Annotated in this window: 35 protein-coding genes (1 of these 35 cut by a window edge); 17 read left to right on the top strand and 18 right to left on the bottom strand. The window is 71.9% G+C overall.

Features of this window, described 5'->3' with window-relative positions; genetic code table 11:
- From DEJ25_RS11905 to DEJ25_RS11925, 5 genes are all read left to right on the top strand, one after another.
- Window positions 1–125: the 3' end of a CPBP family intramembrane glutamic endopeptidase gene (locus DEJ25_RS11905; protein WP_111044813.1), read on the top strand. Its footprint begins 598 nt before the window's first position; only the last 125 of its 723 coding nucleotides appear in the window; the start codon falls outside the window, past its left edge; it ends in the stop codon at window positions 123–125.
- Window positions 126–245: 120 nt separating this feature from the next.
- Window positions 246–707 (top strand): hypothetical protein, encoded by a 462-nt coding sequence (locus DEJ25_RS11910; RefSeq protein WP_146240680.1) that lies wholly within the window; start codon window positions 246–248, stop codon window positions 705–707.
- Between the two features lie 218 nt (window positions 708–925).
- Window positions 926–2,233 carry a carbohydrate-binding protein gene (locus DEJ25_RS11915; protein ID WP_111044815.1) on the top strand — a complete coding sequence of 436 codons (1,308 nt, stop codon included), beginning with the start codon at window positions 926–928 and terminating at the stop codon, window positions 2,231–2,233.
- 310 nt (window positions 2,234–2,543) lie between these two features.
- Entirely contained in the window at window positions 2,544–6,383 is a 3,840-nt protein-coding gene (locus DEJ25_RS11920) for a TIM-barrel domain-containing protein (RefSeq protein ID WP_111044816.1), read from the top strand.
- Between the two features lie 164 nt (window positions 6,384–6,547).
- On the top strand, window positions 6,548–7,846 hold the full coding sequence (locus DEJ25_RS11925; protein WP_111044817.1) for a PP2C family protein-serine/threonine phosphatase: 1,299 nt from the start codon (window positions 6,548–6,550) through the stop codon (window positions 7,844–7,846).
- A 20-nt stretch (window positions 7,847–7,866) separates the two neighbouring features.
- On the opposite strand, the gene DEJ25_RS11930 is transcribed toward DEJ25_RS11925, so the two are convergent.
- Together DEJ25_RS11930 and DEJ25_RS11935 are read right to left on the bottom strand one after the other, a co-directional pair.
- Complete coding sequence (locus DEJ25_RS11930; RefSeq protein ID WP_309146921.1) at window positions 7,867–8,568, bottom strand: response regulator transcription factor; 702 nt, start codon at window positions 8,566–8,568, stop codon at window positions 7,867–7,869.
- A 5-nt stretch (window positions 8,569–8,573) separates the two neighbouring features.
- Window positions 8,574–9,926: a sensor histidine kinase gene (locus DEJ25_RS11935; protein ID WP_111044819.1), complete on the bottom strand. Its 1,353-nt coding sequence runs from the start codon at window positions 9,924–9,926 to the stop codon at window positions 8,574–8,576.
- A 192-nt stretch (window positions 9,927–10,118) separates the two neighbouring features.
- Between DEJ25_RS11935 and DEJ25_RS11940 the strand changes: the two genes are divergently transcribed.
- Window positions 10,119–10,469: a hypothetical protein gene (locus DEJ25_RS11940; protein WP_111044820.1), complete on the top strand. Its 351-nt coding sequence runs from the start codon at window positions 10,119–10,121 to the stop codon at window positions 10,467–10,469.
- 41 nt (window positions 10,470–10,510) lie between these two features.
- On the opposite strand, the gene DEJ25_RS11945 is transcribed toward DEJ25_RS11940, so the two are convergent.
- The 4 genes from DEJ25_RS11945 to DEJ25_RS11960 all read right to left on the bottom strand — a co-directional run bounded on the left by DEJ25_RS11945 (window position 10,511) and on the right by DEJ25_RS11960 (window position 15,725).
- Complete coding sequence (locus DEJ25_RS11945) at window positions 10,511–12,541, bottom strand: potassium transporter Kup (RefSeq protein ID WP_258366488.1); 2,031 nt, start codon at window positions 12,539–12,541, stop codon at window positions 10,511–10,513.
- Window positions 12,542–12,647: 106 nt separating this feature from the next.
- The gene (locus DEJ25_RS11950; protein ID WP_110904915.1) at window positions 12,648–13,349 is read right to left on the bottom strand and encodes a response regulator transcription factor; all 702 of its coding nucleotides are present in this window, start codon (window positions 13,347–13,349) and stop codon (window positions 12,648–12,650) included.
- Complete coding sequence (locus DEJ25_RS11955; RefSeq protein ID WP_111044821.1) at window positions 13,346–14,758, bottom strand: sensor histidine kinase; 1,413 nt, start codon at window positions 14,756–14,758, stop codon at window positions 13,346–13,348. Before DEJ25_RS11955 ends, DEJ25_RS11950 begins: the two co-directional genes overlap by 4 nt.
- Window positions 14,745–15,725, bottom strand: a complete 981-nt coding sequence (locus DEJ25_RS11960) for a CPBP family intramembrane glutamic endopeptidase (protein ID WP_110904913.1) — start codon at window positions 15,723–15,725, stop codon at window positions 14,745–14,747. Before DEJ25_RS11960 ends, DEJ25_RS11955 begins: the two co-directional genes overlap by 14 nt.
- Before the next feature lie 133 nt (window positions 15,726–15,858).
- Between DEJ25_RS11960 and DEJ25_RS11965 the strand changes: the two genes are divergently transcribed.
- On the top strand, window positions 15,859–16,248 hold the full coding sequence (locus DEJ25_RS11965) for a hypothetical protein (RefSeq protein ID WP_110904912.1): 390 nt from the start codon (window positions 15,859–15,861) through the stop codon (window positions 16,246–16,248).
- A 27-nt stretch (window positions 16,249–16,275) separates the two neighbouring features.
- Here DEJ25_RS11965 and DEJ25_RS11970 read toward each other — a convergent pair whose 3' ends face one another.
- Window positions 16,276–16,764, bottom strand: coding sequence for an SRPBCC family protein (locus DEJ25_RS11970; protein WP_111044822.1), 489 nt, complete (start codon window positions 16,762–16,764; stop codon window positions 16,276–16,278).
- A gap of 176 nt (window positions 16,765–16,940) precedes the next feature.
- Here DEJ25_RS11970 and DEJ25_RS11975 point away from each other — a divergent pair, with 176 nt between their 5' ends.
- Window positions 16,941–19,514, top strand: coding sequence for a LamG-like jellyroll fold domain-containing protein (locus DEJ25_RS11975; protein WP_181427426.1), 2,574 nt, complete (start codon window positions 16,941–16,943; stop codon window positions 19,512–19,514).
- Window positions 19,515–19,620: 106 nt separating this feature from the next.
- Here the strand turns inward: DEJ25_RS11975 and DEJ25_RS11980 are convergent, their stop codons facing one another.
- Window positions 19,621–20,835, bottom strand: a complete 1,215-nt coding sequence (locus DEJ25_RS11980) for a glycoside hydrolase family 26 protein (protein WP_258366352.1) — start codon at window positions 20,833–20,835, stop codon at window positions 19,621–19,623.
- Between the two features lie 124 nt (window positions 20,836–20,959).
- Here DEJ25_RS11980 and pip point away from each other — a divergent pair, with 124 nt between their 5' ends.
- Window positions 20,960–21,952: a prolyl aminopeptidase gene (gene pip / locus DEJ25_RS11985; RefSeq protein WP_110905173.1), complete on the top strand. Its 993-nt coding sequence runs from the start codon at window positions 20,960–20,962 to the stop codon at window positions 21,950–21,952.
- 1 nt (window position 21,953) lies between these two features.
- Here the strand turns inward: pip and DEJ25_RS16740 are convergent, their stop codons facing one another.
- Window positions 21,954–22,397, bottom strand: a complete 444-nt coding sequence (locus tag DEJ25_RS16740; protein WP_111044824.1) for a hypothetical protein — start codon at window positions 22,395–22,397, stop codon at window positions 21,954–21,956.
- An 86-nt stretch (window positions 22,398–22,483) separates the two neighbouring features.
- Between DEJ25_RS16740 and DEJ25_RS11995 the strand changes: the two genes are divergently transcribed.
- The gene (locus tag DEJ25_RS11995) at window positions 22,484–23,461 is read left to right on the top strand and encodes a hypothetical protein (RefSeq protein ID WP_111044825.1); all 978 of its coding nucleotides are present in this window, start codon (window positions 22,484–22,486) and stop codon (window positions 23,459–23,461) included.
- 75 nt (window positions 23,462–23,536) lie between these two features.
- Here the strand turns inward: DEJ25_RS11995 and DEJ25_RS12000 are convergent, their stop codons facing one another.
- The 3 genes from DEJ25_RS12000 to DEJ25_RS12010 form a co-directional block, all read right to left on the bottom strand.
- Window positions 23,537–23,869: a hypothetical protein gene (locus tag DEJ25_RS12000; protein ID WP_110905159.1), complete on the bottom strand. Its 333-nt coding sequence runs from the start codon at window positions 23,867–23,869 to the stop codon at window positions 23,537–23,539.
- A 305-nt stretch (window positions 23,870–24,174) separates the two neighbouring features.
- The gene (locus tag DEJ25_RS12005; protein WP_181427427.1) at window positions 24,175–24,732 is read right to left on the bottom strand and encodes a low molecular weight phosphatase family protein; all 558 of its coding nucleotides are present in this window, start codon (window positions 24,730–24,732) and stop codon (window positions 24,175–24,177) included.
- 2 nt (window positions 24,733–24,734) lie between these two features.
- Window positions 24,735–26,027, bottom strand: a complete 1,293-nt coding sequence (locus DEJ25_RS12010) for an adenylosuccinate synthase (protein ID WP_111044827.1) — start codon at window positions 26,025–26,027, stop codon at window positions 24,735–24,737.
- A gap of 173 nt (window positions 26,028–26,200) precedes the next feature.
- Here DEJ25_RS12010 and DEJ25_RS16745 point away from each other — a divergent pair, with 173 nt between their 5' ends.
- Complete coding sequence (locus DEJ25_RS16745) at window positions 26,201–26,359, top strand: hypothetical protein (RefSeq protein ID WP_181421707.1); 159 nt, start codon at window positions 26,201–26,203, stop codon at window positions 26,357–26,359.
- Between the two features lie 113 nt (window positions 26,360–26,472).
- Window positions 26,473–26,646, top strand: a complete 174-nt coding sequence (locus DEJ25_RS12015; protein ID WP_110905162.1) for an Rv0909 family putative TA system antitoxin — start codon at window positions 26,473–26,475, stop codon at window positions 26,644–26,646.
- Between the two features lie 112 nt (window positions 26,647–26,758).
- Here DEJ25_RS12015 and DEJ25_RS12020 read toward each other — a convergent pair whose 3' ends face one another.
- The 6 genes from DEJ25_RS12020 to DEJ25_RS12040 all read right to left on the bottom strand — a co-directional run bounded on the left by DEJ25_RS12020 (window position 26,759) and on the right by DEJ25_RS12040 (window position 35,198).
- Window positions 26,759–27,916 carry a hypothetical protein gene (locus tag DEJ25_RS12020; protein ID WP_111044828.1) on the bottom strand — a complete coding sequence of 386 codons (1,158 nt, stop codon included), beginning with the start codon at window positions 27,914–27,916 and terminating at the stop codon, window positions 26,759–26,761.
- Window positions 27,913–28,977 carry a polysaccharide pyruvyl transferase family protein gene (locus DEJ25_RS12025; protein ID WP_111044829.1) on the bottom strand — a complete coding sequence of 355 codons (1,065 nt, stop codon included), beginning with the start codon at window positions 28,975–28,977 and terminating at the stop codon, window positions 27,913–27,915. The genes DEJ25_RS12020 and DEJ25_RS12025 overlap by 4 nt, the downstream gene beginning before the upstream one ends.
- On the bottom strand, window positions 28,974–29,999 hold the full coding sequence (locus tag DEJ25_RS12030) for a glycosyltransferase family 1 protein (protein ID WP_111044830.1): 1,026 nt from the start codon (window positions 29,997–29,999) through the stop codon (window positions 28,974–28,976). Before DEJ25_RS12030 ends, DEJ25_RS12025 begins: the two co-directional genes overlap by 4 nt.
- Window positions 29,996–31,123 carry a glycosyltransferase gene (locus DEJ25_RS12035; RefSeq protein WP_111044831.1) on the bottom strand — a complete coding sequence of 376 codons (1,128 nt, stop codon included), beginning with the start codon at window positions 31,121–31,123 and terminating at the stop codon, window positions 29,996–29,998. Before DEJ25_RS12035 ends, DEJ25_RS12030 begins: the two co-directional genes overlap by 4 nt.
- Window positions 31,124–31,196: 73 nt before the next feature.
- A complete protein-coding gene (locus tag DEJ25_RS16460) occupies window positions 31,197–31,364 on the bottom strand; it encodes an acetyltransferase (RefSeq protein ID WP_146236833.1) in 168 nt (55 codons plus the stop codon).
- A gap of 153 nt (window positions 31,365–31,517) precedes the next feature.
- A complete protein-coding gene (locus DEJ25_RS12040) occupies window positions 31,518–35,198 on the bottom strand; it encodes a S8 family serine peptidase (RefSeq protein ID WP_181421709.1) in 3,681 nt (1,226 codons plus the stop codon).
- 148 nt (window positions 35,199–35,346) lie between these two features.
- Here DEJ25_RS12040 and DEJ25_RS12045 point away from each other — a divergent pair, with 148 nt between their 5' ends.
- The 5 genes from DEJ25_RS12045 to DEJ25_RS12065 form a co-directional block, all read left to right on the top strand.
- Complete coding sequence (locus DEJ25_RS12045) at window positions 35,347–35,988, top strand: TetR/AcrR family transcriptional regulator (RefSeq protein WP_110905168.1); 642 nt, start codon at window positions 35,347–35,349, stop codon at window positions 35,986–35,988.
- Window positions 35,985–36,737 (top strand): hypothetical protein, encoded by a 753-nt coding sequence (locus DEJ25_RS12050; RefSeq protein WP_110905169.1) that lies wholly within the window; start codon window positions 35,985–35,987, stop codon window positions 36,735–36,737. The genes DEJ25_RS12045 and DEJ25_RS12050 overlap by 4 nt, the downstream gene beginning before the upstream one ends.
- The gene (locus DEJ25_RS12055) at window positions 36,734–38,815 is read left to right on the top strand and encodes a YhgE/Pip domain-containing protein (RefSeq protein ID WP_111044832.1); all 2,082 of its coding nucleotides are present in this window, start codon (window positions 36,734–36,736) and stop codon (window positions 38,813–38,815) included. Before DEJ25_RS12050 ends, DEJ25_RS12055 begins: the two co-directional genes overlap by 4 nt.
- Before the next feature lie 261 nt (window positions 38,816–39,076).
- Window positions 39,077–40,204, top strand: coding sequence for a LacI family DNA-binding transcriptional regulator (locus tag DEJ25_RS12060; protein WP_181427428.1), 1,128 nt, complete (start codon window positions 39,077–39,079; stop codon window positions 40,202–40,204).
- Between the two features lie 320 nt (window positions 40,205–40,524).
- Window positions 40,525–40,915: hypothetical protein (locus tag DEJ25_RS12065; protein WP_146240683.1), on the top strand; the 391-nt coding region annotated here is incomplete at its 3' end.

The following is a 40,915-nucleotide window of genomic DNA, read 5'->3' on the forward strand; positions in this document are numbered from 1 at the left end:
TGACGATCTTCGCCCTCGGGTCGTTGACCGGCACCCTGGTCGCGATGACGAACCGCATCGGCGGCGCGATCCTGGCGCACGTGCTGTTCAACGCGGTCGCGGTCATCGCGACCTGGCCCCGCTGAGCTGACCCGCGCCTCCCGGCACGCGACAGCGACAGCGACAGCGGAACCGCGACCGGAGGATGACCCCGGTCATCCCCGCAGCGGTCGCGCCGAGCACCGGGCGGAGGAGATGTTGGACGCATGTCCAACGGAAGCCACTCCACAACGACCACTGCACGCGCCATCGGCGTGCTCACCATCGCTGCCGCCCTGGTCGCGGCGACGACCGGCTGCGCCATGATCCGGCAGCAGACGGCGGACGCCTGGTCGGTGACGTACCAGGTCGCCACGGACGCCCCTGCCGGAACAGCCCTGACCGACGTGTCCGTCCGCGGGGCCGAGCGGCGGGGCGACGCACCGACCGCGCACCGATACCCGCAGGTGACGACGACCGCGCTGTCGGCCGGTACGGCCGGATCGCGGTGGCAGCAGAAGGCGATCGTCCTGACCGGCGACCGCGCACGCGTCGCCGTCACGCCGCCACCGGAAGCGACCGCCACCTGTCGGGTGCTGCTGGACGGCAAGCGCGCGATCGCGGAACGGCAGGGGCAGCCCGGGAGGCCCGTCACCTGTTCCGTGACGGCACCCCCGTTCCCGGGGTGACCGGTCGGTGCGACCGGGCGGGCGGGGTGCCCGGGGTCCGCAGGTGTCGACGATCTCCGCCGCGAGACCGAGTGGGCGGTTGACGTCCCGGCTGTTCGTCCAGCGAAATGCGGACAGACATCCGCCGGTGATCGCAGTACGAATACGCAAGGAGGTTTCGAAAATCTCCCGCGAGTTCGGGCAGTGTCGCCCGGACCGCCCATCGTGGAGGATCTGTCATGACCAGAACACCATCGATCGGACGTCGGATCAGGCGTCTCGGAGTCGTCACGTCGATCGCCGGGCTCGTGCTCGGCGGAGCGCTCGTCACCGCCGGACCGGCGAGCGCCGCGACGACCTGCGCACCGACCTGGAGTGCGTCGACCGCGTACTCCGGCGGTGCGAGCGTGAGCACCGGCAGCACGAACTACACCGCGAACTGGTGGACGCAGGGCGATGACCCGGCGACCCACTCCGGAGCCACCGGCTCCGGGCAGCCGTGGACCTCGGCAGGGAGTTGCACCCCCGCCAGCACCGGCGGCGGGGGCACCGGCGGCGGTGGGACCGGAGGCGGCACCGGCGGCGGCACCGGGACCGGCGCCACCACCGGGACCCTGTTCAGCCCGTACAAGGACGTCACGGTCAACCTGAACTGGAACACCAACGTGATGCAGACCGCGATCACCGGCAGCACGATCCCTGTGGCAGGCGGGTCGAGCAGCCTCGCGACGAAGGTCCCGAAGCTCCGGGCACTCTCGCTCGCCTTCGCGACCGGGACGTGTGGCAGCGAGAACTGGGGCGGTGTGGCCGGCGACGCCTTCGCGAAGGCGAACGTGCCGGCGCTCGACGCCGCGGGTGTCGACTACGTCGTCTCGACCGGTGGTGCGGCCGGGTCGTTCAAGTGCACCTCAGGGGCCGCGATGAACGCCTTCATCGCGCGTTACGCCTCGCCGCACCTGGTCGGCATCGACTTCGACATCGAGAGCGGCCAGTCGGCGGCGGACATCCGGTCGCTCGTCAGCTCGGCAGCGGCCGCGCAGGCGCAGTACCCGAAGCTCCGGTTCTCGTTCACCCTCGCCACCCTCGCGGCGTCGAACGGGTCCTTCGCCGGGCTGAACAGCACCGGCGACACGACCGTCACGGCGATCAAGGCATCGGGGCTGACGAACTACACGATCAACCTCATGACGATGGACTTCGGTGGGGCGTCCTCGGCGGTGTGCGTCGTCACGAACGGCGCCTGTGACATGGGTGCCTCGACGGTGCAGGCGGTCAAGAACCTGCAGCACACCTACGGCACTCCGTCCAACAAGATCGAGGTCACGCCGATGATCGGCGTGAACGACGTCGTCAGCAACGTGTTCACCCTCGCCGACGTCGACACGGTCTCGGCGTACGCGCGGGCGAACGCACTGGCGGGCGTGCACTACTGGTCGCTCGACCGTGACACCCCGTGCGCGCAGAGCACCGCCTCGGCGACGTGCAGCTCCCGACCGGACGCTGCCCTGTCGTACACGAACCGGTTCCTCACCGCCCTGGGGAAGTGACCTCCGGAGCGTCCGATCATCGACGGGCCGTTCGGCGTGACCTCGGTCGCGCCGGGCGGCCCGTCGTCGTTCCCCCGCGCAGGGGCGGGCCGGTCTGCGGGAGGTGATCCGGGCCTCCCGGCTGGTCCGCTGAGCGCCGCTCGAGGGACACGTTCTCCTTGCGGGCTTCCATGTACGAGCTATGAGGCCCTACAGTTTCCACGTTGTAACGCGGCCCTCTAGGGGGGTGGCCGCGGGACACGTACCCGCACAAGGCGGCCAGACCGCCGACGAATGACCGGACGACGCCGTCCACGAGGAGCACACACCCTTGCGTCCCAATCCCACGCAGACCCGGAGGCGCAGACGCGTCCTCGGGTCGTCCCTCGCCGGAGCCCTGGTCGGAGCGCTCGCGCTCGGCGGGCTCGGCATCTCCGCACTGCCGGCAGCAGCCGCCCCGGACGCCCGCACAGTGGTGTCCGGAGAGGCCCGCTTCCAGGTGCTCTCCCCCACCCTGATCCGCACCGAGTACGCCGGTGACGGGCAGTTCACCGACCAGGGCACGTTCAACGTGGTCGGGCGCGACGACTTCGCCGCGACCCCGTTCACCAAGACCGTGCAGGACGGCTGGCTGACGCTCGACACCGGCTCGATGACCGTGCAGTACCGCGAGGGTACCGGCGACTTCAGCCAGGACAACCTCCGGGTGAAGCTCACGACCTCCCTGGGCCAGGCCGTCACCGGCTCGCCCTGGGTCACCGCCGAAACGCCCTCGTGCGCGGTGGGCACGCTCTGCGAGGGCGAGGCACTCGCGCTGCAGGGCCTGGCGTCCGCCAAGGACCACGCCGGGTACACCGGATCGGGCTTCGCCGCCGGGTTCGAGAACGTCGGCAACTCCATGACGTTCCGTACGACCGTGCAGCAAGCCGGGTCGTACGACCTCGCCATGCGCTACGCCAACAACCAGGGCGGCGACGGCAAGGTCGAGACCCGCACCCTGAGCATCGTCGTCGACGACCGCGCTCCGGTCGCCCTCACCCTGCCGGCCGGAAAGAACTGGGACGAGTGGAAGCAGACCACCGCAGCCCTCGACCTGACCGCCGGTCAGCACACCGTCAAGGTCGTCCGCGGTGACGGCGACTCCGGTCGGGTGAACGTCGACAGCCTGGCGATCGTCCCCTCGGGCGCTGCCTACCCGGCGCCGACCGCTGCGAACGCCGGCCAGGACTGCGCCTTCGGCGTGGTCTGTGAGGCCGAGGACGCCGGCAAGGCCGGCAATGCCCAGGTCGCCAGCGACCACAACGGCTTCTCCGGCGACGGCTTCGCCTCCGGCCTGTGGGGCGGCGCCGACTCGGCACTGACCACGCACGTCACGGGTGTCCCCGCCGCCGGCGACTACGCCCTGCAGGTCCGGTACGCGAACGGCACCGGGAACTCGCCGGCGCTGACCGTCGCACCGACCGGACAGGAAGCCACCACCGGCACCTTGGCCCCGACCAGCGGCTGGGACTACTGGAACACGGTGACGATCCCGGTGCACCTGGCCGCGGGCGCGAACGACATCGCACTCGGCTGCCCCACGGTGGACAACAACTGCAACGTGAACGTCGACACCATCGCGGTCGTCGACACCGCGTCGCCGGTGCTCGCCGCGCACGCCCCGCTCGGCGGCTACCGTCGTGACCTCGACACCGCCAACGGCTCCGTCAAGACCAACCCCGGCCTGCTCTACCAGGACGGCTGGTCGCTGCTCGACGACACCGCCTCGGCGCTGTACGACACCGCGACCGAGAAGACCACGCCCCGTGGCGACCACGGCGGCAAGGGCTACCAGGACGGCTACGTCTTCGGGTACGGCACCGAGTACACGACCGCGCTGAAGGACCTGGCGACCCTGACCGGGCCGTCGAAGCTCCTGCCGCAGTGGGCGTACGGCGTCTGGTACTCCGAGTACTACGACCGCTCGCAGCAGGACTACCTGGACATCGCGAAGAAGTTCAAGGACGAGGGCGTCCCCGTCGACGTCATGGCGATCGACACCGACTACAAGATCGGCAGCCCGACGAACGAGGGTGACAGCAAGTGGGACGGCTGGTCGGTCGACCCGGCCCGCATCCCGGACATGACGAGCCTGCTCGCCGACTGGCACGCCGAGGGCATCCACAACACCCTCAACATCCACCCGTCGATCTCGAGCCAGGACCCGAAGTTCGCACAGGCCCAGGCCACGGCGAAGGGCAAGCTCACCAAGGGCGACGGGGACCGCTACCTGTTCGACTGGTCGGACCCCGACCAGCTCAAGGCCTACTTCGACCTGCACACGTCGCTGCAGCCGGAGGGCGTCGACATGTGGTGGCTCGACTGGTGCTGCAGTGAGAACTCGAAGTACTCCGCCAACGGTGTCACCCCGGACGCGTTCATCAACCAGCAGTACGCGAAGTACACGGACGAGCAACTCAAGGGCCGCGGTCTGGCGTTCTCCCGCGCGTACGGCTCGCTGACCGCGGGCGGCTACGGCAACCCGCAGGCCGTCCCGACCGGTCCCTGGGCCGACAAGCGCACCACGGTGCACTTCACCGGCGACACCACGTCGACCTGGCAGGAACTCGCTGCCCAGGTCGGGTACACGCCCGGTGAGTCGGCTGCGACCGGCCTGTCCGCGATCAGCCACGACATCGGTGGCCACAACGGCGGCCAGTACGGCATCGAGGGCAAGGAGCCGGGCACGACCCAGCTCCCCGCGGACATGTACGCCCGGTGGGTCCAGTTCGGTGCGTTCCAGCCGATCGACCGCCTGCACAGCAACCACAGCGACCGGCTGCCCTGGCAGTACCCGGCCGAGGCGAACGCGTCGGCGAAGCAGTTCCTCAACCTCCGCGAGGACCTGCTCCCCCTGACGTACACGCTCGCTGCCGACGCCACGGCGACCGGCACCCCGATGCTGCAGCCGCTCTACCTGCAGTACCCGGAGGCGCAGGAGTCCTACGCCCAGGCCGGCTCCGAGTACCTCTACGGCAAGGACGTGCTGGTCGCGCCCGTCACCACCGGCAACGGTGACGACGGCACCGCCACCCGCTCCGTGTGGTTCCCGGCCGGCGACTCGTGGACCGACTGGTTCACCGGCAAGACGTACGAGGGCGGCACGACGGCCGACGTCACGACGGACCTGACCACCATGCCGGTGTTCGTCCGCAGCGGCGGCATCGTCCCGACCCGCTCGCACCACGTCGCGAACGACGCCGCACCGCTCGACGCGGTCACGGTGACGGTCGCGACCGACGCCGACGGCACCTTCGCCCTGCACGAGGACTCGGGCGAGGGTCAGCCGACGAAGGCCACGGCCCGTGCGGCTGGCGACTCCGCGTCGACCACGATGCGGTTCACGCAGCAGGCGGACGGCGGCACGCTCGACATCGCCCCTGCCGACGGCTCGTTCGCCGGCCAGGTGCGCGACCGCTCGTGGACGGCGACGTTCACCAACGCCGAGCGTCCCGTGTCGGTCACCATCGACGGTGCCCCCGTCGCCGCGTCCGACTGGACGTACGACGCCGACAGCCGCACCATCACGGTGCCGGTCGCCGAGCGCTCGGTGACGGACCGGACCGTCGTGCGGTACTCGAGCGTCGCTGCTGCGGTGCCGAGCCTCCAGGTCGCGTCCCCGCAGGTCACCGCCGGTGGCACGCAGACCGTGACCGGCTCCGGGTTCCCCGCGAACGCGACGGTCACGCTGTCGACGTCGCCGGCACTCGGTGGCGAGGTCACCGTGCGCACCGATGCCGACGGCACGTTCAGCAGCGACCTGGCGGTGCCGGCCACCGCCTCCGGTCGGGTGACGGTGTCCGCTTCGGTGGGCGGCGTCGTGCTGGCCCGGGTCGCGTTCACGGTGACCGCGGCACCGCCGACGGCATCGCCGTCGCCCACGCCGGGCTCCCCCACTCCCACTCCGGGTGACCCTGCGCCGGGCTCGCCTGCGCCGGGTGGCGGTGCGGGCGCCGGACCGGGTGCCGGTGGCGGTGCGGGTGACCAGCCGGGAGGCTCGTCCTCCGCCGGTGACGGTGCCCTCGCCTGGACAGGTGCGAACGTCGTGCCGATCGGGATCCTGGCCGTGGTGCTCCTCGCCGCGGGCGGCCTGCTCCTGGCGCAGCGGATGCGACGCCGCCGCGCGCAGTAGCGCAGGAGACGCAGGAGCGCTGCGCTCCTGAACGCTGGAACGGCGGGGTACCCGGGAACGGGTGCCCCGCCGTTCGGCGTCCCCGGCGGCAGACCGGATCGTCCGCCCCTCTTCGGGTCGACGCACCGGCGCGGCGGACCGCGAACCAGTAGCCTTCCCTGAACATGTCCCGCCCAACCAGCGTCATCGACAATCCCCTCGTCCGGCAGACCCCGATCACGGGTCTGCTGGCCCTCGGTGCGCTGCTGAGCCTGGTGCTCCCGTCGCTCGAGATCAGCCACGCCGGGCTGTTCCTCGCGAGCCTGGTCGCCATCGGCGTCGCGACCCTGCTCGCTGCCATCTCGCTGTGGTTCCCGCGCGCGGTCGCGCTCATCCCGATCCTGTTGGCGGTCGACTTCGTGTCCCTCGCCCTGTTCCGCACCGGTACCGGTTCCGGAGCGTCGGTGTTCACGTCCCTGGTGGTCCTGCCCGTGGTGTGGTGGGCCTCCCTCGACGGACGTCGCACGATCGTCTACTCGGTCCTCGGCGTCACGCTCGTGATCCTCGCTCCGTACGTGCTCCTGCCGGACAACGCGCCGCGGGCCAGCGAACTCGTGCGCCTCGGCATCACCGTCGTCGTCTTCGGCACCGTCGCCGTCATCGTGCAGGAACTCTCCCGCCGAGCCCGCCGGTCCGTCCGCTCCGCCCAGGCCCGCGAGGACAAGGTCCTCGAGGAGATCAGCCGCGCCGCCGACGTCCAGCGTTCCCTGCTGCCGACCTCGAGCGACGGACTGGGCGACTTCGTCACCGTCGCGGGCACCTGCCTGCCGGCGAAGAGCGTCGGCGGCGACTTCTTCGACTGGTACCGCACCGAGAACGGCATCGCCGTCGGACTCGGCGACGTGATGGGCAAGGGCGTCGGCGCCGGACTCATCGCCGCCGCGGTCCGGGCCACGATCCGGAGCGCCCGCACGGTCGACGACGCCTCCGAGGCCCTGCGCCGTGCCTCCGACGGCCTCGCCGCCGAGGGCGCCGGCACCGACGTCACCTTCACCACGCTGTTCCACGCCCGCATCGACGACGACGGGTCGCTGCAGTGGGCGGACGCCGGGCACGGGCTGAGCTTCATCCTCCGTGCTGCCGGAGGGGTGGAGCGACTGCGTTCGGTCGACCTGCCGCTGGGGATGGGTCTCCGGGACGAGTGGGCGACCACCACCGGGACCCTCGAGCCGGGCGACCTGCTCATCTCGTTCAGCGACGGCGTGCTCGACCTGTTCGGCGGGCGCGACGACGCCGTGGACTCGGTCGCCGAGCTCGCCCGAGCCGACCGGGCGCCGGCTGCGATCGTCGCGGCCCTCGCCGACCGTGCGGCCGAGGTGCCGCACGACGACGACGTGACCGTCATCGCGATCCGCCGCGAGGCCGCCGCCACTGAGGTCACCGAGGTCACGGCCGCGCCGCTGTCCCGCTCCCGCGCCGTCTGACGGGCGGGTGCCCGGCCGGGCTACGCCGACCAGTCCGGACGGACGAAGCCGCTCTCGTAGGCGAACACGACGGCCTGCACCCGGCTCGCGGCCCCGACCTTGCCGAGCACGCTGCTGATGTGGGTCTTCACGGTGGCCTCGCTGATCCAGAGGTCCTTCGCGATCTGCGCGTTGCTGGCCCCGCGGACCAGGGCGGTCAGGACCTCCCGCTCGCGGGCGCTGAGTGACGCCAACACCGGGGCGTGCTCGGCCGGTGGGACCGGGGCCGACGTGTCGGCAGCGCCGCCGGCCGTGCCCCCGCCGGACCGGGCGCCGAGCAACCGGTTCTCGAGCAGCGCGCGGGTCATCGACGGCGCGATGAGGGTGTCGCCCGTGTGCGCCGCGCGGACCCCGGCGGCGATGAGGTCGGGGCCGGCGTCCTTGAGCAGGAACCCGAGCGCCCCGGCCTGCACGGCATCGAGCAGGTACTCCTCGTCGTCGAAGGTGGTGAGGATGACGACCGCGCCCGCGGTGCCCTCGGAGACGATCGACCGGGTGGCCGAGATGCCGTCGAGCACCGGCATCCGGACGTCCATCAGCACGACGTCGGGGCGGAGTTCGGCGCAGACGGCGATCGCCTCGGCCCCGTTGGGCGCCTGGCCGACCACGGTCAGGTCGGGTTCGGCGTCGACCATCATCCCGAGACCCGTGCGGACCACGGCCTGGTCGTCGACGATCACCACGCGGATCACGACGCGACCGCCCGACGACCGGCCGGAGCAGGAGGAGCAGGAGCAGGAGCAGGAGCGCCAGCCGGACCGGCAGCCGCACCCGACCCCGTGACGGGCCGGAGGCTGCCCGCGGTCTGGCCACGGGCCTCCCGGGGGGCCTCGAGCGTGACACGCCACCCGCCGCCCTCGGCCGGACCCGCGTCCAGGACCCCGCCGATGGAGGCGGCGCGCTCCCGCATCCCGCGGATCCCGGCGCCACCGGCGGCGAGCTCGGGGACCCGGGGGCTGCCCTCGGAGCCGCCGTCGTCCAGGACCTCCAGGCGGATGCGGTCCTCGGAGGCGGCCAGGCTGATCCGTACCGACGAGCCGTCGGAGTGCACGAGGGTGTTCGTCAGGGCTTCCTGGCAGACGCGGAGGACGGCGAAGTCCTGCATCACGCCCAGGCTCTCGGGCACGCGCAAGTCGGCCTCGACCCGGACGCCGGTCGCGCGGACGCGGTCGACGGCGTCCTCGAGCGCGCTCCGCAGCGACACCGGGGCGTCGGTCGTGCCGCCGTCACCGCCCGCGCGGAGGACCCGGACGACCTTCCGCATCTCGGACAGTGCCTGCTGCCCGGTGCCGGCGACCCACGAGGCGTACTCGGCGAACTCGGCCTGGTCCGCGACACCGACCCGCACCAGGGCCTGCGAACGGACGACGATGGCGGCCATGTGGTGCGCGACGACGTCGTGGACCTCGCGGGCGACGGCGGTGCGTTCCTCCGAGGCGATGCGGGCCTGATCAGATTCCCGCAGCCGGACGAGCTCCTCGTTGCGGCGCTGCAGCACGAGTTCGGAACGACGACGACGGGCGGTGGCACGGCCCAGGACCGCGCACGCCACGAGCAGGATCCCCATCAGGACGTTGGTCGACCAGTCGGCGTTGGACACGAGCGCCCTGCCGAGCAGCAGCGCGAGGGGCCACCGGGTGACGGCGAGTACCCAGGAGTCGGACGACATGAACGCCAACGGCAGGAACATGGCGGACAGTGCCGGCACCGCCACGACCGCCAGCACGGCGAGCACCCTTCGTCCGGCCGCGCACGCCAGGTAGACGGCGATCACGAGCGGGATCAGCCGCACGGTCAGCACGTCGAACCGCCACGTCGGCCACGCCACGACGACCCCGACCACCACGAGCAGCGGGTACGGCAAGCGCTGGCCGACCACGATGCAGAGCGCGACGAGCGCCGCTGTCACCCGGTAGTCGTCGAGGCGCGTCGGGTACCAGCCGGCGCGGTGCAGCCCCTCCATCGCGAGGAGCGCGACGGCGAGGAACGCGACCCCGGCCAGGGCAGGACGCGCCCACGGCGGGATCGAGAGAGGACGCATGGCGTGAGGCTAGCCGCCCGAGGCTGCTCCGCGCCTCCCCCGAAGGACGGAAGCGCCGGGTCCGGACGATCAGTCGAACGGACGGGAGGCCCACCACCTTCCGCCGATGCGCCGCCCGCCCGCCACGTCAGAGGCTGGACCCGCCGCAGTGAGCGGCCCGCCGCAGTCCGCGGCCGTCGAACGGAGCACGTGATGCAGAAGAAGACCGCTGTCAGCCTGGCCACCCTGGCCCTCATCCTGGCCATCGCCGGGACCGGTGCCGCGGCGGCGACCATCGGGGGCCCGGACGCCTCGTCGGACGTCGTGCGTCCCGCGACCTCGTCGACGGTCGTCCAGACCACGGTCGCGACCTCGGACGACGACGGATGGCCGGGACAGCTGCCGGACGCCGACCGCTTCCGGACGCTCTCGCGGTCGGACCAGCACGCGGTGCTCCGGCGGGTCGACCGGTTGCTCGGGGACCTCAGCGGTTCCCGTGCCAGCGAAGGACTCGTCACGCAGCTCAGCAGCTACCGGAGCGAGCTCGCGCGCCTGCGGCGGTAGGTGGGCGAGTCTCAGCTGGCCTGTGCGAGCGCCCGCCCACGTCAGACCTCGACGTCGCTACCCATCGTCACCGTGCGGTCGAGCGGCAGCCCGAAGCGCGCCGCCGGGTCGGCAGCGTTGTGCGCCATCGCGACGAACAGCTTCCGCCGCCATGACACCATGCCGCCCTTGCCCGCGCCGGTCCGGAGCGCTCCGCGTGAGATGAAGTACGACGCCGTGGACATGTCCTCCTGCGCCAGGTCGAGCACGCCCCCGGCACACGCGGCACGCATCGCGGCGGGCAGGTCCTGGTCGTCGGAGAACCCGAACGTGATGGTGATGTGGTCGATGCCGTCGTCGTCGTAGCCGAGCTCGTCGCGTCGGAACGCCTCCTCCAGCGCCACGTGCGGCACGTTCGCGGTCAGGACGGACACGATGATGACCCGCTGGTGGACGACGCCGTTGTGCTCCACGTTCGCCCGGAGTGCGAGCGGGGTCGTTTCCTTGTTCGGGTGCGGGAACACCGCGATGCCCGGGACGCGCGGGATGTGGTCGGCGTTGACGGTCTCGATGAACTCGGCCAGCGAGCCCTCACGCTTCCGGCGCTCGATCTGCACGAGCTGCCGGCCGCGGTGCCACGTCGTCATGAGGGTGATCACGGCGAGGGCGATGAGCAGCGGCACCCATCCGCCGTGCAGGACCTTCGACAGGTTGCCGGCGAGGAAGGTCAGTTCGAGGCCGCCGAACACCACGGCGACGGTGACGAGCTTCCAGGTCGCCCAGCGCCAGAGCGGCTTCACGACGACGAGCAGCAGCAGGGTGTCGACGACGAGTGCGCCGGTGACCGAGACGCCGTACGCGGTGGCGAGCGCGGCCGAGGAGCGGAAGGCGAGCATGATCGCCATCACGCCGATGAAGAGCAGCAGGTTGACGGCCGGCAGGTAGACCTGGCCGCCCTCGCGCTTCGAGGTCTGCCGGATGGTCAGCGGCGGCAGGAGCCCGAGCTGCACGGCTTGACGGGTGAGCGAGAACGCGCCGGAGATGACGGCCTGGCTGGCGATCACGGTCGCCGCGGTCGCCAGGATCACGACGGGCAGCTGCGCCCAGTTCGGGAACAGCAGGAAGAACGGGTCCTTCGTCGCGGTCGGGTCCTCGAGCACCAGGGCCGCCTGACCCAGGTAGTTGCAGACGAGCGCGGGGAACACCACGAAGAACCAGGCGCGGAGGATCGGCATCCGCCCGAAGTGGCCCATGTCGGCGTAGAGCGCCTCGGCTCCGGTGATCGCGAGGACGACGGCGCCCATCGCGATGAAGGTGATGAACGGGTGCGCGAACAGGAACGCGATCGCCCACGTCGGGGACAGCCCCTGCAGGACGCCCGGGTGCTCGACGATGCGCGGGATGCCGGCGACCGCGATGACGATGAACCAGAGCATCATCACGGGACCGAACGAGGCGCCGACCTTCGCGGTGCCGAACTTCTGCACGATGAACAGCCCGACGAGGATCACGGCGGCGATCGGCACGATCAGGTGCTCGACGGACGGGGCTGCGGTGCCCAGACCCTCGACCGCGGACAGCACCGACACTGCCGGGGTGATCACGGAGTCGCCGTAGAACAGGGCCACCCCGACGATGCCGATGACCAGGAACACCGTGGTGCCGCCCGGACGGTGCGCGTGCAGGCGTCGGGCGAGTGCGGCGAGCGCCATCACCCCGCCCTCACCGTGGTTGTCGACGCGCATGAGCACGAGCACGTACTTGATCGACACGACGATGGTGATCGACCAGAAGAGCAGCGAGATGACGCCGTAGACGTCCTCGGGGACGGGTCGGACGATGCCGCCGTCCACGGAGAACACGGTGCGCATCGAGTAGAGCGGGCTGGTGCCGATGTCGCCGAACACGACGCCGAGCGCAGCGAGGGCCAGGCCGGCCTTGCCACGGTGCCCACGGGCCTCCCGGCTGGCGGGGTGCTGCGCGGCCTTCGCGGGGTGCGTGGCGTCGTCGCCGGGACCGGCGTCACCGGGCTGGGCATCGCGCCCACCCGAGGGGCGGTCGGACGACTGCGACGATGCGCGGGTCTCGGTCACAGCAGGTACTCCAGTCCGGGCCGTACGGGTGTGACGGCCGCGCCCATCATGCACCCGCGGAGTGACAGCGGAGCGCCGGGAGCATCCGCGCCTGCGCCCAACGGCTCTACCGGTCCTGCTCCGGCACCGTCACGATCCGGTTCTGGTACGCCCAGACCACGGCCTGCAGGCGGGACCGGACGCCGAGTTTCGGCAGCATGCGTGCCAGGTGTGACTTCACCGTGGACACCTCGACGACGAGCTCCGCGGCGATCTCCTCGTTCGACATCCCCTGCGCCAGCAGGAGCAGGACGTCGCGTTCACGGGCGGTGAGGACGCCGTCCACGCGGTCCCCGGTGACCGGCTGCAGGCTCCGGCGCGAGGCGAACTCGCGGAGCACCCGGCGGGTGAGCGCCTGGTCGAGGGTGCCGTTGCCGGCGGCGACCTGGCGGACGGCGCCGATGATCACGTCGGGTTCCGCGTCCTTGAGGAGGAACCCGGACGCTCCGGCCTCGAGTGCGCCGAACACCAGGTCGTCCATGTCGAACGTGGTGAGCATCAGCGTCGGCACGGCCGGGTCGGCGTCGGGGCGGCAGAGTTCGCGGGCGACCTCGATGCCGTTCCGGACCGGCATCCGGATGTCGAGGACCGCGACGTCCGGTCGGGTGCTCCGGGCGAGCTCCAGCGCCTGTCCGCCGTCGGCTGCGACGGCGACGACCTCGATGTCGGGTTCCGCGTCGAGCAGCGCGGAGACGCCGGCGCGGACGAGGGGCTGGTCGTCGGCGACCAGGACGCGGATGGTGCGGCCGTCGGCCGGGCTGTCGGTCATCGGGGGCCTTCCGTCGTGGTGCCGGGGTGCGCGGTCGCGGCCTGCGGGGCGGGGGTGGGCAGGGCCTCCCGGCCGAGACGCAGGCTGACCGTCCAGCCGCCGGTGTCCGTCGGGCCGACCTGGAGGCTCGCCCCCACCAGTTCCGCCCGCTCACGCATGCCACGCAGTCCGTTCCCCCCGGCCGGCGTGCTGCCGAGTGCGGGGACGGTGGCCGGCCCGTTCTCGACGCGGATCGTGAGGTGGTCGTCGGCGCGGTCGTCCATGGTGACGGTGCACGGCGATCCGGGGGCGTGCAGGGCGGCGTTGGCGAGGGCCTCCTGGACGGTGCGGTACGCGGCGAGCTGGGCGAGCGGGCCGACGCCGTCGCCGAGTGGGCGGGGCGCGGCAGGTCCGGCCGTGGCGGGCGCTCCGGTCGTCCCGGGCAGGACGTCGAGGCGGACGTCGCTGCGGAACCGGGCCCGTTCGACCAGGTCGACGATGCCGGCGACGGTCTCCACCGCTCGCTCGGCGGGGCTGTCGTCGCGGAGCAGGCCGACCAGACGGCGGAGGTCCTCCAGCACGGCGGTGCTCTGCTCCCGCACCTGGCGGACGCCCTCGTGGGCGCGCTCCGGGTCGGTGTCGATCTGGCGGTCGATGACGGCGGACATCAGGGCGATGCCGGACAGGTGGTGGGCGGCGATGTCGTGCAGCTCCCGGGCCATCGCGGCGCGTTCACGGGAGACGGCGGCGTCGATGCGGGCGTCTTCCTCCCGGTCGACGGCGGTGGCCTCGGCGGTGCGGGCGGCGCGGACCTCGCGGCGGGAGCGGACCACGAGGGCGATGAGCACCGGCAGGCCGACCGTGCCGAACGCCTGCAGGAAGCCCTGTCCGAGCGAACGGCTGATGCCGATCCCGACACCGGCCCGACCGGCGCCGTAGGCGGAGTAGAGGACGGAGCCCTCGGCGACGATCACGAGCGCTGCCGCTGCGACGAGCGCTGGCCACAGTCGGGCGAGCGGGACTCGCAGCACGGCGAGGACCACGGCGACCACGACCGGCAGGAGCAGGAGGCCGTGCAGGGTCGTCGGTGCGACGGCCGCGAGGACGGGCACCACACTGACGGCGACGAGCGTCGCCCGCGGTGCCCGACGCGCTGCGAGGAGGACGGCGGACTGCACGAGGAGGCCGAGCGCCAGGACGAGCCAGGGGCCGCTGGATACCGCCGGGTACGCCCCGGCAGGGACGACGGAGTCCGGGTCAGCCGCATCGAGCGGCGGGAGACCGAGCAGCAGCCCGAGGCCGACCACGAACGTGCCGAGCGGGACCAGGACGTCGGTGCGCCGTTCCCGTGCAGTCGCGGGGCGTCGCCCGGGGGCAGCGCCCTGGGCCTCGACCTCGGGGCGCTGTGCGCGCGGCTCAGCGGGTGCCATCGTGCGATCCTACGAGGCCCTTGCGTGCCGCAGCCGGGATCGGGGCGTCGATCGGCAGCGCCCGACGTGCCGGGTCGTAGCCGAGCCGGCCGCGGGTGGCGATGAGCAGCACCACGGCGGCGACGGTCGACATGATCGTCAGTCCGATCATCAGGGTGCCGGCGGTCATGCTCGGGTACATCTCGGGGAACAGCGACGAGATCGTGTTGTTCACGCCGACGTGCAGCAGCAGGGCCAGCGGCAGGCTCTCACCCGTCTTGTTGAACACCTGGATCATCACGACGTTGAACGTGATCGTGAAGAGGGCGAAGACCACCGGCTCGCTCCAGTGCGCGTTCGGCCATCCGCCCCAGTCGCTGAGGTAGAGCGGCATGTGCCAGAGCGCCCAGATCGGTCCGAGGATCGCGGCCGCGCCGAGTGCGCCGAAGCGGTGCTGCAGGCGGGGCAGGGCGAAGTCGCGCCAGCCCGGCTCCTCGCTGAGGCCGGTCGAGAACAGCTGGATGACGAGCCCCGGCACCAGGGCCGAGAGCGCCAGGGCGGAGGGGGCGTGCACGTCGCCGCCCGCGAAGGGCACTGCGGACAGGACGATCAGGGCCGGGACGACGACGAGCGCCAGCGCGTACCAGTACCAGGCGACCCGCCAGCGGAACAGCCGTCCCACCCAGCGGCGGAGGCCGGCGCGACCGTCGGCGACCGCGGTCACGATGAACGCGCTGCCCAACGGGCCGAGGAGCGCGCCGGGGAGGACGCCCGTGAACTGCGCACTGCCGAGGACCTCGGGGAAGTGGATGTCCCACACGCCCAGGCCGTGCGGCGACAGGATGTACGGCACCCAGGCGAGCCAGCTCAGGCCGAGGGCGAGGGTGAAGAAGGTCAACAGCGGGTGCCGGGTGATGACGCCCCGGACGCCGCGGCGGTCCTGCTGCGCGGTGCCGGTCGTGGACCGGGCTTCGATGGTGTTCGTCATGACATCGACGCTAGGAACTCCGCTGCTCCGGAACGACCGGCGGAGGGAGGCACCTGCCGGACTTGCATCCAAAGGAGGAGCCCCGCTGTCCCCGGGGTTGTGCCACGCTGTCCGAGGACCGGGAGGGGACGGGATGGACGAGGCAGTGCTCTACGACCTGTGCAGCCGAGCGCGGTTGGTGCAGCTCCGCACCGGCGGCGCAGAGGCCGGACTCCGCGGGCTCACGGACTGCATCGCGGCCGCGTCCGGCGCGCCGGAGCGGTACACGCACATGCGGCTGGCGCAGCTGATCGAGTCCGCCCCGCGTCCGGTCGGCCACCGGTACGGCCTGCGGCAGCTCGAGTCGGTCAGCACGAGCCGGACCACTCCGCCCGCGGACTACTCGGGTGAGCAGCGGCACGACTACGAGAAGGCGCAGACCGCATTGCTCCGGGCGATCGGCAAGGACAGCGGCGAGCCGGCGAGCGGCCCGGTCGCGGTCGCCCGCAACGTGCTCGAGCAGTTCGTCCTGCGCTGGTTCTGACGGCCGGCCGCAGCCGGGCACCGCACCTCAGGCTTCTGAGCTGCCCGCGACGTGCGCCAGCACCACCGGGTCTGAGCAGCCGCGCGCGAACCCCGCGATGCGCCGGTCGATGTCCCGCTGCAGCACGACCACGCCGATCCGTTCGGCGAGCGGAGCCAGCCACTTCGGCCGGCAGGTGAAGTTGTAACGCCAGACGGCCAGGGTGTGTCCCGGCTGCCCCTCCGCGGGGCTGAACCGCCACCCGCCGCCCATCCGCTCGAAGAACCACGAGCCCTTCGTCATCTTCATGCCCACGTTCGACGGCGGGTTGTACGAGACGTACTCGCTCTCCATCGCCAGGCCGAACCGCTGCACCGTGTACGTCCGCACACCCTTGCCGGGGACGGTCGCGCCGATGAGGTGCTGCCGCCGGATGAACGGGTCCCACCGCTTGCGGATGGCGCCCTGCGTCTGCGAGACGGCGAACGCGACCCCCACCTCGACGGGGACGACGCAGCGGGACTCGACGACGGGCATGCGCTCATCGTGGCACGGGCAGGTCCCAGCTGACGGGAGGCCCGGGGCGGGCCCGCACTGCGCCTCCCGTCCGGCGGATGTCCGTCCGCCAGGAGCGCGCTCCGCGTCGCCTCCCGCTCACGCTGTGGTCACACTCAGGAAACCGTCTCGACAGACGGTCCCGCCAGCATCATCGCGTGACCCCACACCGATCCCGACGCAGGACCACCGCCCTGGGCGCCACAGCCCTCGCCGTGGCCACCGCCGTCGGCCTCCCCGCCCTGACCGCCTCCCCCGCCCCGGCTGCCGCCGCCCCGGCCGCCGACCTCGCCTCCCGCTTCACCCTCGCTGTGCTGCCGGACACGCAGTTCTACTCCCGCTACTCGGCGTCGCAGTTCCTCCCCCGCTACGGCGACGACCCGTTCCACGTGCAGACGCAGTGGCTCGCCGACAACGCCGACGAGCTGCACATCCCGTTCACCACCCACGTCGGCGACGTCGTCGACCAGGTGGGACAGGCCGGCGAGTGGCAGGCCGCCGACCGGGCGATGTCCGTGCTCGACGCGGCAGACATGCCGTACAGCGTCACGACCGGCAACCACGACGTCCGGAACTCCGCGGACACGGTGTTCGACACGTCGTACGACCTCGCCGCCGAGCCGTACCTGAAGACCTTCCCGGCCAGCCGCGCCACCGGCCAACCGACCGTCGAGTCGGGCACGGACCGCACCGGGCTGAGCCAGTTCCACGTGTTCGAGGCCGAGGGGCAGCGGTTCCTCTCGCTCGCACTGCCGTGGCGGGCCTCCGACGAGACGCTCGCATGGGCGAACCAGGTCATCGCGGCCCACCCGACGCTGCCGACGATCCTCACCTCGCACGAGGTCATCAACATCGCCACCGACGGCCTCACCGCGGTGGACACGGCCTACGGCGAGCGCCTGTGGAAGAACGTCATCGCCCCGAACGACCAGGTGTTCCTGACGCTGAACGGCCACTTCCACGGCTCGACGTGGAAGAGCCGCACGAACGACGCCGGGCACGCGGTCACGCAGGTCCTCATCGACCACCAGATGGACTACGAGGGCGGCAACGGCTACCTCGGCCTCATGGAGTTCGACCTGACGAACGGCACCCTGGCCATGCAGACCGCGTCGCCGTGGGTGACGTGGAAGCCGACCGAGACGCTGACGTCCTACGACCAGCCGTTGCTCGACGCCGCCAACCAGCGCTACAGCGTGCCGGTGGACTTCCGGACCCGGTTCGCCGGCTTCGCGCCGGACTTCCGCCCGGGCAGCGCCGACGAGCCGCCGCTCATCGAGCGCGCACGGCAGATGCTCCTCGACGGCTTCGAGGGCGCACCACCCGTCACGACCGAGCTCCCCGGCGGCCGCGCCGACCACACCATCGTCGACGGCACCCTCGCCTGGTGGCGTCCCGGTGAGCAGGAGACCGGCACCCTGGCGCCCGGCGCCACCGTGGACGACGTCGTCGGCGATGCGGACCTCACCCGCATGACCCACGCCGAGTCGGGATCCCCGACCGCGCAGGACGGCGACGTGACCGTCACCGACGAGGCGCACCCGCTCTCCTCGGACGGCGCCGGTCTCTGCTTCGCGAACGCCGACAAGGCCGCGAAGCGCTTCAGCGCGCTCACCTCCCCCGGTGACACGGCCGTCGACCGGGCCACCTTCCCGGAGGGCTACACGATCGAGACGTTCCTCGAGGTCGATCCCTCGTGGACCGACGGCGCGAACTCGTGGTCGAAGGCGATCGTCCGCAGCGGCAACCGCTCGCAGATCGGCGTCCCACAGACCCGCTGGGACTGGACGGCGTCGCCCGCGGCGCTCGGCATCTCGAACCTCAAGGAGTTCCAGTGGACCGAGGTGACCGCCGACCCGTCGAAGGGTGACCGCACCGCCTGGTCGGGCGAGATCATCCCCGGCCGCTGGCTGCACGTCGCCCTCGTGAACGACGTCGACGCCCGCACCACCACGATGTACATCGACGGCGCCCCGGTGCTCCGCAACGCGACCGACACCGGTGGGCAGACCGTGCAGGACGGCATGCCGTGGCTGTTCGGCAGCGACTGGGTCGACGACGCCGCCACGAACGGCTGGAACGGCTGCATCGGTGAGACCCGCGTGGTCGACCACCCGATCGGTGCCGAGTCCTGGCTGACCGCCCGCGCCGACCTCGACGCGCTGACCGTCGACGAGCCGGGCACCGAGGTCGCCCCGACCGCCGTCACCGGCTCCGGCCACCCGGGCGCCACCGTCACGCTCTCCGGCGCGGTCACCGGCAGCACCGAGGTCGCCGAGGACGGCACCTGGTCGGTCGAGCTCGCCGGCGAGGACGTCGACGCCGTGCGAGCCGCCGCACTCGTCCGCGCCGCAGCGACCGGTGAGGCCCAGGCCGTCCAGTCGATCGGCACCCGCAGCGGTGCAGCGGTCGCGTTCGCGGTCGCCCTGCCGGACGATGCCGACCCGACCGACCCGACCCCGACCGACCCCGGGTCGCCGGCTCCCGGTGACGGTGGTGACGGCTCGGGTGACGACGGCACGGTGACCCCCGCGCCGGGTGCCCTCCTGCCGGGCGCTGACGGCCCGGGCACCGGCGACGGCACCGCACCGGACGGCGACCTCGCCTTCACGGGTGCGCACGGCCTCGGCGTCCTCGGTGTGACGGCGCTCCTGCTGCTCGCCGCGGGGACCGCGGTCCTCGTCCGCCGACGACTGGGCACCCTGCCCCGGATCACGCCGACGGAGCAGTAGCCCACACCGCACACCACGGGAGGCACGGTGCGGGTCCGCACCGTGCCTCCCGTCCGTCGTTCCGCGGTCGCCTCCGAAGGGCCCCCTCGCCGGGAGGGGCACCGGGTCACCGGCCGGGTTCCGCCGTCCGGCACGACTGCGGGGCCTCCGCGAAGTGCAGCCATCCGGGCAGCCCTCCGATGAAGGCAGCACGGGTGGCCGGGTCGTGTAGGACCGTCCAGTCGACGTGCTCCTGCACCTCGGTCTCGTACTTGTCCCACTCGAACCAGTTGATCATCCGCACGTTCGGGAAGCGGGAAGCGGTCTCGGCGGAGAAGACCTGCGACCACCAGGCCTGCTTGATGGCGCGTTCACCCTCGGGGTCGCCCCGCGGGACGACGAGCGCGGCGGTCTCGGGAACGGCGACCGGCTTGTTGCGGCGCACCCCGAACAGGTCGTAGAAGTCGGGTACGGGGGTCTCGTCACCGCCGGCACCGTTGTACGTACCGGTGAGCTTCGCTGCGAACTTGCCCTCTTCCGGCAGGACGTTCGCACCCCAGGGTGCCGCGGCTCCCCAGTGGTAGATGGACAAGCCGACCCAGTCCACCACGTCATCGCCCGGGTAGTAGGGCGTGTACGGGTCGTCACGTGCCGTGAGGGCCCCGTCGCCGTCAGTGTCGAGCACCTCGAACGCGAGCGTGCCGGCGACGGCTGCAGCGGGACCGCCGTGGAAGGGGTAGCCGCCACCCTCGTTCGGCGCCCACATCGTCGCGCTGCCCGGCGCCCCGCTCCGCAGCGCCCGGGCCACGCGGCGGAAGGCACCGACGTACGCGTCGGGCTGCTGGCCCCAGGGGTACCAGGACCCGTTCATCTCGTGTGCGAAACGGACGATGACCGGAACGCCGCTCTCCTGGATCTCGTTCACCAGGGCGGCGACGTCGTCAGCGACGTCGTCCGTGACGGACTGCAGGCCGTCCTGCGGTTCGAGTGTCAGGAGCAGCGTGCCACCCTGGCCGCGCACCTGGTCGGCGGCGCCGCGCACGTCCTCGACGTCCTGCGCTCCGAGCGGGACGTCCGCGAACACGACCGCGACTGCGGGCCTGTGCCCCAGCAGCGTCGCGTACTCCTCGAGCGTCTGACGGCCCCAGTCCAGGTTCACGCCGAACAGGGACCCGGTGTCGGGCACCACCTCGGACGCACGGCGGGGAGCACAGCCGGCGGCCGCACTCCTGAAGGCGCGCGGGAACGTCGTGCAACCGGACAGCGCGACGGAGCTGACGATGGTCACGCCCGCCAGTGCTGCCATCGACAGGAACGAGCGGCGAGGCACGGCAGGGGACACGGACTCCATCGTCCCACGAGCCGAGCGATCCGCCTCTCGAGGTGTCGTGGTCGCCGGTTCCGCGACGGCTCGGTACGGTGGCAGCGCCCCCACCCCGTCCTGCCCCGTCGTCCGAGAGGCCCCCGTGCGCCAGCTGTACCCACCGCTCGAACCGAACCGCTCCGGCCTGCTCGACGTCGGCGACGGCCAGCAGGTCTACTGGGAGGAGTGCGGCTCACCGGACGGCAAGCCCGTCGTGTTCCTGCACGGCGGGCCCGGCGCCGGCTGCTCACCCGACCACCGTCGCCTGTTCGACCCGGCGCGCTACCGGATCGTCCTGTTCGACCAGCGCAACTGCGGCCGCAGCCTCCCGCACGCCGGCGACCCGGCCACCGACCTGTCCACGAACACGACCTGGAACCTGGTCGGCGACATCGAGCGACTGCGTGCGCACCTGGGGATCGACGCGTGGCAGGTGTTCGGCGGGTCGTGGGGGTCGGCACTGGCCCTGGCGTACGCCGAGACGCACCCGGAGCGGGTCACGGAACTGGTGCTCCGCGGGATCTTCACACTGCGGCCGAGCGAGATCGACTGGTTCTACGAGGGCGGGGCCGCGAACGTGCTGCCCGACCTGTGGGAGGGGTACCTCGCTCCCCTGGCACCCGAGGAACGGCAGCCCGGCGGCCTGGTCCGCGTGTTCGAACGCCTGCTGGCCGACCCGGACCCCGCCGTGCACGGACCCGCCGCGGTCGCCTGGGCGAGCTGGGAGGCGGCCTCGATCACGCTGCTGCCCCGACCGGACCTGGTCGCCCGGTACGCGGACCCGACGTACGCGCTGGCGTTCGCCCGGATCGAGAACCACTACTTCACCCACGACGGCTGGTTCGAGGACAGCCAGCTGATCCGCGACGCCGACCGGCTGCGCGAGATCCCGACCGTCATCGTGCAGGGGCGCTACGACATGTGCACGCCGGCCGTCACCGCGTGGGACCTGCACCGGGCGCTGCCGTCGGCAGAGTTCCGGCTGATCGACGACGCCGGGCACGCGTTCGACGAGCCGGGCATCCTCGACGCGCTGCTCGAGACGACGGACCGGTTCGCGGCTGCAGGCGCGGGCGCGGCAGGGTCAGCGGTCTGACTCAGGCGGCGGCGTCGTCGGCGGTGCCCGGTAGCTGCTGCTCCACGCGGTACCGCTCGACCTCGGCGTCGACCGCCCTGCGACGCTGCCAGGCCCGACCGAGGAGGAGTGACAGGGCGCCCGCTGCCGTCAGGACCCCACCGAGGACTGCGCCCGGGAGGGGGCTGTCCGTCCGCTCGTCGTTGCTGAGACCGACGGCACCGAGCAGCAGCGAGACACCGATGAGCAGGACCAGCATCGCGGCCGAGAACCCCCAGAGCCACGGCTGCCGCACGTCCAACCGCGCTCGCGTGGGGAAGGCGGTGACGGCGAACACACCCCATCCGATGGTGACGGCGGCAGCGATGCGGAACCACGAGCCGAGCAGGACCCCGGCTGCGATCGAGACGACGACGCCGCTGATCGCCCAGAGCCAGAACCCCCACGTCGAACCCCGCTGCGTCATGCGCCCACCGTACTGACGGCGGAGGCGACGAGGACGCGCCGACGCACCACGCGCCTCCAGGGCGCAGCACGTGGTGGGGTGGTGCCATGACCGACGACCTCGTGCCGTGGTTGGTCGCCGGGGGGCTCGCCGTCGTGGTGGTCGTCCTGGTGGTCCTCCTGCGGCGACACCAGACCTCTGCCCGCGCCGAGCTCGACGCCGCCGAACGGACGCGTGCTGCGGAGCTCGCCCAGCGCGAGGCGGAGCACCGGGACGCCACCGCGCGGCTCGAGGCCGACGGGGCGGCGCAGGTCGCGGCGGCCGACGCTGCTCGGCGGGACGCACTCACCGAAGCGGAGGAGAGCCGCGCGCTCGCCCGTCGAGGCATGAAGTGGGAGGAGGCGTCCGAGCAGGCGGTCCTCCGGGCCTGCCGTGCCGCCGGGGTGAGCGGGGTGCTGATGACGAACGTCGTGTTCGTCCCCGTCGGCGAGACCGAGCAGGGTCCGTGGCGGAAGTTCGTCGCGCAGGCCGACCACGTGCTCGTGTCCGAGTCCGGCCGCGGTCTGGTCATCGAGAACAAGCGCTGGGGCGGGATCGTGTTCGACGGACGCCGTCCGAGCGAGGTGCACCCGGCGTTCCGGAACCTGGTCGACGAATCGTCCCTCGTGCCGCCGTTCGCCGTGCAGGTGCGGAGCCGCACGGTCCTCAACGGTGAGGAGGAGGCCGAGAACTGGTGGCAGGTCCGGGTCCAGGCGAAGGGGGCGTCGCCGGCGCAGCAGGTGCGGCAGCAGGCCCGACGGCTCGCTCGTTTCGTCGACGAGCAGACCGGTGTGTCCCGCACCTGGTTCGACACGTGCGTCTTCTACTCGTCACCCTCGGCAGCGACGTTCGTGGAGCCGGAGGACCGCAGCGGCACCGTGACGACGAGCATCGTGACGAACGACCACGAACTGCAGTCGGCTCTGGCGTCCTGGGCGGCCAAGGACTCGGTGCCGAACCGCGCCCGCGCCGACGCTGTCGTGCGGGTGCTCGCCGGGCAGGGCGCCCACGCGATCACGGTCGGGAGCTACCGCCTGCCGGAGTGACCCGGGACACGCTCCGGACACGACGACGCCCCACCGGCCCGAGCCGGTGGGGCGTCGTCAGTGGAGCGGGGAGCGCTACGCGGTCGGGCGGATGACCGACGGGAGCATCACGTGCAGGTGCCCGGCGAGCGCGGTCTGCGCGTCCTCGAGCGAGGTGAAGTCGCCGACGACCAGGCCGAAGGTGTCCGAGGCGACGTAGCGGCCGTCGCGCTTGTCGACGGAGCCGCCGAAGTACCCGCCGTAGTTGGCGACCCACTCGTCGTCGCCTTCGAGCGTCCAGGTGAGCTTGGCCCGCGCGGCACGGGCGCTGGTGGCGGCCTCGGCCTCCAGGACGGCGACGATGTCGACGGTGTCGGTGTCGAGGGTGACGTCGGTCCCGGTTGCGGTCCGGTTGATGGTCGTGGTCATCGCGCTCTCCTGTCGTGTTCGGGGTACGTGCTGCAGTACGTGAACGCTACGACACCGATCGCGCCGATCGACAGCGAGGCCCGTCGATTCACGGGTTCAGCCCCGGATGTTCATCCGCGAAGCCCGGAACTCCGGGCTTCGCCCCCCGGCGTTCGCGGTACAGCAGGGCCGATCGGGGTACCCGTCATCCGGACGACGGCCGACCGGGGTACGACGCGGGACGCCCGCGTCGACGCGAGACGCCCGCGTCCACGCGAGACGCCCGCGTCCACGCGAGACGCCCGCGTCGACGGGGCGTCCGGGCCTCAGGACACCGCGCGCAGGGCGTCCGCGATGGTCGTCAGCGCAGCGTCGATCTCGTCAGCGACCCGCACGTGCGTGGACTCCGAACGACGGTAGGGGTCGTCCACGTCGTCGTCTGCCGGGTCAGCGGGCGGCGGCACGGTCCCGCGCAGCCGGGCGACCCGCTCGACCAGGGCTTCCGGCGAGTGCACGTCCGCCAGGTCCCCGGGCTCCAGGCCGCCGAGCACCCGCGCGAACTGCTTGATCGTGAACGCCCGCTTGGCGGCCCGCGGCGCGAGCTGCACGACCGCGGCTCGGTGGGAGCGTTCGGCCGTCAGCACCAGGTCCGCGGACCGGGCGATCTGCTCGGTCAGGTAGCGGGAGCGGTGCGCCTCCGGATGTCCGCCCAGCCGGACGGACTGCTCGGCGGCGGCACCGTCCATCACGGCGCCGTCGTCGGCGATGGTGCCGGCCGACTCGACGACGTGCACCGAGGCAGCCGGACCGAGACGCTCCTGCAGCACCTGCGCACCGAGCGGTGACCGGCAGATGTTGCCGCTGCAGACGAAGAGGATCCGCACGCTCAGCCCTGGCCGAGCAGGTCGTGCCGGACGACGATCGCGTCACGCCCGGGGCCGACACCGATCGCGGAGATCCGCGCTCCGGACATCGCCTCGACCGCGAGCACGTAGTCCTGCGCGTTCTTCGGCAGGTCCTCGAAGGTCCGGACGCCGGTGATGTCCTCGGACCAGCCGGGGAACTCCTGGTAAACGGGCTTGGCGTGGTGGAAGTCCGACTGCGACACGGGCACCTCGTCCACGCGCTGACCGTCCACCTCGTACGCCACGCAGACGGGGATGGTCTCCAGGCCGGTGAGGACGTCGAGCTTGGTCAGCACGAAGTCCGTCACGCCGTTGATGCGTGCCGTGTAGCGGGCGATGGGGGCGTCGTACCAGCCGCAGCGACGTGGGCGACCGGTCGTGGTGCCGAACTCGAAGCCGTTGGCGCGGAGGAACTCCCCCGACTCGTCGAACAGCTCGGTCGGGAACGGGCCGGCGCCGACGCGGGTCGTGTACGCCTTGACGATGCCGATGATCCGCTCGAGCTTGCCCGGGCCGATCCCGGACCCGGTGGCGGCGCCACCGGCCGTGGCGGACGACGACGTCACGAACGGGTAGGTGCCGTGGTCGACGTCGAGCATGGTGGCCTGGCCGGCTTCGAACAGGACGGTCTCGCCCCGCTCGAGGGCACGGTGGATCTCGAGCGCCGTGTCGGCGACCATCGGACGCAGGCGGTCGGCGAAGGACAGCAGCGACTCGACCACTTCCTCGGCGTCGATCGCACGGCGGTTGAAGACCTTGACCAGCAGGTGGTTCTTCTGGTCGAGGGCCGCTTCGACCTTCTGCCGCAGGATGTTCTCGTCGAAGATGTCCTGGATGCGGATGCCGACGCGGTTGATCTTGTCCGCGTAGGTCGGGCCGATGCCACGACCGGTGGTGCCGATCTGGCGCTTGCCGAGGAAGCGCTCCGTCACCTTGTCAATGGTGCGGTGGTAGTGCGTGATGACGTGGGCGTTCGCGGAGACGCGGAGCTTCGACACGTCGACACCGCGGGCCCTCAGCGCGTCGAGCTCCTGGAACAGGACCTCGAGGTCGACGACGACCCCGTTGCCGATGATCGGGGTGACGCCCGGGGTGAGGATGCCCGAGGGCAGCAGGTGCAACGCGTACTTCTCACCGCCGACGACGACCGTGTGTCCGGCGTTGTTGCCACCGTTGAACTTCACGACGTAGTCGATGCGGGAACCGAGGAGGTCGGTGGCCTTCCCCTTGCCCTCGTCGCCCCACTGGGCGCCGATGATGACTGCTGCGGGCATCTGGTTCTCCTCACGTTGGCGGAGGACCGCACACGGCCGTCCGGGCCGGTGGTCCACCCGAGTCTATCGGCTGGTCATCTCCGCGTCACCGGCACGACGCCAGCTGTGGAGAGCGGTGGCCCTCCGGAGCACGCTGGATGAGCACGACGACCGCCCCGACGAGAGGAACCACCATGAGCGACCCCATCGACGACATGAACCGCCTGCTGGACACCCAGCAGGCCGAGGAGCTCACCGACGGCGGCATCGGTTCGGTCGAGAGCGCCCCGCAGGACGTCATGCCCGAGACCGACCGCGGGCGCGAGGCCGCCGACGAGCGTCCCGACGCCTGAGCAGCAGACGGCGTCCGGTCAGTGCAGGTCTGAGCGCGCACGCCTGAGCGCGCACGGATGGCGCTCCGAGCACGCTCGACCCCGTCAGTGATCCGACGAACGGAAGGAACACCATGAGCGACCTCAGCGACAAGGCCAAGGACTTCGCGAACAGCGACAAGGGCGAGAAGGCCAGCGACTCCGGCCTGGACAAGGCCGCCGGCGCGGCCGACAAGGCCACCGGTGGTGGCCACGGCGACCAGGTCGACAAGGCCGAGAAGGCTGCCGACGACAAGATCGGCAACTGACGACGAGTCAGGATGCACATGACGGGAGGCCCGGTACCAGCTGGTACCGGGCCTCCCGTCCTGCAGGTGGTCGCGTCACGTCCACGACGGGCGCGGCCGTGGAGGATCCGGCTCAGGGACGGTCGCCGGCCGGTTGTGCAGCCCGGCTCGGGCGACGGCCGCAGGATCGGCCCGCCTTGGCCGAGAACAGGACGAAGGCCAGGATCTCGGACGATGCCAGGACGGTGAACACGCCGACGAGCCCCAGTCCGAGTTCGACCGCGAGCACCGATCCCAGGACCGCGCCGACCGCCACCGCGGCACGGAGTGCCATCACGTCGAGGACGGCTCCCTCGCGACGGAGCTGCGCGAACGGAACGGTGGCGGGGATGCTCGCCGCCTTCCACAGGCACGCAGCGACCACCGCGGACGTGCTGACGCCCCAGCTGGAGCCGAACACCTGATGCGGCACCCCGAGCAGGTGCGCCGCGACCACGGCGGCGAGAGCCCCGATCGACATGGCCGACAGCGTCACGACGAGTCGGGGGGCCGGGCGGGCGAGCAGCACGGTGCGCAGGTACCCCAGGACGGGCTGCAGGACACCGAGCACCGTCAGGACCAGCCGGAATGCCACCGCGGCCGCCGAACCCAGGACAGTGAAGACGACCGCGGTCAGCACGAGCGGCACTGCCGCCACCAGACACGTCTCCGCACCGACGACGACGCGACGGCGCATCGGGACCGCCCACGGCCGCACCGCCGGGTCGACGATGCACCGCAGCACGACCGGAACGACCATGCCGACGGCGAGGAACCCGAATGCGCGCGCTCCGATGCTCGGGGTGAGGACGGACGCGATCACCCCCGCTGCGACGAGGAGGACGGCGCCGATGAGCTCCGACCGCCAGTGTCCTCGGACGACGGCGTTCATCCGGCCGATCTGCAGCGCCGCCATCAGCACGGGCAGCGCGACCATCACGCTGTGCGTGGTGGGTGCGACGAGGACCAGCACCGTGGCCGTCGTCGCGGCGACCGCACCGAGCCGGGACCCCGTCGTCCGGTGCTCCCTGGGGACGTCCGGATCGGCGAGTCGTGCCTCGGCGAACACGGCACAGACGACACCGCTCAGGAACGCGCCGACGCTGAGCGCCAACGCCACCGCTGCCTGTGACGGCAGGTCGAGCGTCCGGGCAGCGACCACTTGGACGAAAGCCGGTCCGACGGGGAGGGCGGCGCCGCTGAGGACCATGCCGGCGCTCGACACGGCCGCGGAGGAGCGGCGGGCGTTCACTCGGTCTTCGCCGTGATGCGCGCTCCGGCCAGTTCGGCCAACCGGTCGGACAATGCCGTGCGGTGTCCCTCGAACCCGCGGAGGGCGACCGAGACGGCCGCGTCGTAGCGCCCCCGGAGCTCGGGGTCCGCGACCAGTTGCCGGATCTGCTCGTCCACCTCGGTCGGGTCGAATGCGTACACCGAGTGCACGTAGTCGCTCAGGCCGAGGTCGTCGAAGGCGCCGAAGCCCTTCCGCTCGTACGCCAGGTGGACGACCCAATGACCGGCCCGGAGCGCCATGAGGGCCGCGTGCAACCGGACCGCGACCACCACGCGCCGAGGTCCGTTGACGTACTCGTCCCGGTCGAGGACCCGCTCGGGGCACGTCGCTCCGACGGCGCGGTCGTCGTCATTGCCGGCTCCCCTGCTCTGGACCCATCCGTCGAAGGGTCTGAGCACGGCGGCGAGTTCGAGGATCCGCGTCCAGCCCGCTCGGCGCACCGGGCGCACCGACAGCACCGGAGTCCGGTCGCGGAGCGGCGCCGTCCGGGTCGCCCAGTCCGGGTCGAGCAGGGCCATGTCCGGCATCCGTACGGCGTTCGGCAAGCGGAGTTCGCGCACCGAGCGGTCGTCCCGCAGGCACACGAGGTCGATCTCGGCGAGCAGGCTCCGCAGGACGCGGCGGATCACCCGCCCCTCGGGGCCGATCGATTGCGGCAGGTACACCGCGGGCGTCGCGGTCCGGGCAGCCGCCACCAACTGCGGAAGATGGGCGATGGACGTCTTGAGGGTCTCGACGACCCCGCCGAAGCGCAGGTAGCCGCCGCCGACCCCGACGACGAGGTCGAAGTCGTCGAGGCGGCCGAGGCTCCGCAGACCGGACAGCCCGGAGCGTGCAGTCCATCGTGACGACAGGAAGCGGACGCGGTCGCGCGGAGTGAACGACTCCGGGTAGCGGGCGAAGACCGTGTACTCGGTCTCTGGGTCGATGCCGTCGAGGAGGTCGATCGCCGCATCGACGAGGAGCCCGTCCCCGGCGTTCGAGGCACTGTACGCGTGCAGGATGGCCACCGTCGTCATCGCAGTACCTCCGCGTAGCGACGGAGGTGCTCACCGACGCTGCTCTCCCAACTGAAGCGACCCGCCCATGCTGGACCGGCGGACCGGACGTCCGCGCACCAACGGTCGTCCGCGAGCGCCGCCGAGACCCCCTCGACCAGACCCCGTTCGGAGAGGTCCTCGAGTGGCCAGCTCGGGCCGGCGACCTCGGCGAGGGAGCCCCGCCGACTCGCTGCGACGGGCACGCCAGCAGCCAGGGCCTCGAGCACGGGGAACCCGAAGCCCTCGTAGAGACTCGGGAAGACGAACAGTCGGGTGTGCTGCATGAGGGCAGCTCGCTCATCGTCGGAGACGAAACCGAGGTACTCGCAGTTCTGAGACGACGCCACACGATCGAGGACGTCCCGGTACCGCCAGGCGGGCCGCCCGGCGAGGACGAGTCGCACGCCGGATGCACGGAGCGCCGGGCTCTCGAACGCGCGGACGAGTTCGAGCAGGTTCTTCCGCGGCTCGATGTTGCCGAGGTACAGCGCGAACGGTCGGTCTCGGAGGTGCTGGAAGCGATCCCCGAGTGCCGCCGGGGTGGTGAACGCGTCGTGGTCGATGCCGTGCGGGATGACCGAGATGGTCGTGGGATCGACGTCGAAGACCGCAGCGATGTCGTCCGCCGCCGACTGCGAGACCGTGATCAGGCCAGAGGTCGACCGGATGGCCCGGTGGACGCGTGTGCGCCAGACCCGCTCCTGGACTAGCGACCGCGCGACGTCGATCCACCTGCTCGCGACACCGTGCACGGTGACGATGCTCGGGACTCGCGTCGGGATGACCGGACCGGTGTCGGCACTGTAGTGGATGACGGTCTCGGCGGACCGCCTGAGGCCGGCCAGTGTCTCCAGTGCCGCAGTGATCGCCGGATGACCTGCCGCAGGGAGGACGCCGGTGGTGTGCCCGGCTGCCCGGACGCCTCGGACGAGCTGTCGTGCGTAGGTGGTGTTGCCGCCGACATGTCGGTCGACGACCCTGCTCGGGAAGACGACGTTCACCGCCCGAGGGCCCGACGTCCGAGCACGGCGGCATCGCGGTAGAGGTGGCGGAACGACGTGGACTGCACCTCGTGGTTCATCAGACGGAGCAACAGCGACGCACCGACAGCGGTGTCCCAGGCGACCGCCTTGTCGTCGAGGCAGCGGACGACCTGTTCGGCGAGGCCGCGCGCACCGTGAGCCTGTCGCAGCGTCGTGCCCTCGAACGCGGGGATCCTCCTGGCGACCACCGGCACTCCCCGGGCCGCCGCGTCGAGGACGCTGATCGGGAAGCCCTCGTAGCGCGCGGTGTGCACGATGGCGTCGACGTCGGCGATCTCGGACACGAGTTCCGGGTCCGAGAGCCAGCCGGTGACCTGGATGCCTCCACGCTCGAGTGCCCGCTCGTGTCGTGCTTCCCCCTCGCCGATCCAGACGGCCTCGAGGTCCGGCACCTGCTGCCGTACGCGGCGGACGACCCGCAGGAAGAGCCGTGGGTCCTTCTGGTGACATGCACGGCCGATCATCGCGATGCGCGGCGGACGGGCCACCGCCCGGTCGGTCCTGATCCCGGCGCTGCCCACGGACGGCACGTTCGGCACGAGGACCGTGGCGGCACGGGGGTTCATGAGTCGCGCGAGCCGGTCTTCCCGCGCGGAGAGGACTGCGACACACTGACGCCGCTGGGCGAGGGCCGCTTCGACCGCGAACCCGACGAGCCCCACCAGGGATGCCCGCCGCTCGCACACGTAGCCGTGCGGCTGGTAGACGATCGACGCCCCGCGTGGTGCCGCGAGCCGGACGAGCACACCAGCCCAACTCGAGTGCGCGTGGACGATCGTCGGCTGCACGCGCAGGAGTTCCGCGCGGACCCGACGGAGTTGCCGAACGAAGCCGCCGGGCAGTTCGCTGATCGAGACGAAGACGTCGGCAGCGACTGCGCGGTCGAGATCCGCTCCGGCAGCGAGGAGACGGTGCGTGTGGTCAGGCGTCGCCGAAGCAGTGGCGCACACCGCTCTGCTGACGCCGCCTGCGAAGCACGTGGTGACGTGGAGGACCGTCGGGCGCGACTGCTCGGCACCGCTGACACGGTCGGACCCCGCCGAGCTGGGCCGTGCGGCGGGGTCGTCGAATTGGGTTGCCATGCCGATATACTAGCATCTGATCTGATACATCTGTCATGGACACTGACTCCTGCCCGCCTGCCAGAGGGGGACGTCAGCCGCGGAAGAAGTCCGCGTACGAGGGGTCACCGACCACCTGGGTGTGACCGGGTTCGGCGAGGCGCTCCTCCACCATGGCCCGGATGACGTCCGGCGGGGTCAGGCCGCGGCGACGCCACTCCATCGGGTTCTGCCGGAGCTGCACCAGGCTGTTCGTTCGCATACTGCAACACTGGCACGAAGTACCTAGTTCGTCTAACTACCTGTCCTGTAGGCGCACTTCCCACCGGTGGTCCACAGCACACGGCGTCACACGACGGAGCGGGCGGCCCGTTCCCGGACCGCCCGCTCGTCTCGCTCTGTGCTGTTGTCGGTGCTACTTCGTGATCTTGCCCGTCTGGGGCGAGGTGACCGAAGCGGTCTCGTACCCGGACTTCTTCGCGGTCAGGACGAACGAGATCCTGTGCCCGACGTCCTTCGGCCCGGTCTTGTAGGTCGACCGCGACACCCCGACGTCCTTGCCGTCACGCAGCCACTTGTACGTGAACGTGACGCCGTCCGCGTTCCAGGTGCCGGTGTGCGACTTCAGGTTCGCCCGGATCTCCAGCGAGCCGGTGACGACCACACGGCCGGACACCAGCGCGAGCTTCGGCGTCACCGAAGTCGTGCTGAGCAGGTCCGCCTGGTCGCCCGGCGCGTTGTGCAGGTGCAGGAGCAGCACCTTCGCCGAGGTCGAGGTGGCCGAGGCCCGGATGACCTTGATCGCCGTGTCCGGGTACGTCAGGCTCGACGCCCCGTTCGCGGTGAACGACACCGCCGGCTGGAAGGCGTTGTAGGTCGCGACCTTCGTCTCGTCGACCACCGAGGACGCAGCCATGGGCAGCGTCGGCGAGTAGGACGACTCGGTCACGACCGAGTAGTCGAACACCGCGGTCTTCGACTTCGCCGTGTACCCGAGCGCCGCGAGCGACACCGGCAGCACCTTGACCGCGGAGTCGAACGTGTTGACGTCGACGCCGGCTGCGACACCGCCGAGGGGGCGCGTGTCCACGACCTGCTTCTTCGGGTCCTTCTGGTGCAAGTCGAGCGTCGTCACGACCGTCACGTCCGCCGTCGCCGACTTGGTGTCGTACGTCAGGTAGTCGGGGTCACCGTCACGGTTGGTGTCGATGAGCACCTCGACGTTGTTCGACTGGCCGGGGTTCGACTCGGCGCCGTCGGTCTGGACGCCGAACGACACCAGGCCCTTCGACTTGTCGGCCAGGCCGAGCGCCGTGGAGTTGGCGCCGTAGGCACGGATGTCCGCGCCACGGAGCGTCTGCTTCGCGGTGCCGTCCGGGAACGACTCCTGCGGGTCGGTGCCACCGAGCTGGAACGGTGCGACGAGCGCCCGGTAGCCGGTCGTGCCGGTTCCCTGGGACAGGCCGCGGCCCTCCATCGTGATGGTGCTGGTGCGGGCCTTGCCGGAGAACACGACGTCGTCCGCGTGCAGTGCGCTGACCGGCTCCGGCGCGGCGTAGACGCCGAGTCGGAGCGGCGTGACGCCGTCGGCGGCCGGGGTGAACGTGACCAGGCCGGTGGCGGCCGGGACGAACTCCCGCGGGGTGCCGCCCTCGACGGCGACCTGCGTCGGGTCGATGACCTTCCGCAGGAGCGTCGGGTCGGCGATCGTCATGGTGACCGTGACCGTGGCGGTGCCGCCGGCAGGGACGGTGACCGTGTCGGTGTTCAGCGTGAAGACGACGCCGGGCTGCGCGATGCGCGACTCGTACGCGACGCGGTAGGTGTGCGCGGTGGCCGAGGTGTTGCGCACCAGCAGGGTGCGCTTCTCGGTGGTCGCCGCGCCGACCTCGACGACGCCGAAGGAGGCCGTGACGAGCTGCCCGTTCTCCTGGCTGCGGACGGTGGTTCCGTCCTGCACGGCCTGGAGTGCGTCGACCCGGCCGGTGCCCTGGCGGAGCAGGGTCGCCGACTGGCCGTCCTTCGCGCTCTGGCGCACGTCGTGCGTGGCCGTGTTCATGAGCGCTGCCTTGATCTCCGGTGCCGTCCAGCCCGGGTGGGCCTCGAACGCCAGCGCGGCGACGCCGGCGACGTGCGGGGTGGCCATCGAGGTGCCGCTGAGCGACAGACGGTCGTTGCCGGTGCCGTTGGCGGCCGAGATCACGTTGACCCCGGGGCCGGCGATGTCCGGCTTGACGACGTCGCCGTAGGAACCGTGCTCACCGCGGCTGCTGAAGGACGCCAGGGTGTTGACCGTCTCGGCGTCGGTGGCGAGCTGGAAGCCCTTGAGCTCGTCCGCGAACCGGACGTGCAGGGTCCCGGCCTTCGCCGCGGCCTGGAGGCCCGTCACGCTCTCACGGGTCAGTTCCGCACCCGGGATGGTCGCGTTGCCCGCGATGCCCGAGTCGAAGGTGTTCACCGTGCCGGCGAGGAGGACGCCGATGCCGCCGGCGGCCTGGACGTTGTTGAAGCGGACACCGGAGCCGCACTCGAGGGCGCCGTCGGTCCACTTCAGCCAGACGACCTTGCCCGCGATCGCAGCGGCCTGGTCGGCGCTGAACGCCGTGCAGCCGTCGATGTCCGTGGTGGGGACGACGACGTCGCCCTCGACGGGGAGCGGGCCCTGGTGGTTCTGCGAGTACTGCGCGCGCCAGGTCTTCGCGACGTCCGCCGGGGCGGTCGCCTCGACACCGTCGAAGAGGCTCTGTCCGGTCGCGGCAGCGGCGACGGTCAGGGCGCCGGCCGAGTTGCCCGGCGAGCCCCCGATGTCGGTGAAGTCGTCGGCGTTGCCAGCAGCGATCACGGGCAGCACACCGCGGGCCGTGAGCGCGTCGATCTTGGCGTTGTCCGGGTCGTCGGCTGCCCCGTAGTCGGAACCGAGCGACAGGTTGATGACGTTGATGCTCTTGCCCTCGGTGAGGGACTGCCCGACCCAGTCGAGCGCGGCACCGGTCAGGTCGGTCGAGCCGCCCTCGTCGCCGAACACCTTGAGCGAGTAGAGACCGGCCTGCGGGGCGCTGCCCGGGCCGACCCACATGTCCTGCACCTGCTGCGGGGTGAGGGTCGAGTAGTCACCGCGGAAGGTCGTCTTGTCGGCGTTCAGGCCGAAGCCGGCGGCGGTGCCGGCGACGTGGGTGCCGTGGTCGCCGCCCTTGCCGTCGATGGGGTTGGCATCCGGCGCGGGCACCGGGTCGTAGGCGTCCGGGTCCGTCGGGTCCGCGTTGTACGTGGGGCCGGCGAAGTCGTAGCCGCCGAGGAACTTCGAGGGGTCGTACCAGCTCGAGGCCGGGGCGCCGGTGCTGGCGAGGGCCTCCTGGTAGGCGGCGGTGGTGCCCGGACCGCCGAAGTCGGCCTGCGTGTAGTCCAGGCCGGTGTCGATCACGGCGACGTTGACGCCCTTGCCGGTGCGTCCGGTCTGGGTCCAGGCGTCGACGGCCTTCGTGTACAGGTCGCTCGCGGCGTTCTTCGGCGCGACGCCGTCGGCACCGGGCTTCGCGAGGTCGGGGTCGACGCCCGAGGGTGCGGCACCCGCCGACGTGCTCTGCTCGGGCTCGACGACCTTCTTCGGCAGCAGCGGGACGATGCTCAGCACGTCGGAGCGCTTCGCGAGCTCGGTGAAGGCCGCGACGTCGGCGACGACCGCGACGCCGGGGACGGTGTACTCGGTCGAGTACAGCTCGGCGGCCTTCCGGTCCGCACCCTTGACGGCGCTGAGGACCTTCGCGTTGGTCGAGCGGATCGTCGCGAGCCGGCTCTTCGCGGCGGACGACGGGGTCTTCGAGCGGGTGAGGTCGCCGCCCTTCGCCTGCGCGTCGACCTCGAGCGCGCCGGCGCCGGTCGTGCGGACGAACGCGCTGACCGTCTTGGTCGGGGACGCGTTCCGCAGCGGGGCGGAGAGCTTGAGGCCGGCCGAGGCGGCGGTGGCCGGTGCCGCGGAGGCCGCACCGCCGACGGCGAGTCCGCCGCAGGCCAGCGCCGCGACCGCGACGATCGAGGTCAGCAGTCGCGGGGAGCGGTACCGACGGGAAGGGATGGTGGGTGGTGTCGCACGTGGCACGCAGCACACTCCTGGGTTGTCCGAACTCCGGGTGAAGTCCTCATGAAGCTAAGTGCTCGCCCTCAGCACGGGGAGTCGGCAGTTCAGGGGACAGAACCTGTGGTTCTCCGAAGTTGCACACTAGTGTGCAGGTTACTACGATGGGTGCATGACCACCACCGATCGGCCCGCACGCGCGCCACGACGGGACGCGACCGAGAACCGCGCCGCCCTCGTCCAGGCTGCCCGGACCCTCCTGCAGGCGGATCCGGACGCGTCGCTCGAGTCGATCGCCGCGCACGCCGGACTGTCCCGACGTGCGATCTACGGACACTTCCCCTCTCGTGACGACCTCATGCGCGAGGTCGTGACCGGCGGAGCCGAGCGCATCCTGGCCGCGATGCCCAGCCGGGCCGCACTCGCCGACCTGCCCCCGGCCTCCCGACTGGCCGCGATCGCGGTGACCCTCTGGACCGAGGTCTCGCACGTCCGCTCGATGGCGGTCATCGCCGTCCGCGGACCCCTCGTCGAGACCGTCGCCACCGTGTTCGCCCCGCTGCGCGAGCAAGTCCGCGACGCGTGCACCCTCGGCATCGCCGACGGCACCATGCGCGACGACGTCGACGCCGCGACCCTCGGCCGCCTGGTCGAGGGCGCCTGCCTGGCGGTCCTCGACGAAGCCACGCGCTCCGCCACCCCGGACGACGCCGGCCGCCGGATGGTCGTCCTCTCCGCCCTCGGCATGGCGGGCGTCGACTGGCGCACCGCCCTGCTCGCTCTCCCCGCCACCCTCCCGGAGGACCCCGCATGACGCTCGAACTCGCCGCAGTCGGCATCGGCACCGGACCCGGCGCCGCGCTCCCCGCCGTCAGTGCCGTCGCGGCCCCAGGTCACCCGGGCATCGTCGCCGTCGAGACCGAGCAGGCACCCGTGCTGGCGTCCCTGGTCGCCGGCGGTCGGATGAAGCCCGACACCGGACGGGTCCTGCTCGACGGACACGACGACCCCGCGGGCATCCGCCGCTCGTTCGCCCTCGTCGACACCCCGGGCGTCGCCGAGCCGTTCCCGGTGATGAGCCTCAAGCGGATCGTGCACGAAGAGCTCGCGTTCGCCGGACGCCGGCCCTCTCGCGGCGACGTCGCGACCGTGCTCGACGAGCTCGGCATGACGAGCTGGACCGACACGCACGTGCAGCGCGTGCCGACGGACGTCCGCGTGCGGCTGCTCGCCGAACTGGCACTCCTGCGGCCCGACGTCACCGGGCTCGTGATCACGTCGCCGGAGCGGCACGGCGGGGCGGTCGCGGACTGGTTCGCCGTCGTCCGCGAGATCGCCCGACGTGGGGTGACCGTCGTGCTCGTGACCTCGAAGGCCGCGGCGGAGACGGCCTCGGCCCTGCTCGACACGATCGCCGACGAGCCGCTCGACGCCAGCGACGACACCAGCACCAGCACCAGCACCACCGAGGGTCCCGAGGACGCGACCCGGACCGGCGGGCCCGACACCGGCCTCCCGACCGACACCACCGACGCCACCGCTCCCCTGGAGACCCGCTCGTGACCATCCCCTCGCTCGTCCGCGCCGAACTCGCGCGCCTGACCGCCACCCCGCTCGCCCGCCTCGCGTTCATCGCGCTGATGTGCGTGCCGCTGCTGTACGGCGGCGCCTACCTCTGGGCCAACCGCGACCCCTACGCCAAGCTCGACCAGGTCCCGGCCGCGATCGTCGACCAGGACGCCGGCGCCACCCTCGACGGCGAACACGTCGACTACGGCAAGGACGTCGCGCAGCAGGCCATCGACGGCGGTGACTTCGACTGGAAGCGCACGACCGCCGCCGACGCCCGCTCCGGTGTCCGCAACGGCACCTACGACTTCGTGGTGACGATCCCGCACGACTTCTCGGAGTCCCTGGCCTCGGCGCAGTCCGACCACCCGAAGCGCGCCGAACTCGTGATGACGACGGCGGACACGAACTCCTACCTCGCCTCGACCATCGCGGAGCAGGCGGGCAAGACCATGCGGACGGCCGTCGCCGAACGCGTCGGGAAGGAGGCCGCCAGCACCCTGCTCGTCGGGCTCGCCGACGTGCGGGACAGCCTGGGTGACGCCGTCGACGGGGCGGGCAAGCTCGCCTCCGGTGCGACGACCGCCGCGAACGGGGCCGACACCCTCCAGGCCGGTACCGCGCAGCTCTCCGCCGGCGCCTCCACCCTGGCGTCGAGCACAGCCGCGCTGCCCGCGCAGACCGCGACGCTGAACTCCGGCGCGCAGCAGGTCGCGACCGGTGCCGCATCGCTCGCCACGGGCCTCCGGTCCGCGCAGCAGCAGACGGCCGCGCTGCCGGACCAGACCCGGGAGCTCGCAGACGGGGCGGCGCAGGTCGCGGCCGGCAACGCCGAGCTCGCGGAGCAGGTGGACGCGGCGAACACGACCGTGCAGGCGATCCAGCCGCTCGACGCGGACACCGTCATCGCCGACATCACGTCGAACCTGCCCGAGGGTGTCACCCTCACGCCGGAGCAGGAGCAGGCGCTCACCGCCACCGTGAGGTCGGCCGTGCAGCAGGCGAACAGCGCCGGGACGGACGCCCAGCAGCAGCTTCGCGACACCACGGCGAAGATCGACACGCTGAGCACCGGCGCGCAGCAGGTGTCGGCGGGAGCCGCGACGCTGGCGGACGCGGCACCGGCGCTCTCCTCGGGGATCGCGACCGCCGCCTCCGGGGCTTCGACCCTGTCCGACGGCGCCGCGCAGGTCGCCGGCGGGACGCAGGAGCTCGCCGCAGCGGCCCCGGAGTTGTCCTCGGGAGCGTCGCAGCTCGCCAGCGGAGCGGCTTCGGCCGACGCGGGTGCGAAGTCCCTCGCCACCGGCCTGCACTCGCTCGAGTCCGGCTCCTCGGAACTGGCGTCCCAGCTCGACGAGGGACGGACCGAGATCCCGGCGTCGACCGCGTCCCAGCGGGCGTCGCAGGCGAAGGTCATCTCCGACCCGGTGAAGGTCGGCGACGACAACGTCGCCGCCGCGTCGAACTACGGCGCCGGCCTGGCTCCGTTCTTCATCTCGCTGGCCGCCTGGATCGGCATGTACGCGCTGTTCCTCATCCTCAAGCCGATCTCGAAGCGCGCGATCACCGCCGTCCGACGCCCGCTGCGTGTCGTGTTCGGCGGCTGGCTGACCCCGGCGCTCCTCGGAGTCGTGCAGATGGTGGCGCTGTTCCTCATCGTCCGGTACGCGCTGGACCTCGACGTGGTGCACGCCGGCGGGACGGTCGGGATCATGGTCCTGGCATCCGCGACGTTCGCGGCGATCATCATGACGCTCAACGTGCTGCTCGGCTCGGTCGGCCAGTTCCTCGGGCTGGTGCTCATGCTCATCCAGCTCGTCACCGCGGGCGGCACGTTCCCGTGGCAGACGCTGCCGGGGCCGCTCGCCGCGCTGCACTTCGCGCTGCCGATGACGTACTCCGTCGACGCGATCCGGCAGACGATGTACGGCGGGTCGCTCGCCACGGCCTGGAGCGACGCCGGCGTCCTGCTCTGCTGGCTGCTCGGGGCGCTGCTCGTGTCGTACCTCGTCACGGCGCGGCAGACGCGGACGCGGACGCTGCGCGACCTGCGGCCGAGCCTGATCGGCTGACCGGGGCGAACCGGGCCGGCCGAGCCGGCGAGCCGGCGGGCTGCGCACAACAGGAACCCGTCCGAACCACGCGATGCCGTGGTTCGGACGGGTTCTCGTTGTGCGGGTCCGAACGGCACCGGGCGATCCCGAGCGGGGCGGCCGGGAGATGCCTCGCGGCGCGTCCGGCGATGCCGCACCCGCCCCGGGGCGTGGAGCGCGACAGCGGTACCATCGTGGGGACGCACCCGGCGGGTGCGCAGCCGGAGGTCGAGGATGACGATGGGGAACACCAAGCCCGCGACGATCTACGACGTCGCCGCTCGCGCGGGGGTGTCGAAGTCGCTCGTGTCCCTCGTGCTGCAGCGTTCCCCGCGGGTGAGCGAGCAGCGTCGGGCAGCGGTCCTCGCGGCGATCCAGGAGCTCGACTACCGCCCTTCGACGGCGGCGGTGTCGCTCGCCGGCACCCGCTCCCGGACCATCGGCGTGGTGCTCGACGACTTCCGGAACCAGTGGTTCGTCGACCTGCTCACCGGCCTCCGCGAGTCGCTACAGGACCAGGGACACCGACTCGTCGTCGCGGACCGGTTCCTCAACACGGGGCTCGACGTCTCCCCCGTCGAGGGGTTCCTGTCCATGCGCGTCGAGGGTCTGGTGATCGCGGGCGAGCCGGACCCGGACCTCGTCGTCCCTGCCGGCACCCCGGTCGTCGTCGCCGGCGGACGGGCAGCGCTCCCGCGGGCCGACACCGTGGCGAACGACGACCTGGCCGGCGGACGCATGGCGGCGGAGCACCTCATCGGACTCGGGCACGTGCGGCTCGGCTTCGTCGGTGGGCACTCGGCGGCGAGCGACGCCCGACTCGAGGGATGGCGGGCCGCCATCGACGCCGCGGGTACACGGCCTGCCGGGTCGGACACCGGCGTCGCCGCGTCGTCGGATGCGATCGGTTCGTCCGGCGTGCCCGGATCGTCCGGCGTGCCCGGTCCGTCCGAGACTGCCAGTCCGCCCGAGGTGACCGGTTCTTCCGACGTGACCGGAGTTGCCGTGGTGCTCACTGCCGACGTCACCGAGGAGACCGGGTTCACCGGGACGCACCGCCTCCTCGACGAGCACCCCGAGGTCACCGCGGTGTTCGCCGCGAACGACGTGACCGCGCTCGGCGCGATGTCCGCCGTCGCCGACCGAGGTCTGCGCGTGCCCGAGGACATCTCGGTGATCGGGTACGACGACACCCCGATCGCGGCCTCGAGGTACGTGGGCCTGACGAGCATCGACGACCGCAGCATCGACATCGGCCGGGGTGCCGGGGTGCGGCTGCTCGAACGGATCGCGGACCCGGGGCTGACCCCCACCGAGGTCCTGGTCGAGCCGCGCCTCGTCGCCCGCCGGACGACCGCCCCACGCTGACCGGACCCGAGACGGCAGTGTGCGCCGGAGGCCTGCGTCGACGGTCCGTACCCCGCTCTCGAGACTTCCTGACCGTGCTGGTACCTGAGCGGAACTAGGCTTTGCTCGACCCCTACCCGAGGGGTCACGTGGACGGAACACCCGAGTTCGAACCGACGTCTGCATCCTCTCCGGCGGCACGAGCACCCTCTCGTGTCGGACGCACTGGTCACCCTGCCCGTGCCCTCGCTGTGGGTCCCTGCCCACGGTGTCCTGATCGATGCTGCCTCGCCTGCCCGGGTGGCCCTCCTCGGAGTACCCGAATCCCTGGAGAACAGAACATGGCACGCATCCTCACCCGCACCATCGGCGGCGCCGCGGCCTCGATCATCGTCGGCGGCATCGCAGCCGTCGCGGTGACCGGAGTCGCCTCGGCACACACCCCCGAGGTGTCGGCATCGTGCACCCAGTTGCACGTCGCCCTCGCGAACTACCCGGGGAACTCGACGGTCGACGTCGTCCTCGACGACACCGACCACGGCGCCGCGACCTTCGGCCCGAGCGCCTTCGACGACACGTTCCCCCTCGACGCGACCCGCAAGCACACCTGGTCCGTCTCCGTGACGTCCGGCGACGGCGACCACGCTTTCGACAAGACGTTCAGCGGCAAGTCGACCGATGCGTGCCTCGCGGTCGCACCCCCGGTCGGGGTGGGGACCGGGGGTGCGACCG

Origin of the sequence: Curtobacterium sp. MCPF17_011, assembly GCF_003234145.1 — a bacterium.
Lineage (GTDB): Bacteria > Actinomycetota > Actinomycetes > Actinomycetales > Microbacteriaceae > Curtobacterium.

Coding starts and splice junctions, on each gene's coding strand:
- DEJ25_RS11910 (WP_146240680.1), top strand. CDS start 246: ATGTCCAACGGAAGCCACTCCACAACGACCACTGCACGCGCCATCGGC.
- DEJ25_RS11915 (WP_111044815.1), top strand. CDS start 926: ATGACCAGAACACCATCGATCGGACGTCGGATCAGGCGTCTCGGAGTC.
- DEJ25_RS11925 (WP_111044817.1), top strand. CDS start 6,548: ATGTCCCGCCCAACCAGCGTCATCGACAATCCCCTCGTCCGGCAGACC.
- DEJ25_RS11935 (WP_111044819.1), bottom strand. CDS start 9,926: ATGCGTCCTCTCTCGATCCCGCCGTGGGCGCGTCCTGCCCTGGCCGGG.
- DEJ25_RS11940 (WP_111044820.1), top strand. CDS start 10,119: ATGCAGAAGAAGACCGCTGTCAGCCTGGCCACCCTGGCCCTCATCCTG.
- DEJ25_RS11950 (WP_110904915.1), bottom strand. CDS start 13,349: ATGACCGACAGCCCGGCCGACGGCCGCACCATCCGCGTCCTGGTCGCC.
- DEJ25_RS11955 (WP_111044821.1), bottom strand. CDS start 14,758: ATGGCACCCGCTGAGCCGCGCGCACAGCGCCCCGAGGTCGAGGCCCAG.
- DEJ25_RS11960 (WP_110904913.1), bottom strand. CDS start 15,725: ATGACGAACACCATCGAAGCCCGGTCCACGACCGGCACCGCGCAGCAG.
- DEJ25_RS11965 (WP_110904912.1), top strand. CDS start 15,859: ATGGACGAGGCAGTGCTCTACGACCTGTGCAGCCGAGCGCGGTTGGTG.
- DEJ25_RS11970 (WP_111044822.1), bottom strand. CDS start 16,764: ATGCCCGTCGTCGAGTCCCGCTGCGTCGTCCCCGTCGAGGTGGGGGTC.
- DEJ25_RS16740 (WP_111044824.1), bottom strand. CDS start 22,397: ATGACGCAGCGGGGTTCGACGTGGGGGTTCTGGCTCTGGGCGATCAGC.
- DEJ25_RS11995 (WP_111044825.1), top strand. CDS start 22,484: ATGACCGACGACCTCGTGCCGTGGTTGGTCGCCGGGGGGCTCGCCGTC.
- DEJ25_RS12000 (WP_110905159.1), bottom strand. CDS start 23,869: ATGACCACGACCATCAACCGGACCGCAACCGGGACCGACGTCACCCTC.
- DEJ25_RS12010 (WP_111044827.1), bottom strand. CDS start 26,027: ATGCCCGCAGCAGTCATCATCGGCGCCCAGTGGGGCGACGAGGGCAAG.
- DEJ25_RS16745 (WP_181421707.1), top strand. CDS start 26,201: ATGAGCGACCCCATCGACGACATGAACCGCCTGCTGGACACCCAGCAG.
- DEJ25_RS12015 (WP_110905162.1), top strand. CDS start 26,473: ATGAGCGACCTCAGCGACAAGGCCAAGGACTTCGCGAACAGCGACAAG.
- DEJ25_RS12025 (WP_111044829.1), bottom strand. CDS start 28,977: ATGACGACGGTGGCCATCCTGCACGCGTACAGTGCCTCGAACGCCGGG.
- DEJ25_RS12035 (WP_111044831.1), bottom strand. CDS start 31,123: ATGGCAACCCAATTCGACGACCCCGCCGCACGGCCCAGCTCGGCGGGG.
- DEJ25_RS16460 (WP_146236833.1), bottom strand. CDS start 31,364: ATGCGAACGAACAGCCTGGTGCAGCTCCGGCAGAACCCGATGGAGTGG.
- DEJ25_RS12045 (WP_110905168.1), top strand. CDS start 35,347: ATGACCACCACCGATCGGCCCGCACGCGCGCCACGACGGGACGCGACC.
- DEJ25_RS12050 (WP_110905169.1), top strand. CDS start 35,985: ATGACGCTCGAACTCGCCGCAGTCGGCATCGGCACCGGACCCGGCGCC.
- DEJ25_RS12060 (WP_181427428.1), top strand. CDS start 39,077: ATGGGGAACACCAAGCCCGCGACGATCTACGACGTCGCCGCTCGCGCG.